Source organism: Leifsonia sp. NPDC056824, assembly GCF_042789575.1.
Lineage (GTDB): Bacteria > Actinomycetota > Actinomycetes > Actinomycetales > Microbacteriaceae > Leifsonia.
The window spans coordinates 219,506-276,383 of record NZ_JBHUAV010000003.1 but is presented as its reverse complement, the minus strand read 5'-3'; the positions used below and the strand labels follow the sequence as shown (position 1 = coordinate 276,383).

General features: G+C 70.3%; 51 protein-coding genes (2 of these 51 cut by a window edge). 19 read left to right on the top strand and 32 right to left on the bottom strand.

What is annotated here, in order from left to right; genetic code table 11:
• On the bottom strand, nt 1-1,836 hold the 5' portion of the coding sequence (locus tag ACFRFH_RS14150) for a glycosyltransferase (RefSeq protein WP_382463638.1). 72 nt of this gene lie to the left of the window's left edge; 1,836 of the gene's 1,908 nt are visible here — the first part of the coding sequence; the start codon lies at nt 1,834-1,836; its stop codon lies off the left edge, out of view.
• 188 nt (nt 1,837-2,024) lie between these two features.
• Here ACFRFH_RS14150 and ACFRFH_RS14145 point away from each other — a divergent pair, with 188 nt between their 5' ends.
• Entirely contained in the window at nt 2,025-2,951 is a 927-nt protein-coding gene (locus tag ACFRFH_RS14145) for an ABC transporter permease (protein WP_382463637.1), read from the top strand.
• 3 nt (nt 2,952-2,954) lie between these two features.
• Nucleotides 2,955-4,214, top strand: coding sequence for an ABC transporter ATP-binding protein (locus ACFRFH_RS14140; RefSeq protein ID WP_382463636.1), 1,260 nt, complete (start codon nt 2,955-2,957; stop codon nt 4,212-4,214).
• Nucleotides 4,215-4,253: 39 nt separating this feature from the next.
• Here the strand turns inward: ACFRFH_RS14140 and ACFRFH_RS14135 are convergent, their stop codons facing one another.
• Nucleotides 4,254-5,183, bottom strand: a complete 930-nt coding sequence (locus tag ACFRFH_RS14135) for an NAD-dependent epimerase/dehydratase family protein (protein WP_382463844.1) — start codon at nt 5,181-5,183, stop codon at nt 4,254-4,256.
• A gap of 4 nt (nt 5,184-5,187) precedes the next feature.
• Complete coding sequence (locus ACFRFH_RS14130) at nt 5,188-6,165, bottom strand: glycosyltransferase domain-containing protein (RefSeq protein ID WP_382463635.1); 978 nt, start codon at nt 6,163-6,165, stop codon at nt 5,188-5,190.
• A 66-nt stretch (nt 6,166-6,231) separates the two neighbouring features.
• On the opposite strand from ACFRFH_RS14130, the gene ACFRFH_RS14125 reads away from it, so the two are divergent.
• Nucleotides 6,232-7,089 (top strand): hypothetical protein, encoded by an 858-nt coding sequence (locus ACFRFH_RS14125; RefSeq protein WP_382463634.1) that lies wholly within the window; start codon nt 6,232-6,234, stop codon nt 7,087-7,089.
• A 62-nt stretch (nt 7,090-7,151) separates the two neighbouring features.
• Nucleotides 7,152-8,018: a glycosyltransferase family 2 protein gene (locus ACFRFH_RS14120; RefSeq protein WP_382463633.1), complete on the top strand. Its 867-nt coding sequence runs from the start codon at nt 7,152-7,154 to the stop codon at nt 8,016-8,018.
• Nucleotides 8,019-8,039: 21 nt separating this feature from the next.
• On the opposite strand, the gene rfbA is transcribed toward ACFRFH_RS14120, so the two are convergent.
• Both rfbA and ACFRFH_RS14110 read right to left on the bottom strand, forming a co-directional pair.
• Entirely contained in the window at nt 8,040-8,903 is an 864-nt protein-coding gene (gene rfbA / locus ACFRFH_RS14115) for a glucose-1-phosphate thymidylyltransferase RfbA (protein ID WP_382463632.1), read from the bottom strand.
• 16 nt (nt 8,904-8,919) lie between these two features.
• Nucleotides 8,920-9,525, bottom strand: coding sequence for a dTDP-4-dehydrorhamnose 3,5-epimerase family protein (locus ACFRFH_RS14110; RefSeq protein ID WP_382463631.1), 606 nt, complete (start codon nt 9,523-9,525; stop codon nt 8,920-8,922).
• A 71-nt stretch (nt 9,526-9,596) separates the two neighbouring features.
• Here ACFRFH_RS14110 and rfbB point away from each other — a divergent pair, with 71 nt between their 5' ends.
• From rfbB to ACFRFH_RS14095, 3 genes are read left to right on the top strand one after another with little or no spacing between them, the layout of a single operon-like run.
• Nucleotides 9,597-10,586, top strand: a complete 990-nt coding sequence (gene rfbB / locus ACFRFH_RS14105) for a dTDP-glucose 4,6-dehydratase (RefSeq protein ID WP_382463630.1) — start codon at nt 9,597-9,599, stop codon at nt 10,584-10,586.
• Nucleotides 10,586-11,473: a dTDP-4-dehydrorhamnose reductase gene (gene rfbD, locus ACFRFH_RS14100; RefSeq protein WP_382463629.1), complete on the top strand. Its 888-nt coding sequence runs from the start codon at nt 10,586-10,588 to the stop codon at nt 11,471-11,473. Before rfbB ends, rfbD begins: the two co-directional genes overlap by 1 nt.
• The gene (locus ACFRFH_RS14095) at nt 11,445-12,593 is read left to right on the top strand and encodes a glycosyltransferase family 4 protein (protein ID WP_382463628.1); all 1,149 of its coding nucleotides are present in this window, start codon (nt 11,445-11,447) and stop codon (nt 12,591-12,593) included. Before rfbD ends, ACFRFH_RS14095 begins: the two co-directional genes overlap by 29 nt.
• A gap of 201 nt (nt 12,594-12,794) precedes the next feature.
• Here ACFRFH_RS14095 and ACFRFH_RS14090 read toward each other — a convergent pair whose 3' ends face one another.
• The 5 genes from ACFRFH_RS14090 to ACFRFH_RS14070 form a co-directional block, all read right to left on the bottom strand.
• The gene (locus ACFRFH_RS14090; protein WP_382463627.1) at nt 12,795-14,018 is read right to left on the bottom strand and encodes an acyltransferase family protein; all 1,224 of its coding nucleotides are present in this window, start codon (nt 14,016-14,018) and stop codon (nt 12,795-12,797) included.
• A 90-nt stretch (nt 14,019-14,108) separates the two neighbouring features.
• Nucleotides 14,109-16,154, bottom strand: a complete 2,046-nt coding sequence (locus ACFRFH_RS14085; RefSeq protein ID WP_382463626.1) for an acyltransferase family protein — start codon at nt 16,152-16,154, stop codon at nt 14,109-14,111.
• 100 nt (nt 16,155-16,254) lie between these two features.
• Nucleotides 16,255-17,619, bottom strand: coding sequence for an LCP family protein (locus tag ACFRFH_RS14080; protein WP_382463625.1), 1,365 nt, complete (start codon nt 17,617-17,619; stop codon nt 16,255-16,257).
• Nucleotides 17,616-18,119, bottom strand: a complete 504-nt coding sequence (gene purE / locus ACFRFH_RS14075; RefSeq protein WP_382463624.1) for a 5-(carboxyamino)imidazole ribonucleotide mutase — start codon at nt 18,117-18,119, stop codon at nt 17,616-17,618. Before purE ends, ACFRFH_RS14080 begins: the two co-directional genes overlap by 4 nt.
• Before the next feature lie 81 nt (nt 18,120-18,200).
• Nucleotides 18,201-19,340 (bottom strand): 5-(carboxyamino)imidazole ribonucleotide synthase, encoded by a 1,140-nt coding sequence (locus ACFRFH_RS14070; protein ID WP_382463623.1) that lies wholly within the window; start codon nt 19,338-19,340, stop codon nt 18,201-18,203.
• Between the two features lie 120 nt (nt 19,341-19,460).
• Here ACFRFH_RS14070 and ACFRFH_RS14065 point away from each other — a divergent pair, with 120 nt between their 5' ends.
• Complete coding sequence (locus tag ACFRFH_RS14065; protein ID WP_382463622.1) at nt 19,461-20,030, top strand: GtrA family protein; 570 nt, start codon at nt 19,461-19,463, stop codon at nt 20,028-20,030.
• Here ACFRFH_RS14065 and ACFRFH_RS14060 read toward each other — a convergent pair.
• Together ACFRFH_RS14060 and ACFRFH_RS14055 are read right to left on the bottom strand one after the other, a co-directional pair.
• Nucleotides 19,992-20,540 (bottom strand): PH domain-containing protein, encoded by a 549-nt coding sequence (locus ACFRFH_RS14060; RefSeq protein ID WP_382463621.1) that lies wholly within the window; start codon nt 20,538-20,540, stop codon nt 19,992-19,994. The genes ACFRFH_RS14065 and ACFRFH_RS14060 overlap by 39 nt on opposite strands.
• An 8-nt stretch (nt 20,541-20,548) precedes the next feature.
• On the bottom strand, nt 20,549-21,310 hold the full coding sequence (locus tag ACFRFH_RS14055; protein ID WP_382463620.1) for a biotin--[acetyl-CoA-carboxylase] ligase: 762 nt from the start codon (nt 21,308-21,310) through the stop codon (nt 20,549-20,551).
• 76 nt (nt 21,311-21,386) lie between these two features.
• On the opposite strand from ACFRFH_RS14055, the gene ACFRFH_RS14050 reads away from it, so the two are divergent.
• The gene (locus tag ACFRFH_RS14050) at nt 21,387-23,000 is read left to right on the top strand and encodes an acyl-CoA carboxylase subunit beta (protein WP_382463619.1); all 1,614 of its coding nucleotides are present in this window, start codon (nt 21,387-21,389) and stop codon (nt 22,998-23,000) included.
• On the top strand, nt 22,997-23,251 hold the full coding sequence (locus ACFRFH_RS14045; protein WP_382463618.1) for an acyl-CoA carboxylase epsilon subunit: 255 nt from the start codon (nt 22,997-22,999) through the stop codon (nt 23,249-23,251). Before ACFRFH_RS14050 ends, ACFRFH_RS14045 begins: the two co-directional genes overlap by 4 nt.
• 410 nt (nt 23,252-23,661) lie before the next feature.
• Here the strand turns inward: ACFRFH_RS14045 and ACFRFH_RS14040 are convergent, their stop codons facing one another.
• Genes ACFRFH_RS14040 through ACFRFH_RS14025 form a run of 4 tightly spaced genes read right to left on the bottom strand, consistent with a single transcriptional unit; the run spans nt 23,662 to nt 27,949 of the window.
• A complete protein-coding gene (locus tag ACFRFH_RS14040) occupies nt 23,662-24,696 on the bottom strand; it encodes a hypothetical protein (protein WP_382463617.1) in 1,035 nt (344 codons plus the stop codon).
• A complete protein-coding gene (locus tag ACFRFH_RS14035; protein ID WP_382463616.1) occupies nt 24,693-25,973 on the bottom strand; it encodes an ATP-binding protein in 1,281 nt (426 codons plus the stop codon). The genes ACFRFH_RS14040 and ACFRFH_RS14035 overlap by 4 nt, the downstream gene beginning before the upstream one ends.
• Entirely contained in the window at nt 25,960-26,619 is a 660-nt protein-coding gene (locus tag ACFRFH_RS14030; RefSeq protein ID WP_382463615.1) for a response regulator, read from the bottom strand. The genes ACFRFH_RS14035 and ACFRFH_RS14030 overlap by 14 nt, the downstream gene beginning before the upstream one ends.
• A 40-nt stretch (nt 26,620-26,659) precedes the next feature.
• The gene (locus tag ACFRFH_RS14025; protein WP_382463614.1) at nt 26,660-27,949 is read right to left on the bottom strand and encodes a class I SAM-dependent RNA methyltransferase; all 1,290 of its coding nucleotides are present in this window, start codon (nt 27,947-27,949) and stop codon (nt 26,660-26,662) included.
• A gap of 24 nt (nt 27,950-27,973) precedes the next feature.
• Here ACFRFH_RS14025 and ACFRFH_RS14020 point away from each other — a divergent pair, with 24 nt between their 5' ends.
• Both ACFRFH_RS14020 and ACFRFH_RS14015 read left to right on the top strand, forming a co-directional pair.
• The gene (locus ACFRFH_RS14020; RefSeq protein WP_382463843.1) at nt 27,974-28,609 is read left to right on the top strand and encodes a Maf family protein; all 636 of its coding nucleotides are present in this window, start codon (nt 27,974-27,976) and stop codon (nt 28,607-28,609) included.
• A 98-nt stretch (nt 28,610-28,707) separates the two neighbouring features.
• Entirely contained in the window at nt 28,708-30,468 is a 1,761-nt protein-coding gene (locus ACFRFH_RS14015) for an acetyl/propionyl/methylcrotonyl-CoA carboxylase subunit alpha (RefSeq protein WP_382463613.1), read from the top strand.
• 113 nt (nt 30,469-30,581) lie between these two features.
• Here ACFRFH_RS14015 and ACFRFH_RS14010 read toward each other — a convergent pair whose 3' ends face one another.
• From ACFRFH_RS14010 to ACFRFH_RS13995, 4 genes are all read right to left on the bottom strand, one after another.
• Entirely contained in the window at nt 30,582-31,409 is an 828-nt protein-coding gene (locus ACFRFH_RS14010) for a type IV toxin-antitoxin system AbiEi family antitoxin domain-containing protein (protein WP_382463612.1), read from the bottom strand.
• A 206-nt stretch (nt 31,410-31,615) separates the two neighbouring features.
• Nucleotides 31,616-32,950 (bottom strand): hypothetical protein, encoded by a 1,335-nt coding sequence (locus ACFRFH_RS14005; RefSeq protein WP_382463611.1) that lies wholly within the window; start codon nt 32,948-32,950, stop codon nt 31,616-31,618.
• Nucleotides 32,951-33,062: 112 nt separating this feature from the next.
• On the bottom strand, nt 33,063-34,937 hold the full coding sequence (locus tag ACFRFH_RS14000) for a cation:proton antiporter (RefSeq protein ID WP_382463610.1): 1,875 nt from the start codon (nt 34,935-34,937) through the stop codon (nt 33,063-33,065).
• 15 nt (nt 34,938-34,952) lie between these two features.
• Complete coding sequence (locus ACFRFH_RS13995; protein ID WP_370056522.1) at nt 34,953-36,389, bottom strand: NAD(P)H-quinone dehydrogenase; 1,437 nt, start codon at nt 36,387-36,389, stop codon at nt 34,953-34,955.
• 85 nt (nt 36,390-36,474) lie between these two features.
• Between ACFRFH_RS13995 and ACFRFH_RS13990 the strand changes: the two genes are divergently transcribed.
• Together ACFRFH_RS13990 and ACFRFH_RS13985 are read left to right on the top strand one after the other, a co-directional pair.
• On the top strand, nt 36,475-37,308 hold the full coding sequence (locus tag ACFRFH_RS13990) for a purine-nucleoside phosphorylase (protein WP_382463609.1): 834 nt from the start codon (nt 36,475-36,477) through the stop codon (nt 37,306-37,308).
• Nucleotides 37,305-39,005 (top strand): phospho-sugar mutase, encoded by a 1,701-nt coding sequence (locus tag ACFRFH_RS13985; RefSeq protein ID WP_382463608.1) that lies wholly within the window; start codon nt 37,305-37,307, stop codon nt 39,003-39,005. The genes ACFRFH_RS13990 and ACFRFH_RS13985 overlap by 4 nt, the downstream gene beginning before the upstream one ends.
• 71 nt (nt 39,006-39,076) lie before the next feature.
• On the opposite strand, the gene ACFRFH_RS13980 is transcribed toward ACFRFH_RS13985, so the two are convergent.
• The 11 genes from ACFRFH_RS13980 to ACFRFH_RS13930 form a co-directional block, all read right to left on the bottom strand.
• Nucleotides 39,077-39,349, bottom strand: a complete 273-nt coding sequence (locus tag ACFRFH_RS13980) for a PTS sugar transporter subunit IIB (protein ID WP_382463607.1) — start codon at nt 39,347-39,349, stop codon at nt 39,077-39,079.
• 31 nt (nt 39,350-39,380) lie between these two features.
• Nucleotides 39,381-39,842 (bottom strand): PTS sugar transporter subunit IIA, encoded by a 462-nt coding sequence (locus tag ACFRFH_RS13975; RefSeq protein WP_382463606.1) that lies wholly within the window; start codon nt 39,840-39,842, stop codon nt 39,381-39,383.
• A 24-nt stretch (nt 39,843-39,866) separates the two neighbouring features.
• The gene (locus ACFRFH_RS13970; RefSeq protein ID WP_382463605.1) at nt 39,867-40,988 is read right to left on the bottom strand and encodes an adenosine deaminase; all 1,122 of its coding nucleotides are present in this window, start codon (nt 40,986-40,988) and stop codon (nt 39,867-39,869) included.
• Between the two features lie 14 nt (nt 40,989-41,002).
• Nucleotides 41,003-42,307, bottom strand: a complete 1,305-nt coding sequence (locus tag ACFRFH_RS13965) for a thymidine phosphorylase (protein ID WP_382463604.1) — start codon at nt 42,305-42,307, stop codon at nt 41,003-41,005.
• A gap of 49 nt (nt 42,308-42,356) precedes the next feature.
• Nucleotides 42,357-42,788, bottom strand: a complete 432-nt coding sequence (locus ACFRFH_RS13960) for a cytidine deaminase (protein ID WP_382463603.1) — start codon at nt 42,786-42,788, stop codon at nt 42,357-42,359.
• A complete protein-coding gene (locus ACFRFH_RS13955) occupies nt 42,785-44,074 on the bottom strand; it encodes an ABC transporter permease (RefSeq protein ID WP_382463602.1) in 1,290 nt (429 codons plus the stop codon). Before ACFRFH_RS13955 ends, ACFRFH_RS13960 begins: the two co-directional genes overlap by 4 nt.
• Nucleotides 44,071-45,357 carry an ABC transporter permease gene (locus ACFRFH_RS13950; protein ID WP_382463601.1) on the bottom strand — a complete coding sequence of 429 codons (1,287 nt, stop codon included), beginning with the start codon at nt 45,355-45,357 and terminating at the stop codon, nt 44,071-44,073. The genes ACFRFH_RS13955 and ACFRFH_RS13950 overlap by 4 nt, the downstream gene beginning before the upstream one ends.
• Nucleotides 45,354-46,874, bottom strand: a complete 1,521-nt coding sequence (locus tag ACFRFH_RS13945) for an ABC transporter ATP-binding protein (protein WP_382463600.1) — start codon at nt 46,872-46,874, stop codon at nt 45,354-45,356. Before ACFRFH_RS13945 ends, ACFRFH_RS13950 begins: the two co-directional genes overlap by 4 nt.
• Before the next feature lie 235 nt (nt 46,875-47,109).
• Nucleotides 47,110-48,192, bottom strand: coding sequence for a BMP family protein (locus tag ACFRFH_RS13940; RefSeq protein WP_382463599.1), 1,083 nt, complete (start codon nt 48,190-48,192; stop codon nt 47,110-47,112).
• Nucleotides 48,193-48,355: 163 nt separating this feature from the next.
• Entirely contained in the window at nt 48,356-49,489 is a 1,134-nt protein-coding gene (locus tag ACFRFH_RS13935; RefSeq protein ID WP_382463598.1) for a magnesium and cobalt transport protein CorA, read from the bottom strand.
• Nucleotides 49,490-49,561: 72 nt separating this feature from the next.
• A complete protein-coding gene (locus tag ACFRFH_RS13930) occupies nt 49,562-50,731 on the bottom strand; it encodes a glycosyltransferase family 4 protein (RefSeq protein ID WP_382463597.1) in 1,170 nt (389 codons plus the stop codon).
• A 74-nt stretch (nt 50,732-50,805) separates the two neighbouring features.
• On the opposite strand from ACFRFH_RS13930, the gene ACFRFH_RS13925 reads away from it, so the two are divergent.
• The 5 genes from ACFRFH_RS13925 (at nt 50,806) to ACFRFH_RS13905 (ending at nt 55,508) form a co-directional block, all read left to right on the top strand.
• The gene (locus ACFRFH_RS13925; protein WP_382463596.1) at nt 50,806-51,927 is read left to right on the top strand and encodes a mannose-1-phosphate guanylyltransferase; all 1,122 of its coding nucleotides are present in this window, start codon (nt 50,806-50,808) and stop codon (nt 51,925-51,927) included.
• Between the two features lie 137 nt (nt 51,928-52,064).
• A complete protein-coding gene (sdhC, locus tag ACFRFH_RS13920; protein WP_179607700.1) occupies nt 52,065-52,481 on the top strand; it encodes a succinate dehydrogenase, cytochrome b556 subunit in 417 nt (138 codons plus the stop codon).
• Nucleotide 52,482: 1 nt separating this feature from the next.
• On the top strand, nt 52,483-52,926 hold the full coding sequence (locus tag ACFRFH_RS13915; RefSeq protein ID WP_370056507.1) for a succinate dehydrogenase hydrophobic membrane anchor subunit: 444 nt from the start codon (nt 52,483-52,485) through the stop codon (nt 52,924-52,926).
• 18 nt (nt 52,927-52,944) lie between these two features.
• On the top strand, nt 52,945-54,747 hold the full coding sequence (gene sdhA, locus ACFRFH_RS13910) for a succinate dehydrogenase flavoprotein subunit (RefSeq protein ID WP_382463595.1): 1,803 nt from the start codon (nt 52,945-52,947) through the stop codon (nt 54,745-54,747).
• Entirely contained in the window at nt 54,747-55,508 is a 762-nt protein-coding gene (locus tag ACFRFH_RS13905; RefSeq protein WP_382463594.1) for a succinate dehydrogenase iron-sulfur subunit, read from the top strand. The genes sdhA and ACFRFH_RS13905 overlap by 1 nt, the downstream gene beginning before the upstream one ends.
• A 134-nt stretch (nt 55,509-55,642) precedes the next feature.
• On the opposite strand, the gene ACFRFH_RS13900 is transcribed toward ACFRFH_RS13905, so the two are convergent.
• Nucleotides 55,643-56,878: the 3' portion of a hypothetical protein gene (locus ACFRFH_RS13900; RefSeq protein ID WP_382463593.1), read on the bottom strand. It continues 96 nt past the right edge of the window; only the last 1,236 of its 1,332 coding nucleotides appear in the window; its start codon lies off the right edge, out of view; its stop codon occupies nt 55,643-55,645.

Sequence of the window (56,878 nt, the reverse complement as noted above, 5' to 3'; positions counted from 1 at the left end):
CAGCCCCGCCTCGCTGAGCCGGCGGCGCAGCTCGGGGTCGCCGAACAGCCGGCGGATGGCCGCGGCGAGCGCGTCCGGATCGTTCTGCGGGACGATCAGGCAGTTGACCTCGTCCTCGCAGAAATCCCGGTTGCCGTGCGAGTCCGTCGCGATCACCGGGCAGCCGGCCGCCATCGCCTCCAGCTGCGGGAGGCCGAAGCCCTCGTGGATCGAGGTCAGGACGAAGACCGTCGCCTCGTTGTAGAGCTCGTTGACGCGCCGGTGCGACGGCCGCAGCTCGTAGTGGACGCGCTCGTCCACGAGGAGGTCGGGCTCGTACCCGAAGAGCTGCAGCCGCGGCCGGTCGTCGCCGAGCGAGCGCCAGGCTTCGGCGGTCATCGCGAAGTTCTTCTGGAAGAACGAGCGGCCGAGGGCCAGGACGGTGTCGTCCCTGCGCTCGACGCGGGTCAGCGGGTGGAACACCCGCGGGTCGTAGCCGACGGGGATCAGGGTGGAGTCGACGCCGATGTCCGCGAACTCCTCCGCCTGGTACGAGCCCGTCGTCAGCAGGTCGAACTCGCGGCGCGCGCTGGAGGCGACGGCCGCCCGCGACAGGGCCTGCGTGGGGTAGAACCAGGTCTCGAACTCCTGCGCGTAGCTCACCGGGATGCCGGTGACGACGCTCGCGAGCCAGACCACCTGCTGTGTCTCCCACCAGGTGGCGACTTTGATCGCCTCCTCGTCGCGCAGGGCCATCAGCAGGTCGAAGTAGTTGCGGAAGGTGGTGACCGGGATGGCGAGCTCCGTCCACTCCGGATGGTTCTCCAGCGACCAGATCTCGACATCGAAGCCACGCACCGCGAGACCCTCGGCCTCCTCGAACACCACCCGGATGCCCCCGGAGATCGTGGTCGCGTTCAGCACGAAGATGATGCGCCGCCGGCCGTCCTCCCCGGTGACGCGCCGGTCGGTGAGCCACCCGCGGTGCACGTCCGTCACGGCCGGGGTCGGCAGCGAGGCCCGCGCCAGCCGGACCGGGCTGTAGCTCAGCGTGCGGATGTTCTGCTGCCAGGCGCGCGCGACGAACAGCGACACGTCGTCGTCGATGGTCGTGGCGAGCTCGGCGTCGGTGCTGCGCGCGACCACGACGTCCACCGCCCACGAGCGGATGAGGGTGCCGTGCGCGAGCGCGGTCAGCGAGTAGCGCGGGATGGCGTCCTGTCCGAGATCGTGGCGGGGGCTGCCGGTGGAGGCGAACTCCCCGCGGCCGCGGTCGTAGTCGAAGCCGGGGTGCACCACGCCGTCGACGAGGTAGGCGGGGGTCGCGATCCCGACCTCCCGGTCGTGGTCGTACGTCCACGCCGCATGCTGCAGCCGGAGGACGTCGAGCGGGGACGGAGTCCCGGCGTCCGCGTCGACCAGCAGCAGGTCGCACTGCCGCCAGTGGCGTTGCACCCAGCGCAGGACGTCACGGAACCGGGTGGTGCCGTCCGCCTGTAGAAACTCGCAGGTGGTGTAGACCACGGGGTCCAGATCGGCGAGGATCGGAGCGGCCGCCGCGGGCAGCAGGACGTGCGCGGGGAGCAGTGCGCGCAGCTCACGCACCCAGCCGACCTGGTCGGGCGTGAGTGTGCCGTAGACGGCGACGACGAGCGGGACGCCCTCCTCCGACAGCCACTGCTCGGCGGCGGAGATCGGCAGTTCGGTGCTGAGCCCGTTGGCGTAGCGGAAGGCGGGGCGCGGCATCTCCGGGCGCGGCGGCTTCCTGCGGAGCCCGGCCGGGTCGACGCCCGCCCGTTCCAGACCGCGCTTGGCGATCACCTTCACCGTGTTCTTCGACTTCTGAATCAGACCCACGCCAACAATCCCAACTGCCCCCGATAATCCCCGAAGCGCCAACCCCAGGCGCACGTCGGGCATACTACCCAGCTTGCGTGTACGTGGCCCTCGTCGATCTCGCAACCGCAGTGGTTACAATGACGTTCGTTAAAACGACAGACGCACTCCCTACCCGAGCGTCTCGACGAAAGACGGTCATACATCCGATGAGCAACAGCGCAGCAGAGCTCCGAGCGCTCTCCATCGAGGAGACCCCCTTCCAGACGATCAGTCAGAAGCAGGGGTTCTTCCGTGGGAGCGGTCGCTCGATCGCCGACATCTGGGCGCACCGCGAGCTGCTCTGGCTCCTGGTCAAGCGCGAGATCAAGGCCCGCTACAAGGACAGCTCCCTCGGTCTGGTCTGGAGCCTCGTCCGCCCGCTGATCCAGCTGCTCATCTACTACTTCGCCATCGGGCAGGTGCTGGGCGCCGCACGGAACACCCCGGACTTCGCGATCTTCGTCTTCACGGGGCTCACGATCTGGGGCCTGTTCTCGGAGATCGTCTCCTCGACGACCGGCTCCATCCTCGGCAACGGCGGCCTCGTCAAGAAGGTCTACCTCCCGCGTGAGATCTTCCCGCTCAGCTCCGTGGGCGGAGCGCTGTTCAACTTCCTCGTGCAGATGGTGGTGCTGATCATCGCCATCGTCGTCATCTCGCACTTCCCCTGGGGACCGAACCTGCTGCTGGCGCCGCTCGCCGTGGTCATGCTGGTGGTGTTCGCCACTGCGGTCGGGCTCGTGCTCTCCGCGGTCAACGTCTACCTGCGCGACACGCAGCACTTCGTCGAGATCGCCCTCCTGGTGCTGTTCTGGGCCTCGCCGATCGTGTACCCGTACACCTTCGTGCACAACGCACTGCACGGGAACTGGATCGAGCAGCTCTACCTCGCGAACCCCGTCACCATCGCCGTCATCGGCATGCAGAAGGCGCTCTGGGCCGGCGGCCTGGAGGGCGCCGGCGCGACCGCCCAGGTCTGGCCCAGCCAGCTCGGGCTGCGCCTCGTCATCACGCTCGGCATCAGCCTCATCCTCCTCTGGCTCTCGCAGCGCGCGTTCGCCAGGCTTCAGGGCAACTTCGCGCAGGAGATCTGACCGGTGACCGACATCCCCCTGATCCGCGTCGACGACGTCTCGAAGCGCTTCGTCATGCACAAGGAGAAGTCCCTCAAGGAGCGCATCCTCAACTTCTCCGCGTCGCGCAAGCACCGTGACGACTTCTGGGCGCTCCGCGACATCTCGCTCGAGATCGACATGGGCTCGACGGTCGGCCTGGTCGGCCACAACGGCTCGGGCAAGAGCACGCTCCTGAAGGTCATCGGCGGCATCATCGAGCCGACCTCCGGCTCCGTGTCGCGCCGTGGCCGGATGGCCGCGCTCCTCGAGCTCGGCGCCGGCTTCCACCCCGACCTGACCGGGCGCGAGAACGTCTACCTCAACGCGGCGATCCTCGGGCTGACCCGCAAGCAGACCGACATGTACTTCGACGCCATCGTGGACTTCTCCGGCATCGAGGACTTCATCGACACCCAGGTCAAGTTCTACAGCTCCGGCATGTACGTGCGACTGGCGTTCGCTGTCGCGGTGCACGTCGACCCCGACCTGCTGCTCGTGGACGAGGTCCTCGCCGTCGGCGACGAGCCGTTCCAGCGCAAGTGCATGGACAAGATCGAGGAGTTCCAGCGCGAAGGCCGCACGATCGTGCTGGTCAGCCACTCCGCCGAGCAGGTCGGCCGCCTCTGCGACCGCGTCGTGGTGCTCAACCACGGCCACCTCATCCACGACGGCAGCCCCACCGAGGGCCTGCGCGTGCTCCGCCAGGGCTTCGAGCAGCAGCGCATCGACCACGACGCCGCCCACCCGACGATGGTCGCCCCGAAGACGGCGACCATCGACAGCATCGTGGCGCTGCCCCGCGTGGCCGGGGTCGTCGACACCTCGCGCGAGCCGGCCGACAAGTCGGAGGCCATCCTGCTCGAGCCCGCGTCGGACCTGGTGATCCGCTACCGCTACCGCGTCACCGCGCCGCAGCAGCCGCTGGCCGCCGGCATCGCGATCGAGACCGCGACCGGTCTCGGCGTCTACGGTCTCAACACCAAGATGCTGGAGACGACGATCCCCGCCGAGCCCGGCCTCCACGAGGTGGACTTCGTGATCGACCGCAACGCGCTCGGCGCCGGGACCTACTCGGTGCGAGGCAGCCTCGAGGAGGTCGCGGGGACGTCGCTCGACCGGATGACGCCCGCCTCCACGTTCGAGATCGCGCCGTACGACATCGGCTCGGGCATCGTCCGGCTGGACGCGTCCGCGGCCGTCGTCGGAGCCGAGGCGGAGGTGCCGTCCGGGCTCAGTGCCTGAGACTGCACACTCCGCGGCGGCACGCCAGCGACGGCACGCTCAGAGCGAGCGGATCCACTCCCACTGCCGCCGGAGGCCCTCCTCCAGCGTGACCTCGGGCTCCCAGCCCAGGGCCTCGCGCGCCCGCGTGCTGTCCCCGCCGGTGCGGAAGACGTCGCCGCGCACCGGGTCGAGGCGCTGCACGTCCAGGCGCCGGCCCGTCACGGCGGCGATGGTCTCGAGCACCTCGTTGACCGAGACGCTGCTGCCGCCGGACAGGTTCATCACCCGCGGCAGCGCCGAGGTCGCGTCCAGGCCGGCGATCAGGGCCTCGACGATGTCGCCGACGAACGTGAAGTCGCGGATCTGCTCGCCCGTGCCGTAGACGGTGATCGGCGAGCCGTCGCGCGCCGCGCCGAGGAAGCGCGTGAAGGCCATGTCCGGCCGCTGCCGCGGGCCGTACACGGTGAAGAAGCGGAAGGCGGCCGTCTGCACGCCGAAGCTCTCGGCGTAGAGGCCGGTCAGGTGCTCCCCCGCCAGCTTGGTGACGCCGTAGGGCGACAGCGGGCGCGGCAGCATCTCCTCGTGGGTCGGATACGTCTCGGCCTGGCCGTAGACGGACGACGACGACGCGTAGAGGAACCGCGTGCCCGGCGAGGTCCGCACGATCGACTCGAGCACCCGCTGGGTGGCGTCGACGTTGGCGCGCGTGTACGCGACGAAGTCGTCGCCCCACGACTTGCGCACGCCCGGCTGGCCGGCGAGGTGGACGACCGCGTCGGCGCCGTCGAGGACGGGCGCGAGATCGAGCGTGTTGAGGTCGGCCTCCACGACGGTCAGCCCGGGGCCGGCGACGGACTCGAGCGCCGCGCGCTTGAGCGCCGGGTCGTAGTACGGCGTCAGCGCGTCGACGACGACGACCTCGTCGCCCCGCCTCAGCAGAGCGGCGACCAGTGTGCTCCCGATGAAACCGGCGCCGCCGGTGACGATAACCCTAATCGTGGCTTCCTCTCGCCCGCATGCGCTTGGCCGAGTCGCCGACCCAGCGGATCGGCGCCGAGGCCTTCCACGAGGTGCTGGTGAGCAGTCCCTGGAGCTGGCCGCGCCACTCCGCCTCGATCCGGGCCTGGTCGCGGGCGGCCGCCTCGCGCGTCTCGTGCAGCTCGCGGCGCGTGTCCTCCAACGCACGGTGATCGTCCGCCTGGGCGGCGAGCTGCGCGGAGAGCTCGGCCGTCTCGCGCTTGAGCCGCGCGACCTCGGCGAGCAGCGGCCCGGCGTTGCGCTTGTTGTTCTTGCCCAGGTGGATCTTGCGGCCCACCTCGACCGGCCAGCTGTGCAGGTCCGAGTCGAAGTTCTCCAGCTCCACGCCGTTGACGCGGAGCCCGGACAGGCTGAGCGTGACGTTCGCCGAGAGCTGGTCGCGGCGCGAGAACCGGAGGACGTGGTCGAACCAGCGCTCCATCGCGGCCTGCACCTCCGGGGTGTTGCGCCGGGCGATCATCCCGTTCCAGTACGGGTGCTGCTGGATGAGGTCGGGGTAGAGGTCGGCGTAGTGCAGCAGCTGCTCCTGCACCCGGGCGGCGTCGTCGTAGTTGAGCGCGACGACCTCGTCGAACTCGTCGATCACGCGGTCCCGGTAGCTGTGCAGCGACACGGCGTAGTCGGCGTCGGCCAGCCAGGCGTCCAGGATCTCGTCCGGGGTCGTCTTCAGCAGCACCGAGTTGTCGATGTACAGCGTCTCCGCGAACCCGGCCACGTCCTCGTGACCGCGGATCTTGAACTCGCGCTGGCTGCGGACCAGGTCGAGCGGGAACATCGGCTCGACATGGATGATCCGCCAGGTCTCGCTCGTCAGTGCCGCGTCGTCGGTGAAGCAGATGAACGGGATGTCCGTCCGCGCCGCGACCGGCTGCTCGAGCAGCTCCTCGTATCCACCCAGCAGAGCCGTGTAGACAGCACGGGGTCCGCTCATCGGTTCTGGCTCCTTCGGGTAGGCAACCCTCCAGACGATATCACCTGGCCCCTGTAGGGTTGTGGCATGCCCCGCCTGGTGTTCCTGTACGCCGAACCGTTCCGAGGAGCGGGATCGACGGTGATGCGGGGCTTCCAGCTCGCCGGCCTCGCGCGCGAGCAGCTCAGCCGGCACAGCGTGCACGTCAGGGCCCTCGGCTCCCGGGTGCGCAACTCCACGGTCTTCCTCACCAAAGGGGCGCTGAAGCTCGCGACACCTGTTCAGCTCGACGAGCTGGTGCGCCGCGGCAACCGCCTCCTGTTCGACCCGGTCGACGAGCTGCCGCCCGCCACCACCGCCCGGTTCGCCGACGTGCTGGTCGCGAGCTCGCTGACCGCGTTCGAGGAGTACGGCCGCGCCTACCCCGGCACCAGGGTCGCCCTGGTCAACCACCACGTCGACCCGCGGCTCGACACGACGCAGCCGCCGCGCGACGCGTTCCGCGCCGGCTACTTCGGCGAGAGCGTGAACGCGGTCCTCACGCCGGCGATCGAGGAGACCGTCGACGTCGTCCCGATCGACACCTCGCGCGAGGACGCCGACTGGCTCAAGCGCGTCGGCGACTACTCCTTCCACTACGCCGTGCGCCTGCACCGCGAGCTCGACCACTACAAGCCGTTCCTCAAGGGCTTCACCGCTGCCCACTGCGGCGCGCCTGTGCTCATCCAGCGCGACCAGCAGGAGGCGGTGCGCTGGCTCGGCGGCGACTACCCCTACCTGATCGACGCCCCGGTCTCCGAGCAGCAGATCCTCGACGCCCTCACCGAGGCCGAGTCCGACTTCGGCGGTCCGCGCTGGCGGCGGGCGCTGGCCACGATGGCCGGCATCCGCGCACGCACCACCCCGCAGCGCATCGGCGAGGAGCTCGCGGCGGCGGTGCTGTAGCCGGCGGTCGCCGCGCGCCCGCGCACCGGTTCTCGCAGGCTGTCGATCTATGCTGGAGGGCGATGTCCTCACCCGTCCCCTCCCGTGCGACCGCCGTCGTGACCGTCAGCTACAACTCGAGCGGCGAGCTCGGCGGCTTCCTCGACTCCGTCGACGGCGGCGAGCTCGCCCCGCACACATACATCGCCGACAACCTGTCGGCCGACCTCGAGGCGACCAGGGCCATCGCGGCCGTGCACGATGCGACGGTGGTCGAGGTGGGCGAGAACCGCGGCTACGGCGGCGCCGTCAACGCGGCCACCGCGGCCCTGCCGGACGAGGTCCGCTACATCCTGGTGTCCAACCCGGACGTCCGGCTCTCCCCCGACACCGTGCGGGTGCTCGTGCAGGCGATGGAGGACCGTCCGGAGCTCGGCGCCGTCGGCCCCCGGGTGCTCAACGTGGACGGTACGCCGTACCCGTCCGCGCGCTCCTTCCCGTCGCTGCGGACGGGAGTCGGCCACGCGGTGTTCTTCTCGCTCTGGCCGCGCAACCCGTGGAGCCGCCGCTACCTGTCGCACAAGGACGGCTCGCTGGAGCCGCGCACCGTCGACTGGCTGTCGGGGTCGTGCATGCTGGTCCGCCGGACGGCGTTCGACCAGCTCGGCGGGTTCGACGAGGGGTACTTCATGTACTTCGAGGACGTCGACCTCGGCTACCGGCTCGCGAAGGCGGGCTGGAAGCGGCTCTTCCTGCCGACGACCAGCGTCGTCCACTCCGGCGCGCACTCCACCACCACGGAGTCGGCCAAGATGATCCGCGCGCACCACGACAGCGCCTACCGCTATCTCAGCCGCAAGTACTCCGGCCCGCTGCTGGCGCCGCTGCGCTGGGTCCTCCGGCTGGGCCTGGACCTGCGCGCCACCTATCTCACCCGCCGGGGAGCCTGAGGCTCACGGAGCCGAGGGGCGTCAGCCCTCCAGCAGCCGGGTGAGGTACTGGCCGTAGCCGCTCTTCACCAGCGGCGCGGCGAGCTCCGCCAGACGCTGGTCGTCGATCCAGCCCGCCCGCCAGGCGACCTCCTCGACGCAGCCGACCTTGAAGCCCTGCCTGTCCTCGATCACGCGCACGTACTCCGACGCCTGCATCATCGACTCGAACGTGCCGGTGTCGAGCCACGCGGTGCCGCGGTCGAGCACCTGGACCTGCAGCTTGCCCGACTCCAGGTAGCGTTCGTTGACCGTGGAGATCTCCAGCTCGCCGCGCGCGCTCGGCTCGATGGTCTTGGCGATCCCGACCACGGAGTTGTCGTAGAAGTACAGACCGGGGACGGCGTACTTGCTCTTGGGCTTGACCGGCTTCTCCTCGATGGAGACCGCGGTGAAGTTGTCATCGAACTCGACGACGCCGTAGGCGGTCGGGTCGCTCACCTGGTACGCGAAGATCAGCGCGCCGTCGATGTCGTTGTGCTGCCGCAGCGACGAGCCGAGGCCGGTGCCGTGGAAGATGTTGTCGCCGAGGACGAGCGCGACCGACTCGTCGCCGATGAAGTCCTCGCCGATGATGAACGCCTGCGCGAGCCCGTCCGGCGACGGCTGCACGGCGTACTCCAGCCGGATGCCGAGCTGCGAGCCGTCGCCGAAGAGGGCGCGGAACTGCTCGTTGTACTCGGGCGTGGTGATGATGAGGATCTCGTTGATCCCCGCCATCATCAGCGTCGACAGCGGGTAGTAGACCATCGGCTTGTCGTAGATGGGCATGAGCTGCTTGGAGATGCCCTTGGTGATGGGCCAGAGCCGGGTGCCGGAGCCGCCGGCGAGGATGATTCCGCGCATGGTGTGGGGTTCGTCCTTACTTGTCGTTCAGCGAGGCGTAGAAGGCGCGGGCCGCGTCCCAGGTGGGCAGCAGGCCGCTCTCCTTCGCCTGCAGGAGGCCGGGGGCGTCGGTGTCCTTGGCGGAGAGCAGGAGGTCGTCCGCCGGCACGGGGAACTCGAGGGCGATGTCGCCGTCGAGCGGGTTGATCCCGTGCTCGCGTCCCGGGCTGTACACGTCGGTCACCAGGTAGCTGACGGTCGCGTCGTCGGTCAGCGCGACGAAGCAGTGGCCGAGGCCCTCCGCGACGTAGATGGCGCGGCGGTCGGTGTCGTCCAGCAGCACGGAGTCCCACTGGCCGAACGTCGGCGAACCGACGCGGATGTCGATGACGAAGTCGAGCACGGCGCCGCGCGGCGCCATGACGTACTTGGCCTGGCTCGGCGGGATGTCGGCGAAGTGGATGCCCCTGACGGAGCCGCGGCGCGACACGGACGTGTTGCCCTGCTTCAGGTCGAGCGAGTGGCCGACCGCCTCCTCCAACCGGTCGAACCGGTAGAACTCGAAGAACAGGCCGCGGTCGTCCGCGTGCTGCACCGGGGTGATCTCGTAAGCGTCGGGGATCGAAAGTTCTCGGATCTGCACCCCGGGAGTCTATCAATGCGGCCTCACGGTAGACTCGACGCCGGTTCACCGACAGAAAGCAGCCTCTCCGCATGAAGATTCTCGTCACCGGTGGCGCCGGGTTCATCGGCTCCAACTTCGTCCGCCGCACGCTTCAGGACGCCTATCCGGGCCTGGAGGGCGCCGAGGTCGTCGTCCTCGACGCGCTGACCTATTCGGGCAACCTGGCGAACCTCGCCCCGGTCGCGGACTCCCCGCGCTACACCTTCGTCAAGGGCGACATCCGCGACGGCGGCCTGCTCGACGAGCTGTTCCCGACGATCGACGCCGTGGTGCACTTCGCCGCAGAGTCGCACGTCGACCGCTCGGTGCGCGACGCGTCGATCTTCGTGGAGACCAACGTCCTCGGCACGCAGCAGTTGCTCGACGCGGCGCTGCGCAACAAGGTCGAGCGCTTCGTGCACGTCTCCACCGACGAGGTCTACGGCTCGATCGCGGAGGGCTCGTGGGACGAGGACCGCCCGCTGGAGCCGAACTCGCCGTACTCGGCGTCGAAGGCCGGCAGCGACCTCCTCGCCCGCAGCTACTTCCGCACGCACGGGCTCAACCTGTCGATCACGCGCTGCTCGAACAACTACGGCCCCTACCACTTCCCCGAGAAGGTCATCCCGCTCTTCGTCACCAACCTGATCGACGACAAGCACGTCCCGCTGTACGGCGAGGGCAACAACATCCGCGACTGGCTGCACGTCGACGACCACACCCGCGGCATCGCGATGGTGCTCGTGAACGGCCGCGCCGGCGAGATCTACAACATCGGCGGCGGCACCGAGCTCACCAACAAGGAGCTCACCCAGCTGCTGCTCGACGCCACCGGTAAGGACTGGTCGTACGTCGACCGCGTCGCCGACCGCCTGGGCCACGACCTGCGCTACTCCGTCGACATCTCCAAGATCCAGAAGGAGCTCGGCTACGAGCCGCTGGTCCCGTTCCAGCAGGGCCTCGCCGACGTCGTGCAGTGGTACCGCGACAACCGCGACTGGTGGGAGCCGCTCAAGGCCCGCGCCGCCCTGGACAACTGATGCGCGTCCTCGTCGCCGGAGCGAACGGACAGCTCGGACAGGACCTGCAGAAGGCGCTGGCCGCGCGCGGGCACGAGGTGACGGCCCTCGGCCGCGCCGAGCTGGACGTGACCGACCGTGCGGCGGCCGTCGCCGCGGCCGCCGGCCACGACGCCGTCGTCAACGCGTCCGCCTACACCAAGGTGGACGACGCCGAGACGCACGAGGACGAGGCGTACGCGATCAACGCGCTCGGCACCGAGAACCTGGCCGTTGCCGCCGCGCAGGCCGGCGCCAAGTACGTGACCGTGTCCACCGACTACGTGTTCGACGGCCACGCCACCGAGCCGTACGCCGAGGACACCCCGCGCGACCCGATCAACGCCTACGGCCGCACGAAAGCGGCCGGCGAGGAGCTCGCGCTCGCCGCCCACCCGCACGGCGCCTACGTCGTGCGCACCGCGTGGCTCTACGGCGCGGGCGGCGCGAACTTCGCCAGGACGATGGTGAAGCTCGCGGGCAGCCACGAGACCGTGAGCGTCGTCGCCGACCAGCTCGGCCAGCCGACGTGGACCGGCGACCTCGCCGAGCAGATCGTCGCCCTCCTGGAGTCCGACGCCCCCGCCGGGGTCTACCACGGCACGAATTCGGGCGAGGCGAGCTGGTTCGAGTTCGCGAAGGCGGTCTTCAGCGCGGCCGGATTGAACCCTGATAGGGTCACACCGACCGACAGCGCGACGTTCGTCCGTCCCGCACCCCGACCGTCCTATTCCGTGCTCGCGCACGGTGCCTGGGCGAAGGCCGGACTGGCGCCGATGCGGTCGTGGGAGGCCGCCCTGGCAGACGCCGCACGGCAGGGAGTCCTGGACCTGGAGACGAATGACGACACTCAGCGTGGTGGTCGATGAGCTCACCTCGGCCGAGACCGGCGGAACCCGCCGGTACACCGAGGAGCTGACCCGTCAGCTGATCGCCACCGCACCCGCGGGCTGCGAGGTGCGTGCGTACGTGTCCAACGTCCCCGACGAGCAGCTCGCCGAGCTGCGCGCGGCCCTCCCCGGCCTCGCCGACCTGGTGCGGCTGCCGCTGGCCCGCCGCGAGCTCGCGCTCGCCTGGCAGTCGGGCATCGCCGTCGGCGGCGTGCGCGGGATGCTGCACGCGCCGAGCCTGCTGGCTCCGCTGCGCAAGCACGACACCCTGAACGACGGCGACCAGGTCGCCGTGACGATCCACGACGCCCTCGCCTGGACGCATCCCGAGTCGCTCGGCACCACGTCGGTGATGTGGACGAAGTCGATGGCCAAGCGCGCCCGCAAGCACGCCGACGCGATCGTCGTGCCCACCCACGCGGTCGCGAACAGCCTCGCCGAGTCGCTCGACTTCGGCGACCGCATCCGGGTCATCGGAGGCGCCCCCGCGACGACGCTGCGGCTCCCGGCCGACGCCGACGAGCGCGCCGCCCGGCTCGGCCTGCCGCCGGTCTACGCGTTCACGCTGGGCTCGATCATGCCCCGCAAGGGCATCGCGCCGCTCATCCGCGCCATCGCCCGGCCGGAGGCCCACGACATCCCACTGCTCATCGCCGGCCCCGACCGCTACGGAGACGGCACGGCGACCGGGGTGGCCGCCGCCGCCGGCCTGCCGGAGGACCGCGTGCGCGCCCTCGGCCGGCTGGACGACGCCGACCTCGCGGTGGTCCTCGACCGGGCGACGCTGTTCGTCTACCCGAGCCTCGCCGAGGGCTTCGGCCTGCCGATCGTGGAGGCCTTCAAGTTCGGCCTCCCGGTCATCCACTCCGACGACCCCGCCCTGGTGGAGGTCGCCGCCGGCGCGAGCCTGGTCGTGGAGCGTCCGGCCTCCGCCGAGGACGACGCCGGCTACAGCGAGCGCCTCGCCGGCGCGATCGGCCGTGTGCTCGACGACGCCGAGCTGCGCGCCCGCATCGGCGTCCTCGCCTCCGACCGCGCCCGCGCCTTCAGCTGGCGCGACTCCGCCGAGCGCGTCTGGCAACTGCACGCCGACCTCTGACCCGCACATTCGTGCCGAATGTCGCGATACCGCGCCCCAATCGCGCGATTCGTGCCGAATGTGCCGTGCGCGATTCGTGACGAATGTCGCGAAAGCGCGCCCCAATCGCGCGATTCGTGACGAATGTGCCTCTGGCACATTCGTGCGGAATGTCGCGATAGGGGGCGCGAAACGCGCGATTCGTGACGAATGTCGTGAGGGTCAGGCGCGGGTGGAGGTGGTGGCGGGGGTGTCGGCGGGGTCGCGCGTGTCCTCCTCGGGGCCGAACCAGGCGCGGTAGCGGGCGGAGGCCCACTCGCCGGCGGCCTTCGACCAGCCGTGGCTGCGCTTCTCGATCAGCCAGGTGAAGCCGACCGCGACCAGCACCGCCAGCGGGAGGGCGAACAGCAGCGGCACGTACCAGGCCTGGCCGGCGAACAGGTACGTGCTGAACAGGATGATCGGCACATGCACCAGGTACAGGCTGAACGAGATCGCGCCGACGAACTGCAGGGGACGCGACTCGAGCACAACGCGCAGCGGCGTCCAGCCGATCGCGGCGACCACGAGGCCGGCCGCCGCCAGCGGGAGGAGCCCCTTCAGCACGTTGTCGAGCTCGGGGATGCCGCCGACGCCCGGGCCGATCAGCCACGGCGCGATGAGCAGCAGCGCGCTCCCGACCGTGAGCCCGGCCCACAGCGGGTGACGGAACCAGCGCGCGTTGATCCGTGCGGCGGTGGCGCGGACGAGGTCGAGGCGCACCGCGATGATCGCGCCGACGAAGAACGCCGGGAAGTACTCCAGCTCCCCCGACCCGGCATGCGCTCCCAGCCAGGTCAGCGCGCAGGCCAGCGCCAGGCCGCCGATCCACCACCGACGTACGGCGAGCGCCGCGATCGCGAAGACCGGGAGCAGCAGCGAGAACGCGAGCTCCCAGCGCAGCGACCACAGCGGGTTGTTGATCTGGCCGTCGCCGCCGAGGAGGTCCATCGCCTTCACGATGTACTCCCACGAGAAGTTCGGCGTCGAGGAGTTGCTGAGCCACGTCCCGCTCGGCTGGGTGCTGATCTGCGGGATGGCAGCGACCCACGCCGCGGCGAGCACGACCGACGCCGCGACCGGCACCATGAGCCGCACGACGCGGCGCGGGAAGTAGGCGACCCAGTCGAAGCCGCGCCGGCGGACCACGGGCAGCGTCACCACCAGCCCGGACAGCACGAAGAACACGATCACCGACTCCACACCGGCGGAGGCCAGCTTGAGCGGCGTGTAGCTGATCCACCACATGAACGAGCCGGCGGGGGCGTGGCCGCCGCCCGGCGCGCCGGGGAAGTCGGGGTTGGTGTAGAGCGCGTGGTGGAGGACGACGACGACCGCCGCGAGCCCCCGGAGCCCGTCGAGGGCGGTCAGGCGTGCGGTGTTCTTCGTCAGCGTCTTCTCGTTCACATTCCACCTGTACCCGTCATAGGCGGGCGACGGTACCGGCGGGCGCTGGGTGGTTCCTGTGACCTGTTCAGGGGTCAGCTGGGTGCCCGGTCAGACGATGTGCGCGGTGGCCAGCTGGGATTCGATGAACGGCAGCAGCGAGTCCGCGTACGTCTTCGTGAGGTGGTGGCGGTCCTTGTAGACGATCACGCCGCCGATGACGACGGGGCATTCCGTGGGCGTGCAGAGTCGATCGCTCAGGTCGAGCACCGCCACTCCCGGCGTCGCCTTCGCGGCGTCCAGCAGCGGCTGCGGCCGTCCGGTGAGCACGGTCGCGCGCGGACCGGCGCAGGCGGCGGACTGCGCCTCCGGGTTGGCGGCCACGCAGTTGGGCACGTCCTGCGGCTCGTACGGCGTGTCCGTGATCACCGCGACTTTCGCGCCGTCCTTCAGGAAGCCGTCGATGGCGGCCTGGTGCGCCGCGACCTGCTTGTCGAGCGGGTCCATCGTGAGCTGGGCCGTGTAGTAGCCGGCGGGGACGAGCGCGGCGTCGACGACCACGGCGGGCTTCAGCGCCGCGATGCTCGGGAGGGACCCCTTCACCCAGTCGGTGCAGTCCACCTCCTCGGCGCCCTTCGTGAAGATGGGCGACAGGGCCATCGGGCAGGAGGGGTGCACGTAGGTGACGAGCTTCATGTGCTTCGCCTTCGCGAGCTCGTCGAGCGGGGCCACCCACTGCCGGGCGTGGGAGTCGCCCACGACCGCGATCGACCTGGTGCCCTTCGGGTCGCCGTAGAGGCACACCTCCCCGTCGGAGATGCTCTGGAGCTGGACCCCTCCCGTGCAGTCGCCGCTCTCGACCCCGTGGGCGTCGGTCTTCGCGAACACCGGGTCGACGGGCGGCATCCCGCCGGGAGGGCAGTGCGCGTCCGGCCGCATCGCCATCGCGCCGAAGCACTCGGCATGCGCGGTGGCCGCGGCCTGGGCGGCGACCTCGGCGGCGCGCGCCTGCGCCCGTGCCGTCGCGGTGAACCCGGTCGCGAGGATGAGCACCGCGACGACGCCGACCCAGGCGGTCCCGAGGGTGATCGCGTGCTGGTAGCGGTGCTTGATGCCGAGGAACGGGTCCTCCACGACGTACTTCGACAGCGCAGCGAGCAGCACGGAGAGCGCGATCAGCGCGAGCGTCTGCGGCAGCGTCGACCTATGGCCGACGACGAAGGGGAAGAGCACGAGGATCGGCCAGTGCCAGAGGTACAGCGAGTAGGAGACGCCGCCGAGCCACTGGATCGGCTTCAGGCGGTACACCGCTCCGAGCAGCGTCGACGGCATCCCCGCCCACAGCACGAGCACCGTCCCGGCGACGGGGATGGCGGCGACGACACCGGGGAACGGGAGCGTCCCGTTCATCAGGAAGCCGCAGCCGCCGATGACCGCCATGCCGAGCAGGGAGACGGCCGTGCGCACGCCGACCGGAGCGCGCCAGCCCAGGTAGGCCAGCAGGCTGCCCGCCGCGAACTCCCACGCCCGCGTTCCGGTGGAGAAGTAGGCGACGGAGTGGTCGGTCTGCGTCAGCACGACCGAGTAGATCAGCGACGCCACGAAGATCGCGGCGAGGCACCAGCCCGCCGCCACGCGCCAGCGGTCGCGCAGCAGCACCATCGCGAGGATCAGCAGCAGCGGCATCACCAGGTAGAACTGCTCCTCCACCGACAGCGTCCAGAAGTGCTGCACGGGCGAGGCCTGGTTGTTCGCCGCCAGGTAGTCGACCGAGTTCGCCGCGAGCAGCCAGTTCTGCGTGTACAGCGTGGCCGCGACGACCTCGCTGTAGAACTGGTCCCACAACTGGCGCGGCACCCAGACGGCGATCGCGACCGCGGCCGAGACGGTCACCAGCAGGGAGGCGGGCAGCAGCCGCTTCGCCCGGCGGAGCAGGAAGCGGCCGTACCTGATGCGCCCGGTCCGGCCGGCCTCCCGCAGCAGGTTGCCGGTGATGAGGAACCCGCTGATGACGAAGAAGACGTCGACGCCGACGAATCCGCCGGGCAGCCGGGTCGGGAAGAAGTGGAAGAGGACGACGAGGCCGACGGCGATCGCGCGGAGCGCTTGGATCTCCGGGCGCAGGCGTCGGGCACGACTCAGGGGTGGGGTGCTCATCGACTCCCTTCCTGCTCCTGAATCGTGAACCGTCGTTCATTCTAAGCAGGTTGTGTCGGGCGTTCTGACAGGGGCCCACGCGCGTCCTCTGTGGGTCCGCTCAGCCTCCGGACGGTGCGGGCGTCGCCGTCGGCGGCGTCAGCGCCGTCTTCACGAGCTGGTGGATCTGCGTGTAGTCCGGCTTCGTCGGATCGATCGCGGGAGGCACGAGCTCCAGCTTGTCGACCGGCTGCGTGCGCGTCTTCATGCCGAGGTCGACGAAGTAGCCGAGCATCGATTGCGGGATGTCGGTCTTCATCACCTGCGCGCCGGCGTGGGCGATGTCCTGGAACTTGGTGACGACGTTGAGCGGGTTGAACTGCTTGAGGATCGCGTCCTGCAGCTGGCGCTGGCGCGCCATCCGGTCGTAGTCGCTCGTGCCGTGCCGTGCCCTGGCGTACCACTGGGCGTGGTAGCCGTCCATGTGGTGCTGTCCGGGCTGGATCCACTCCACGACGCCGTTGAGGTTCTCGTCGCCGCCGATCGGCACCTTCTCGGTCACGGTGATGTCGACCCCGCCGAGCGCGTCGATCAGGTCGGCGAAGCCCTGCATGTCGATGAGCACGTAGTACTGGATGGTCAGCCCGGTCGCGCCCTCCAGCGCGTCGCGCATCGCCTCGATCCCCGGCTCGCTCTGCTGCTTCTTCGCGTTCGGGTACAGGTCCGGCTTGTAGAGCTCGACCTCGGTGTAGATGGAGTTGAGCTGGCAGACGTCGACGTCGCACTTGTCGTGGTAGCCGTAGCCGTCGGGGTAGACGGTACGCAGTGGGGATTTGGCAGAGAACGGCACCGGGTTGAGGTCGCGCGGCAGGCCGATCGTGACGGCCTTCCCGGTGCTGGCGTCGATGCTGACGATCGACATGCTGTCCGGGCGCAGCCCCTGCCGGTCGGGCCCGGCATCGCCGCCGAGCAGCATGATGTTGTAGCGTCCGTCCACCGGCGCGACGGGGCCGCCGTCGGCGAAGATGTCGCCGAGCGCACCGCGTGCCGAGCCCGCGACCGCGGACCCGTAGGCCGCGGTGCCGGCCAGCCCGACCAGCACCAGTACGGAGAACGCGGCGATCCAGCCGCGCATCTTCGCCCGCGCCTTCACCAGACGGACGAGCCGCAGAGTGTCGAGGGTGAGCACCACCCACAGCACCGCGTAGGCGATGAGCAGGATCTGGACGACGGTGAGGCCGCCCGCCTGGGTCGCGAACGTGTACAGCGACGACGGGGACGCGACCGCCAGGATCAGCGCCACGAGCCCGAGCGCCCAGAGCAGGAGGGTTGCGAGAATTCCGGCGCGGCCCAGCAGGCGGTTGCCCGCGACGAGCTGGGGCGTGCCGGGCAGCAGGATGTTGAGGCCGACCAGCCACCAGCCACGCGCGGTCATCTCCCCCGGCGACGTCGCGTCGGGGGTCCGCAGCGGAGTCCGCGGGTTCATAGCCGCGACTTCAGCGCCCGGTTCTTCTCCTCCACGCTCGCCTCGAGGTCGGCGGCGAAACGCGCAAGAGCGGCGGACAGCTCCGGGTCGGAGGTGGCGAGGATCTTGACGGCGAGCAGCCCGGCATTGCGGGCGCCACCGATGGAGACGGTCGCGACGGGGACGCCCGCGGGCATCTGCACGATCGACAGCAGCGAGTCGAGTCCGTCCAGCCGCGCGAGCGGCACCGGGACACCGACGACGGGGAGGGTGGTGACGGCCGCGACCATCCCGGGCAGGTGCGCGGCGCCGCCGGCTCCCGCGATGATGACGCGCACGCCCCGGCCGGCAGCCGCCATGCCGAAGGCGATCATCTTCTCGGGAGTGCGGTGCGCGGAGACCACCTCGACCTCGTGCGCCACACCGAACTCGGTGAGCACCTTCGAGGCCTCCTCCATCACGGACCAGTCGGAGTCGGAGCCCATGATGACGGACACGACGGGCTGAGGCTGTGCTGGCATGCGACTCAGGATAGGTCGGGGGTGCGGGGTGGCCGGGTTAGGCCCGCCGCGAGGGACGGAGATTCGGGCGGAATCTCCGCCTCAGCCTTCGAAGAAGGCCGCCGCCGCCCGCGCCCGGTAGACCACGTCGTCGAGGTCGTCCCCGCCCACGGTCACATGCCCGACCTTGCGGCCCGGCCGCGGCGCCTTGCCGTAGCCGTGGAACTTGGCCTCGGGATGCGCGGCCAGCGCCGCCGGGTAGCGGTCCTGCAGCGTGCCCTCGGCGGGGCCGCCGAGGATGTTGACCATCACCGACCACTCCTCGCGCGGCGCGGTCGAGCCGAGCGGAAGGTCGAGGACCGCGCGCAGGTGCTGCTCGAACTGGCCGGTGACCGCGCCCTCGATCGACCAGTGGCCGCTGTTGTGCGGGCGCATGGCCAGCTCGTTGATGAGCACCCGGCCGTCGGTGGTCTCGAACAGCTCCACCGCGAGCACGCCGGTGACGCCGAGACCATCGGCGACGTGGCGGGCGATGTCGGCGGAGACCTGCGCCACGCGGCCGACCGAGCCGGGCGCCGGGGCGATCACCTCCGCGCAGACGCCGTCGCGCTGGACCGTCTCCACGACGGGCCACGCGGCGATCTCGCCGGACGGGCGGCGTGCGACGAGCTGCGCCAGCTCCCGGCGGAAGTCCACCAGCTCCTCGACCAGCAGGGCGCCGCCGCGACCGTCCTCGGCGAGCGCGAGGAACCAGTCGTCCGCACCGGAGGCCTCCGACACGACCCGCACGCCCTTGCCGTCGTAGCCGCCGCGCGCCGTCTTCACGACCGCACGGCCGCCGTGGTCGGCGAGGAACGCGCCGAGCTCGTCGGCGGACTCCACCGCGGCCCAGTCCGGCACCGGCAGCCCCAGCTCGCTGAGCTTGGCGCGCATCTGCAGCTTGTCCTGCGCGTAGAGCAGCGCGTCGGGACCGGGGTGCACGGGGATGCCGCGGCCGACCAGCTCACGCAGGATCGCCGGCGGCACATGCTCGTGGTCGAAGGTCACGACGTCGACCGTCTCGGCGAACGCGAGCACGGTGTCGAGGTCGCGGTAGTCGCCGACGCCGGTCGCCGCCAGGTCGGCGCTCATCCCCTCCGCCTCCTCCAGCACGCGGATGTCGATGCCGAGCTCCACCGCGGGAGGGATCATCATCCTGGCCAGCTGTCCGCCGCCGATCACACCGACTGTGTTCCTGGCCATCTCCGATGTCTCTCCTCGATACTCTTCACACGGTGCGCGGGCAACTCCCAGATACCGGACACCCGGGCCGCGTAATGTGACGAACGCACTTCCTATCTTCCCGCATAGCCAGGCTGGAGCATGACGACCGAGACGACCACAGCGCACCGCACGGCGCGCTTCCTCCCGCAGCTGATCAAGTTCGGCGCGGTGGGCGCTGTCGGCTTCGGGGTCAACCTCGTCGTCTTCAACGTGATGCTGCTGATCGTGCTGCGCAATGTGGAGCACCGGACGATCTACGCGACGATCATCGCGACGGTCATCGCCATCCTGACGAACTGGATCGGCAACCGGTTCTGGGCGTTCTCCGGCCAGCGTCAGGACAACGCCGCCCGGGAGGGCGTCGAGTTCTTCGCCGTCAGCCTGGCCACCGGCACCGGCATCCCGCTGCTCTGCGTGTGGGTGTCGCACTACCTGCTCGGCATGGTGGGCCCGGTCGCCGACAACATCTCGGCGAACGTCGTCGGCCTCGCGGTCGGCATGCTGTTCCGCTTCGCGCTCTACCGCTGGTGGGTGTTCGCGCCCGGCCGCGCCGAGAAGGCGAAGGCGAAGGCCCGGACCACCAGCGTTGTCGTCACCGCACCGGAGCCGGCCACCACGACGGGCTCGACGCTAGCGCGAACCCCAGACGGTGGTCTCGTCGGAGACTGACTCCGACTGCTGTCTGCGCACCGCCACGACGGTCTGCGTGCGCTCCATCAGCTCGCTCAGCGCGCGCTGCACCTGATCGGCCTTGGGCACGTCCCGCAGCACGACCGGGTGGTCCAGCCCGGAGTTGATCAGCACGTCCCCCGAGCGGAACATGCTCTGCAGCCACGAGCGCCGCACCGCGACGTCGTAGCCGCGGCTGTGCAGCAGCTCCTGGCGCACGCGCACGAAGAACCCGTGCCGGATGATGAGCCGGCGCGTCGTGATCGTGTACCGCCTGCTCAGCCACACGGCGAGAGGCAGCAGGAACAGCAGGAGGACGACGGCGGCCGCCGAGCTCCACAGCAGCACGACCTCCCACACCTCGGACACGCGTCCGGCGAAGAAGCCGACGCCGCCTGCCGCAGCGATCAGGGCGAGGCTCGGCCAGAACATCGCGCGCGCGTTCGACCTCAGGCGGGCGATGACCCGCTCGGGAGGTGGCGCGGGCGTACCCTCCGGCGTGTTGCTCATGTATCCCATTAATACCGCAGGTGCGTCACGTCGCCCGCCGCCACCGCCGTCGGACCGTCATCCGAGTCCACGATCAGGCGGCCGGACTCGTCGATCGACGTCGCGGTGCCGAGCAGCACGTCGCCGCCGGGCAGCTCGACCCGCACGGAGCGGCCGATGGTGTGGCAGGCCTCCACGACCTCGTCGCGCAGGGCGCTGCGCACCGGGTCGCCGCCCGCAGCCACGAACTCGCGGTAGAGCACGCTGAGCTGGGTGAGGTAGGCGGCCAGCACGGCGTCGGGGTCGATGTCCTTCGCGCCGGCGAGCGCGAGCGAGGTGGAGGTCGCGGTCGGCAGCTCGTCGCGCTCCAGCGTCAGGTTCACCCCGGCGCCGACGATCACGCCGTCCATGCCCGGCAGCAGCTCGGAGAGGATGCCGCACACCTTGGCCTCGTCGATCAGCACATCGTTCGGCCACTTGACCGCGACCTCCCGGCTCGTGAAGCCCGAGAGCGCACGGCTCATCGCGACCCCGGCGAGCAGCGGGAACCAGCCGAGCGCCTCCGGGGCGAGTCCCTCCGGGCGCAGCAGCACCGAGATGGCGAGCGCCTTGCCCGGAGGCGACACCCAGACCCGGCCGAGCCGGCCGCGGCCGCCCGTCTGGTTGTCGGTGACGACGACGGCGAGGTCGGGCAGATCGCCCGCGCGCGCCTGCAGCACGTCGTTGGTGGACGCCGCCTCCGGCAGCACCTCGAGGACGGGGACGACAGCCCGGCTGCGACGGAAGCTCATTGCTCAATTCTGCCAGCGAACGGCCTCGGATTTGTAGGAATCCGTAGACGGCATCGCTATTCGGCTGGCAGGTAGAGTGAACGGCGTGACCGACACCGAAGCACGTCAGACCCCCGATCCCTTCACGACCGCCGGCAAGCTCGCCGACCTCAAGGAGCGGTTCCACGAGGCCGTGACCGCGAGCGGCCAGGCCGCGATCGAGAAGCAGCACGCGAAGGGCAAGCTGACCGCCCGCGAGCGCATCGACCTGCTCCTCGACCAGGGCTCGTTCGTGGAGTTCGACGAGTTCGTCCGCCACCGCACCCACGCGTTCGGCATGGAGGCCAAGCGGCCCTACGGCGACGCGGTGGTCACCGGCGTCGGCACCATCCACGGCCGCAACGTGGCGGTCTTCAGCCAGGACTTCACCATCTTCGGCGGCAGCCTCGGCGAGGTCGCGGGCGAGAAGATCATCAAGGTCATGGACCACGCGCTCAAGACCGGCGTCCCGATGATCGGCATCCTCGACTCCGGCGGCGCGCGCATCCAGGAGGGCGTCGTCGCGCTCGGCAAGTACGGCGAGATCTTCCGCCGCAACACCGCCGCCTCCGGCGTCATCCCGCAGATCTCCATCGTGATGGGCCCGGCGGCCGGCGGCGCGGTGTACTCCCCCGCCCTCACCGACTTCGTCATCATGGTCGACAAGTCCAGCCACATGTTCGTCACCGGCCCCGACGTGATCAAGACCGTCACGGGCGAGGACGTCGGCTTCGAGGAGCTGGGCGGCGCGCTCACCCACAACAAGATCTCCGGCGTCTCGCACTACCTCGCCAGCGACGAGGAGGACGCGCTCGACTACGCGCGCGCCCTGCTCAGCTACCTGCCGCAGAACAACCTGGCGGAGTTGCCGGTGTTCGAGGCGGAGCCGGAGCTGGAGATCACCGACGCCGACCGCCGGCTCGACACGATCATCCCGGACTCCCCCAACCAGCCGTACGACGTCACCAGCATCATCGAGGGGATCGTCGACGACGGCGAGTTCCTGGAGATCCAGCCGCTGTTCGCGCCGAACATCGTGATCGGCTTCGCCCGCGTGGAGGGCCGCTCGGTCGGCATCGTCGCCAACCAGCCCAGCGCGATGGCGGGCACGCTCAACATCGACGCGGGCGAGAAGGCGTCGCGCTTCGTGCGGTTCTGCGACGCGTTCAGCATCCCGATCCTCACCCTGGTCGACGTGCCAGGCTACCTGCCCGGCACGGACCAGGAGTGGACCGGCGTCATCCGGCGCGGCGCGAAACTGCTGTACGCGTACGCGGAGGCGACCGTGCCGCTGGTGACGATCATCACCCGCAAGGCCTACGGCGGCGCCTACATCGTCATGGGCTCCAAGCAGCTCGGCGCCGACATGAACCTCGCCTGGCCGACGGCCGAGATCGCGGTCATGGGCGGCCAGGGCGCGGTCAACATCCTGTACCGCGGCGAGATCAAGCGCGCGGAGGAGGCCGGCGAGGACGTCGCGGCCGTGCGCGCCCGCCTCGCCAGCGAGTACACGTACAACGTCGCCAGCCCGTTCCTCGCGGCCGAGCGCGGCGAGCTGGACGGCGTGATCGAGCCGGCCGCAACGCGCATCTCGGTCATCAAGGCGCTGCGGGCGCTGCGCACCAAGCGCGCCTCGCTGCCGCCGAAGAAGCACGGGAACATCCCGCTGTGAGCGGCAGGCACGAGGCGTCGACCGGTCCGTCCCCGCTCGACCCGTCGCAGCTGCGATTCCTCACCACGGGCGTGACCCCGGAGGAGATCGCGGCCGTCACCGCCGTGCTCGCGACGGCGGCGGCGGAGGCGGCTGCGGCGGCGCGCGACGCCCGGCCGCAGCACGGCCCGGACGGCTGGCAGCGCTCGCAGCGCGGCCTCCGGAAGCCGCTCACGCCGGGCCCCGGCGTGTGGCGGTCGTTCTCGGGCTGACCCTGCGCGGCGCGTACCCCGAAAAGGGGTTTGTACCCCGACCAGGATGTCCCCCACATCGGGGACAGGCGGCAATCCGCCACGCGCGACGCGCGGGGCTCGCGAAACTGTCCCCCTGAAGTCCCCCAAAATGACGACTATGTATTTATCGGCCGGGGCGACAATATTGTTATTGCTAGGTGTCTCTCCTCGTGAGTTACACCGCCAATCACTCGCCGACTAGGGTAAGCGGGCGAGTGTTTTGGGGGCGAGTCAGGACGATATTCGGGTTGTCGTCCTGACTCGGGGTTTGAAAAGGGGCCGACAAATTCGGGTGTCGGCCCCTTTCCCCTTTTAACCCCCGCCGAGGGGCACGTAAACGCCCCTAAAACCGCGTTTTAGGGGCGTTTACGTGCCCTTCGATGGGTGGGTCAGGGGGTGGCGGCGACGAGGGGGCGCGGGATCTCGAGCCAGAGGTCGACCTCGTCGTCCTCCGAGTCCGCTCCCAGCGCGTTCGCGGCGCCGTCGTCGGACATCCGGAGGCCCACCACGGTCACGGCGGTCTTGGACGAGCGCGGCACCGTCCGCACGATCAGCTTGTCCGTCGTCGTGCCGCGGATGGCGTCCGCGAGCCGGCGCAGCACCGCCTCCAGCCCCGGCTGGTCGAGGTCGTCGATGCCGCCCTCGTCGAGCAGGCTCACCACGACGCCGCGCCGGCGGGCGTCCATGACCTCCCGGCGCACGTCGTCGTTGAGCAGGCGGCGGCCGCGGATCTCGTCGCGGATGGCGCCCTCCAGGTAGCGGCACTCGCGCCGTTCCGCCTCGGTGAGGTCGCCGCCGCGGCGCACGATCTCGGCGAGCATCGGCGCGGCGACGCGGTAGGTCTGCCGCAGGCGCAGCTGACGCTCCATGACGTGCGCCTCCTGCGCGGCCTGCCACTCGGTGGCCTCCCGCTCCGCACGGGCGAACTGGAGGGCGTCGCGGCCGGCCTTGGCGAGCGAGCCGGAGATGACGACGGCGACACCGACCCAGACCACAGAGCCGATGACCCCGAGTCCCGCGAGCGCGCCCGGTCCGGCCCAGACCACCGTCTGCACGGCCAGGAAGCCGACGCCGACCCACGCCACGAACTGCTGACGACGCACGGCGGCGATCGTCATCAGCGTGCCCACCGCCGCCACGTACCAGGTCGCGTAGCCGTTGTCCTTCGCCGGGTTCAGCTCACTGGTGACCAGGATCGGGATAACCACGCAGACGGCGAGGTCGAACGACGCCAGCCACAGCGGCATCTTGGTCGGACTCGTCGGCCACAGGCTGATCACGGTCGCGACCGCATACAGCGCCATCGCGACGATCGCGGGGCCGGGCGAGGAGGGGATCGACAGCGACGACAGCCCGAGGAACAGGTGGTACGCCGAGAACAGCGCCCCGAGCCCGAGGAACAGCAGGCGGTTGAGAGTGATCATCCTGCGGTCTCCTGCTCGCGCTCCACGACCGAGCTGCGCTCGCCGGCAGGCCAGACGATGGTGACCGTCGTGCCCTCGCCCGGCGCCGAGACGACGTTCGCGCGACCGCCGACCTTCGCCAGCCGCTCCCGGATGCTCACCCGCAGCCCCAGCCGCTCGGCGGGGACCTCGGCGGCATCGAAGCCGCGGCCGTCGTCGGTCACGATCACGCGGACCGCCGCGCCGTGCTCGCCGCCGCGGACGACCACGCCGCGCCGCACCTCGTCGCCGCCGGCGTGCTGCATGCTGTTGACCATCGCCTGCACGGCCGCCGAGTAGACGGCCTCCGCGACGTTGACCGGGAGGCTGTGCAGCTCGTCGTCGTCGCGCGCGTCCACCTCGAACGGCGACGAGAAGGCCCGCGCGGCCGTCACCAGCCGGTCGGAGAGCTGCTCGACGCCGACCTGGGTCTGGTCCTCCGGAACGGACGCCTCCGCGGCGTGCAGGTGGCCGATCGCATCCGCGGCCATCCGTGCTGCGAGGTCCTTCTGCTCCTGGGTGCGGGCGCTCGCGGCCGACAGCAGGGTGGTCAGCACGCTGTCGTGCACGATCGCGTCGACCTGCACGCGCTCCACCTCCGTCGCGTGCTGGCGCACCGCGTTGCCGTACTTGGCGAGCGCCTGGCTCTGCGCGACGTCGACGGCGGTCGCCGCCTGCCGCATCATCGCGATGATGGCGAGGATGACGCCGCCGAGGATGATCGCGTAGACGGCGTCCAGGCCGGCCAGCTCCGCCCCGACTCCCCCGCCGGCGGGCAGCGCCCGGACCACGCCGTAGGCGAGCGGGGTCACGATCGTGTAGGCGATGGCCAGCCACAGCGGGTAGGCGACGGCGGCGAACGCGGTGAAGACCGAGCAGAGGAACCAGACCCACGGCTTGTCCGACGCGAACGCCTTCGGGTCGGCCGAGAGCAGCGGCCAGGTGACGATCGCGGCGAAGTACACGAGCGACAGCACGCCCATCGTGACCTTCACGAAGCGCTGCGCGACGATCGCCAGCAGCACCGTGAACGCCAGGCCGCCGAAGATCACCACCAGGACGATGAGGCCCCACGGACTGCGCAGGGCATCGAGCTGCCCGAGAGCGGTGGGGAAGGTCTGCAGCCCGAAGACGAGGCCGAACGCCGACACCGTGCGGTCCGAGATGCGTTCGATCCTGGCTCTGCTGAGCGGGTTGCGCGGCTTGGCCGACTCGCGGGGTGCTCCTGCGGCGGAGCGCGGAACGCTAGGCGCGCTCATTGCCCGTGTCGGGGTCGAGCCCGGGCAGGATGCCGTCCTCGACCGCGCGACGGAGGAGGTCCACCTTCGTCGGGGCCGGACGGCCGACTTCCACGTACTTCACGCGAATGCGGTCGAGGTACTCGCGCGCCGTCGAGTTGGCGATGCCGAGCTGTGCGGCGACCGCCTTGAGCGGCAGGCCGGACGCGTAGAGGTGGAGCACGTCGCGCTCGCGGCGGCCGAGCTGAGCCTTGGCGAAGTCGCTGTCCGCGTCGATCGCGGTGGCCCACTCCAGGTTGTTGAGCACGTCGCCGCGCGCGACCGTCTCGATCGCGTTCATGACGGTCGTGGTCGGCGAGGACTTGGGGATGACGCCGGCGGCGCCCGCGGCGAGCGCCTCGCGCACGCTCGCGACCCGGTCGGCGATGCTGTGCACGAGCACGGCGGCGCCGGTCGCCTGCGAGCGCTTGACGTTGTCGGTCACCTTGGAGCCGTCGCCGAGCGACAGGTCGAGGACGACGACGTCGCACTCCTGGGTGCCGAGCTGCTGGACGAAGTCGTCCACCGTCGCCGCGGTGACCACCACTCGGTAGCCCGCGTCCTGACAGGCCGCTTTGAGCCCGAGCCGCACGGACTCGTGATCGTCGACGATTGCCACTCGCACCATGCTGACCATCGTAGTGTGCGGGTACATGTATTCCGGCCGATCACGGAGTCAGCGTGGCGACGGCCTCCACATGGTGGGTGTTCGGGAACAGGTCGAAGGCCCGCAGCGTGCGCAGCGGGTAGCCGCGCTCGGCGAAGTAGGCGACGTCGCGCGCGAGGGCGACGGGGTCGCAAGCGACGTAGACGATCTGGGCGGGGCGCATCGCGGCGACGGCCTCGACGACCTCCCGGCCGGCGCCGGAGCGCGGCGGGTCGAGCACGACGGTGGCCGCGCGCAGCCGGGCGCGCTCGGCCGCGGTGGCCTCCGCAGCCAAGCCCGTGACGAAGCGCTCCACCCGGGCGGTCACGGCGCTCGCGCCGACCCATTCGGCCAGGTTCTCCGCTGCGTCGTCGGTCGCGGCCTCGTCGGCCTCCACCGAGGTGATGCGCAGCGTGGAGCCGAACCGGTCGCCCAGGGCCGCGGCGAGGAGGCCGACCCCGCCATAGAGGTCGAGGTTCGCTGCGCGCGGGTCGAACAGCGCCTCGTCCACCGCGGAGCGGACGGCCTCGGTGAGCGTCGCCGCCGCCTGACGGTGCACCTGCCAGAAGCCGCGCGCGTCGAGCCGGAACTCGCGCTCGCCCACCCGCTCGCGGATCGGCACCGGACGGCGGCGCGGCCGGACCAGCCGCTTGCCGCGCCGCTCGGGGAGGTCGTTGACCAGCACATGGGTCGCACCGCCGCCCGTCGCGACGACGTCGACCGACTCCGCGCCGGAGAAGCGCTGCCCGAAGGGGGCCGACTCCTCGACGGCCGCCGTCGCCAGCGGGAGGTCGGAGACCGGGACGATGGTGTGGCTGCGGGCGGCGTACGGCCCGATCGCGCCGTCCTCGCCGACCTGGAGCCGGACGCGCGTGCGCCAGCCGGTGCCGTCACCGGTCTCGCCGGCCACGGCCTCCACGACGGGGCCGGAGCCCGCGCCGAGCGCCTCGATGGCGGCGGGGTCGAGCTTCGCCGTGCGCTGGAGGGCGTCCACGATCACGCGCCGCTTGAGCTCGCGCTGGTGGTCGAGCCGGATGTGGCCGAACTCGGCGCCGCCGGCCCGTCGCTCGGGCGCGCGCTCGACGGACGCCGCGCCCCAGACGTGCTCCTGCCGCTCGGCCGCCGGTTCCACGACCTCCAGCAGCTCTGCACGCCAGAACCGGTCGTGCGCCTGGTCGGCGATCCGCGCGCGGACCCGCTCCCCCGGGATGGTGTCCGGCACGAAGACCACGCGGCCCTCGTGGCGGGCGACGAACACGCCGCCGTGGGCGACGTTGATAATGTCGAGTTCGACCTCGTCCTTCTGGGGCATCCTTCGAGCATCCCACAGGTGACCATGCGCCTCTACCTCGCCTCCACGTCCCCCGCCCGCCTCGCGCTGCTGCGCGCGGCCGGCGTCGAACCGATCGTCGTGCCCTCCCACGTCGACGAGCCGGCGGCCGTCGCGGCGGCGGAGGCCGAGCACGGCCCGCTTTCGCCGCAAGCGATGGTGCAGCTGCTCGCGCGGCTGAAGGCGGAGGCCGTGCGCGGCACGCTGGACGGGGCGCCGATCGACGGCCTCATCCTCGGCGGCGACTCGGCGTTCGCGATCGACGGGCAGATCCACGGCAAGCCGCACCTCCCGGAGGTCGCGCGCGAGCGCTGGCTGCAACAGCGCGGCCGCACCGGCATGCTGCACTCGGGGCACTGGCTGATCGACCACCGCGACGGGCGCGAGAACGGCGCGGTCGGCGCGGCGGCGGTGGCCGCCGTCACCTTCGCCGACGTCACCGAGACCGAGATCGACGCGTACGTAGCGAGCGGCGAGCCGCTGGAGGTCGCCGGCGCGTTCACCATCGACAGCCTCGGCGGCCCGTTCATCACCCGCGTGGAGGGCGACCCGAGCACCGTTGTCGGGCTGTCGCTGTCGACGCTGCGCGACCTGGTGCGTCGGCTGGGCGTGGAGTGGACGGAGCTGTGGACCCGGGCCTGATCCCGGCTGTCATTTGTCGACTCTCTGAAGTCGCGCAAATGCTTTTTTGTGGGGATCAACCAAAAGCTGGCCCGTATCCCGGCATAGGCTAGGGAATTGTGCCCCGTATCTCGAAGGTCCTCATCGCCAACCGCGGCGAGATCGCCGTCCGCGTCATCCGTGCCGCGAAAGACAGCGGAATCGCCTCCGTCGCCGTCTACGCCGACCAGGATCGCGACGCCCTCCACGTCCGGCTCGCCGACGAGGCCTACGCCCTCGAGGGCACGACCAGCGCCGAGACCTACCTGATCATCGACAAGATCCTCTCGGTCGCCCGCCGCTCCGGCGCCGACGCGGTGCACCCGGGTTACGGCTTCCTCGCCGAGAACGCCGACTTCGCCCGTGCCGTCATCGCGGCCGGCCTGACCTGGATCGGCCCGTCGCCGGAGGCCATCGAGCGCCTCGGTGACAAGGTGTCGGCCCGCCACGTCGCCGAGAAGGTCGGCGCGCCGCTCGCCCCCGGCACGCTCAACCCGGTCGCCGACGCGGCCGAGGTGCTCGAGTTCGTGGACGAGTACGGCCTCCCCGTCGCCATCAAGGCGGCGTTCGGCGGCGGCGGCCGCGGTCTGAAGGTCGCCCGCACCCGCGACGAGGTCGCCGAGCTCTTCGACTCCGCCACCCGCGAGGCTATCGCCGCGTTCGGCCGCGGTGAGTGCTTCGTCGAGAAGTACCTCGACCAGCCGCGCCACGTCGAGACGCAGTGCCTCGCAGACGCCTACGGCAACGTCGTCGTGGTCTCCACCCGCGACTGCTCGCTGCAGCGCCGCCACCAGAAGCTCGTGGAGGAGGCGCCCGCGCCGTTCCTCACCCCGGAGCAGCTCGACAAGCTCTACAGTGCGTCCAAGGCCATCCTCAAGGAGGTCGGCTACCAGGGCGCAGGCACCTGCGAGTTCCTGATCGGCAAGGACGGCACGGTGTCGTTCCTGGAGGTCAACACCCGCCTCCAGGTCGAGCACCCGGTGTCCGAGGAGGTCACCGGCATCGACCTCGTCCGCGAGCAGTTCCGCCTCGCCGAGGGCGGCGAGCTCGACTACGACGACCCGATCGCGCGCGGCCACTCCTTCGAGTTCCGGATCAACGGCGAGGACGCCGGCCGCAACTTCATCCCCTCCCCCGGCCCCGTGCACGTCTTCAAGGCGCCCGGCGGCCCCGGTGTCCGCGTGGACAGCGGCATCCAGGCGGGCGACGTCATCTCCGGCGCGTTCGACTCCATGCTCGCCAAGCTCATCGTGACCGGCGCCAGCCGCGAGGAGGCCCTGGAGCGGTCCCGCCGCGCCCTCGACGAGTTCGAGGTCGCGGGCCTGCCGACCGTGCTGCCCTTCCACCGCGCGATCGTGCGCGATCCGGCCTTCGCCCCGCAGGACGGCGAGCCGTTCTCGATCTACACCCGCTGGATCGAGACCGAGTGGGCCGGCGGCGTCGAGCCGTGGGCGGGCGAGCTGGGCGAGACCCCGGCCGAGCGCCGCAGCAACGTCGTGGTCGAGGTCGAGGGCAAGCGCATCGAGGTGTCGCTGCCCGCGCGCCTGCTCACCGGCGGCGGCCCGGCGGAGGCCGCGGCTCCCGCTCCGCGCCGCCGCTCCGGCGCGCACGCTGTGGACACGGCGACCGGCGACTCGGTGACCGCGCCCATGCAGGCCACCGTCGTGAAGGTCGCGGTCGCCGACGGCGACGAGGTCGTCAAGGGCGACCTGGTGCTGGTGCTGGAGGCCATGAAGATGGAGCAGCCCCTCACCGCCCACAAGGACGGCACCATCGCCGGCATCAACGCCACCGTCGGCGACACCGTCTCCTCCGGCCACCTCCTCCTCAACATCGTCTAACCGGCTACCCACCCTCCCGCTCCCCCTCCCCTCCCCCTCCCCTCTGCCAGTAACGGAGGAGATCCCCCCACCCCGGGCCCCGATCTCCTCCGTTAGCTGCCTTTCGGTGTGCTTCACGCCCGGATCTCCTCCGTTGCCAACACGGCCTCGATCGTGGAAACGACCCCGTCCGCGTCGGTGAGTAGGTCCCGCGCGGGGAACCGAAGCCGGCGCGCTCCGAGGAGGGCGAGCGCGGTGTCGCGCGTCCGGTCGCGCTCGAACGCCTCCCGTCCGCCGTGGAACGCGAAGCCGTCGATCTCGACGTAGAGCACACCGTCCACGCGGGCGTCCACGCGCCCCACCCCCGAGACCGCGACCTGCTGTTCGACGACGTGCCCGCGAGCGGTCAGCCGCTGACGGAGGATGGACTCCACCCCCGAGTCCGAGCCCGGACGCGCGCACGCCGCCACCGCTCGGGCGGCTGCGGGGCTCTGCGCGAACATGCCCCGCAACCCGATCATGGTCACCAGACGCGCCGCGAGCGCGGTGTCGAGGACGGCGATGGCGGTCTCCGCGTCCGCGCAGTCGACCACCGAACGGAGGCAGTCCGCCAGCGACACCCGCCACAGCTCGGCGCTTCCGTCGTGCGGCTCCCAGTGCCGCACCGCGTCGTCGGCCGTCCGCCCGGCGTGCGGGTGCACGCGGAGATGGAGCCGGCCGTCCTGGCCTCCCCAGAGTCCGTAGCTGCGCGCCGCGGATACGCAGGACAACCTCCCGCCCGCCGCCAGGGCCGCGCGCCCCTCGGCGGCCAGCCCCGGAAGCGCGTAGACACCGCGGCGCGGCCGCAGCAGACGTCCGTCCTCCACCGCCGCGGTCAGCGCGCGATCGCCGATCCCGGCCTTCCTCAATTCCTGCCGTGTCACCGCTCCGCCCCGCTCACGGAGCACCTTCTGCCAACTCATGCCTCCACCCTGCTGCTCCTCGGGGCGCGGAAGGCCCCACTGCCGGAATCTGTGGAGAACTGCTCGCGGGGGTGCTGTTGTGAGGGGAGGACATCGGCCTCGACACGCCCGGGAATGGCAGTCGGCGGAGGAGATCGGGGGGTGGGTGGGGTGGATGTCCTCCGTTGGCCGCGAGACGGGAGGCGAGGGGGCGGGTGGGGCGGGGGTCAGGGGGTGGACATTACTTGGCGGAGGTAGGTGAGGAAGACCTGCTCCACGCCGTCGGTGGCGGCGCTGCCGCGGAGGAAGTGGGCCCAGTGGTCGTAGACGGCCATGGACTCGGCGGCGATGCCCGGGTAGTCCGGGTCGTAGCCTCCCGCGTAGGTCGCCGTCTGCAGCAGCTGGTCGCTCGGGATGTACCCGGGGATCTCGTTCGAGTACGCCAGGAACCAGACCCCGTCCGAGCCGCCGTTCTCCTGCCGGATGTCGACGGCGAACCCGGAGACGACCTCCCCGCCGCAGAACAGCAGGACGAGCGGCTCGTCCCCACCGATGGTCCAGCGCTGGACGGGCAGCGGCACGGTCTGCTCCAGGTTCGCGAGCGGCGTCGCGTCGATGAGCTGGGTCATCCGGAGCGCGTGCCGGCGCTCGTAGCCGATGACGGCCGCGTTCGTGCTGCGCGCGGCGTACTCGGCGCGGACGGCCGCGACGTTGGCGACGGTCAGCGTCACGTCGAGCGGGAGGCTCACCTCGCCGTAGCTGGAGGTCATCGGACCGGTCAGCTCCCGCCCGGGGTCCGCGATCGCGTTCACCACCGTGGCGCCGAGGTCGTTCCCGAAGGTGTCGACGTCGCCGAACGTCCCCGTCGAGGTCGGGTTCTGGTCGCCCGCCGGTCCCGTCATGAACTGGGCGAGGCATCCCGCCCACTCGGCCTCGATCGCGTCGATCGCCGGGCCGGGATAGTCCCCGTCGAAGAGCGTCTGGCCGCCGGCCGCGACGGGGTGCGCGCCATACCCGAACAGCACGGCGCGCGGTGTGCCGTCGCCCGCGCGAGCGACCAGGCACGGCACGTCGCGCTCGACGTACGCGAGCCCCTCCCGGTTGAACGAGAAGTTCTCGTCGAGCACGAAATAGTCGAGCGTGCACGGCACGCTCGGCGCTGCTTTCGTCTGCGCGACGAGCGTCGTGATGGTCGCGACGAGCCACGTCGTGTACGTGTCCACCGAGGCGAGGTTCTCGAGGTCGTAGGCGATGAACGGGTCGAGGCCCTCGCTGAGCACCGGGCCGTTGTGCGTGTGCGTGGCGGTCAGCACGAAGTCCTCCGGCGGGATGCCCAGCCCGGTGACCGCCGCGCGGATCTGCTGGTGGGTGTCCCTCCGGAACCCCAGCACGTCGACGGTCACGACGACGTGCGGCACGGTGCCGTCGTAGAGGATGGTGCAGCGCGCGTACAGCGGCCGGTTCGTGCCCGTGGCGAGCCGCGGCGAGTCCACGCCGTAGCCGGCCATCGGATAGCCGACGCTCGGCGTGATGTCGATCTTCCCTGTCGAGACGGTGAACATGGAGCGCCCCCTCTGCTCCCGCCGTCCGGCCCGATCCGGTCGGCGAACGTGTCACAGCGTAGAACCGGCGCCGAGGCGCTGGCAACGCTTGTATTCCGCCGAGCCGGCGCGTTCAGCCGGTGGCCTCGGTGGGGTCACCCTTCAGGTCGATGCTGATCTCGTCGGCGTCGAGGTTGCTGAGGGCGCCGGCGAGCACATCGGCGCTGAAGGTGCCGTCGTCGCGGGCGTCGAGCAGCGCGTCGCGCTGGGCGCGGATGCGCTTCAGCCGCGCGGACTTGTGCTGGTTGAACGCCTCGGGCGTCCGCTCCGTGGTCTCCGGCATCGGCACCGCCTGCCCGGCCTCGTGCAGCAGCTCCAGCAGCCGCGTGCGCTCCTCCTTCTCGGCCTGCGGGTCGGAGGCCGTCGGCTTCACCAGGCGCAGCGCCAGCCCGAGCGTCCCGCCCTGGAGCAGCAGCGACCCGGCCGCCACGAGGAACGCGATCAGCACCAGCACCGAGCGCCCAGGCGTGTTCGACGGGAGGCTCTGCGCGGCCGCGACCGTGACGGCTCCGCGCATCCCGGCCCAGACCACGATGGAGCCTTCGCGCCAGCCGAGCGGCGCCCCCGTGAAGTAGTCGATGTCCGCCAGCACCCGCCGCAGCCGCGTGCCGAACCGCGTGATGTTCTCGACCGTCCAGGCCCGCTGCCGCTGACGCTGCCGCCGGACCAGCCGGCCGCGCCAGCCCGCGGGCGTCGCGAGCCGGTCGCGCGTGGCACCCGCAGCCTCCGGGACCCCTGCCACCTTCGCCACCTCCGCGTGCGCGGCGACGGGGTCGGCGGCCAGCACGTCCGCGTGCGTCTCCGGGTCCTCCGAAGGGTCGACGCCCTCCGGCAGGGCGGGCATCGCGTCGGGTGGAGGCGGCCCCTGCTCGAGCAGCAGCCGCGCGGCCTCCGGGTCCTCCAGCCGCTCCTGCAGCTTGGTCAGCGCCGGCCGCATCCGCTCGCGACGCCGCCCGCGCCGCGCCAGCAACGCCAGCAGCGGCGCCACGAACGCGGCCCGCACGATCAGTGTGAGCAGCAGCGCAGCGGCCGCGATGCCGACCGCCGGCAGCACGCCGGAATGGTCCTTCTGCACCTTCTGGACGATGCCGAACAGCTCCAGCCCCATCGTCAGGAAGATCATGCCCTCCAGCACGAGCTCGACCGTTCGCCAGTTCTGGGTGTCCGACAGCCGGTGCTCCGGCGACAGCACCCGCGGCGCGCGGCTGCCGGTGATCAGGCCGGCGACGACCGCGGCGACCAGCCCCGACGCGCCGAGCGCCTCGGCCGGGATGGAGGCCAGGAACGGCACCGTGAACGAGAGCACGGTGTTGACGGTCGCGTCCTTCACCCGCGCCCGCACGATCAGGTTCAGCCGCCCGACGACCCAGCCGAACACGACAGCGACGACCACCGAGTAGAGGAACGACAGGGTCACCGCGCCGAGGGTGAACGAGGCCACCGCCGCGGCAGCGACCGCCGCCCGCAGCAAGACGAGCGCGGTGGCGTCGTTGAGCAGGCTCTCGCCCTCCAGGATGGCGACGACGCGCGGCGAGACGCCCGCGCGCTTCACGATCCCGGTCGCCACCGCGTCGGTCGGGCTCACGATCGCGCCGAGCGCGACGCCCCACCCCAGCCCCAGCCCCGGGATGAGCCAGGCGAAGAAGATCCCGAGCAGCAGAGAGCTCACGATCACGAGCACGACCGAGAGCCCTCCGATCGCGCCGAACTCCCGCCGGAAGTTCATCGACGGCATCGACACCGACGCCGAGTAGAGCAGCGGCGGGAGGACGCCCGCGATGATCCACTCGGGCTGGACCTCCAGCACCGGCACGAACGGCAGGAAGGAGACCAGGATGCCGACGACGACGAGGATGAGCGGCGACGCCACCCCGAAGCGCTGGCCGTAGACGGCGGCGGCCGCGATGATCAGCACGGCGAGGACGCCGACGACCAGGACCTCCTCCACGCCTCGGCCTCCCGCCTAGAGCACGATGTGCATCGCCCGCGCGGCGTCCGAGATCGATCCGGAGAGCGACGGGTACACCGTGAACGCTCTCGCCACCTGGTCCACCGTCAACCGGTGCTCCACCGCAAGCGCGAGCGGGAAGATCAGCTCGGAGGCCCGCGGCGCGACGATCACGCCGCCGATCACAGTACCCGAACCGGTCCGCGCGAACAGCTTCACGAAGCCGTCGCGGATGCCCAGCATCTTGGCGCGCGGGTTGGACTTCAGCGGGAGCTTGTAGATGTCGCCCTGCGCGATGCCGTCCTCGATCTGCTTCTGGTTCCAGCCGACCGTCGCGATCTCCGGCTGGGTGAAGATGTTGGACGTCACGTTGCGCAGTTCGATCGGGTTCACCGCGTCGCCCATCGCGTGGAAGACGGCGGTGCGCCCCTGCATGGAGGCGACGGAGGCCAGCGGCAGCAGGTCGGAGCAGTCCCCTGCCGCGTAGATGTTGGGGATGGAGGTGCGCGCGACCCGGTTGACCCGGATGTGACCCGACGGCGTGAGCTGGACGCCGGCCTCCTCGAGGCCGATGCCCGCGGTGTTCGGGATGGAGCCGACCGCCATCAGACAGTGGCTGCCCTCCACCGTGCGTCCGTCGGTCAGCGTCGCGACGACGCCGTTCTCGGTGCGGACGACCGACTCGGCGCGCGACTTGGACAGCACCTGCATGCCGTTGCGCCGGAAGACGTTCTCGATGACGCTCGCGGCGTCGGCGTCCTCGCCGGGGAGGACCTGGTCGCGCGACGAGATGAGCGTGACCTTCGAGCCGAGCGCGGTGTACGCGGACGCGAACTCCGCGCCGGTGACGCCCGACCCGACCACGATCAGGTGCTCGGGGACCGTCGAGAGGTCGTAGAGCTGGGTCCAGGTGAGGATGCGCTCCCCGTCCGGCACGGCGGAGGACAGGATGCGCGGGCTCGCGCCGACCGCGATCACGATCGTGTCGGCCTCCACCCGGTCGAAGTCGGTGCCGGAGTCGCCCGTGCCGGTCGAGACGATGATCGCGCCGTCGCCGTCGAGGCGGCCCTCGCCGGTGATGATGCGCACGCCGGAGCGGACGAGCTCGGCGCGCATGTCCTCGGACTGCTGGCGCGCGAGGCCCATCAGGCGCTTGTTGACCGCGGCGAGGTTGACCGCGATCTCCGGGCGGACGGGCTTGCCGCCCTCGCCGCGCGAGAAGAACTGCACGCCGAGGTCGGTCGCCTCCGCGATCGAGTTGGTCGCCTCCGCGGTGGCGATGAGGCTCTTGGATGGGACCACGTCGGTGATGACGGCCGAGCCGCCGACGCCCGATCGCTCGACGATCGTGACGTCCGCGCCGAGCTGCGCGCCGGCGAGCGCCGCCTCGTAACCGCCGGGTCCTCCGCCGAGGACGGCGATGCGCTGCTTGCGCTCGAATTCATAGGCCATGCCCCTTATTCTTCCGTATCCCGGTACACGGATGCGCACCCCCGCCGACGCTGTACCGCGGGGTGCCGCTCAGTAGAGTTGGCTCATGCTCGAAACCACCCAGAACCCGCTCGACGACCCCTCGACCGACCCGTTCGAGGTCGCCAGGGAGGCGGCACAGCAGCTCGCCGAGAAGACCGGCGTCGAGAAGCACGACATCGCCCTCACCCTCGGCAGCGGCTGGGGCAAGGCCGCCGACCTGATCGGCGAGACCGTCGCCGTCCTCCCGGCCCACGAGATCCTCGGCTTCAGCAAGCCGGCGCTGGAGGGCCACGCCGGCACCCTGCGCTCGCTCCGCCTCGCGAACGGCAAGCACGCGCTCGTCATCGGCGCGCGCACCCACTACTACGAAGGCCACGGCGTCCGCCGGGTCGTGCACAGCGTCCGCACCGCAGCGGCCGCCGGCGCGACCACGATGGTCCTCACCAACGGCGCCGGCGGCATCAAGGAGCACTGGAAGCCGGGGACGCCCGTCCTTATCAGCGACCACATCAACCTGACGGCGGACTCCCCGCTGGAGGGCGCCACCTTCATCGACCTCACCGACCTCTACTCGAAGAGGCTGCGCGAGCTCGCGAAGAGCATCGACCCGAGCCTCGACGAGGGCGTCTACACGCAGTTCCGCGGACCGCACTACGAGACCCCGGCCGAGGTGCAGATGGCCAAGGCGATCGGCGGCCACATCGTCGGCATGTCGACCGCGCTGGAGGCCATCGCCGCCCGTCAGGCCGGCATGGAGATCCTCGGCATGTCGCTGGTCACCAACCTCGCCGCGGGCATCCAGAAGACCCCGCTCAGCCACCAGGAGGTCATCGACGCCGGCCGGGAGGCCGAGCCGGTGATCAGCGCCCTGCTGGCCCGGATCGTGGAGGCGCTGTGAGCACACAGGACACGCCTCGGCTCCTCGAGGACGCGCGCGCCTGGCTGGCGCAGGACCCCGACCCGGAGACCCGCGCCGAGCTGGACGCGCTGATCGTGGCCGCCGAGGCGGGCTCCGCGGAAGCGGTCGACGACCTCCACGCGCGCTTCGACACCCGGCTGGAGTTCGGCACCGCCGGCCTCCGCGGCGAGATCGCCGCCGGGCCCAACCGGATGAACCGCGTGCTGGTCTCCCAGGCCGCCGCCGGGTTCGCCCGCTGGCTGCTGGCGCACGCCGAGGGCGAGCAGCCGTCCGTCGTCATCGGCTACGACGGCCGGAAGAACTCCGACGTCTTCGCGCGCGACACCGCCGAGCTGATGGCCGGCGCCGGCGTGCGCGCGGTCCTGCTCCCCCGGCTGCTGCCGACCCCCGTGCTGGCGTTCGCCGTGCGGCACCTCGGCGTCAGTGCAGGCGTAATGGTCACCGCGAGCCACAACCCGCCGCGGGACAACGGTTACAAGGTGTACCTGGGCGGCGAGAACCACGGCTCGCAGATCGTCTCGCCGACCGACGCGGAGATCGCGGCGCACATCCTGGAGGTCGCGCGCGGTGACATCGGCGACCTCCCGCGCTCGGAGCAGTTCGAGATCGCGTCGGGCGACGTGGAGGCCGCCTACATCGAGGCCACCGCCGCCGTCGCGACCACGACCGCCCCGCGCGACGCCGTCACGTTCGCGTACACCGCGATGCACGGCGTCGGCTGGCGCACGGCGGAGGCGGTGTTCGAGCGGGTCGGCTTCTCCTCTCCCGTCGTGGTGGCCGAGCAGCGCGACCCCGACCCCGATTTCCCGACGGTGTCGTTCCCGAATCCGGAGGAGCCGGGTGCGATGGACCTGTCCTACGCGACGGGACGCGCCGCAGGCGTGGACCTGATCATCGCGAACGACCCGGACGCCGACCGGCTGGCCGTCGCCATCCCGGACGACTCGGCGGACGGCTTCCGCCGCCTCAGCGGCAACGAGGTCGGCGCCCTGCTCGGCTGGCGGGCCGCGGACCTCGCCGAGCGCACGTCGACCGCCGGCGCCGCCTTCGGCGCCCTCGCCTGCTCGATCGTCTCGTCCCCGGCCCTGGCGGCCGTCGCCGCCGCGTACCACCTCGATTTCGCCGACACCCTCACCGGGTTCAAGTGGGTCTCCCGCGCCCCCGGCCTGATCTACGGCTTCGAGGAGGCGCTCGGCTACCTGGTCAACCCGCAGACCATCCGCGACAAGGACGGCATCTCGGCCGCCACGGCGTTCCTCGACCTGGCGAACGAGCTCGCCGCCTCCGGCCGCACGATCGCGGACCACCTGGACGCGTTCGCGGAGCGCTTCGGCTACTTCGCCAGCGACCAGATCTCGATCCGGGTCACCGACCTCTCCCGCATCGGCGAGATCATGGCCGCGCTGCGCTCGACCCCGCCGAGCAGCCTCGGCGCGGTCGCCGTCGACCACATCGACGACCTCCGCGACGGCTTCGGCGCGCTCCCGCCGAGCGACGTGCTGCGCATCGTCCTGTCGGACGGCTCCCGCGTCATGGTCCGCCCCAGCGGCACCGAGCCCAAACTCAAGATCTACATCGACGCCTCCAGCGACGAGGGAGACGTCCCCACGCGCCGCGCCACAGCGACCGCGCGCGTCGCCGCCCTCGCCGCCGCGATGCGCACCCTCACGGAATAGGCGCCGCCTCTTTCGTCACGAATGTCGACTCTCGCGCCGCGAAAGTCGACATTCGTGACGAATCGCGCGGGTCAGCCCAGCGCCTCGTCCAGCTTCTGCTCGAGCTCGTCGAGGTCGAAGTAGTTCTGCACGACGATCACGTCGGCGTTGGTGGGGCCGATCCGGTCGACCAGCTCCGGCGAGGTGAGGATGATCTGCGCGTCGCTCGACGCGGAGGCCACGCTCGCGACGTCGGCCGCGGTCACGTCCGCGTCGAGGCCGAGGCGGTCGAGCACGCGCTCGGCGTTCACCTTCAGGATGCCGGAGGTGCCGATCCCGGCGCCGCAGATCGCGACGATCTTCACTGCACCGTTCCCGTCATCTGTGCGGTCCCGTTCATCGCGCCGCTTCCTCTTCGCTGAGCGTGAGGATGCGCTGCACCTCCGCGACGTCGCCCGCGGCGGCCAGCGCCGGGATCGCGTCCGGGTCGTTGAAGACGTTCGCCAACTCGGCGACGCTGGAGACATGCGCCTCCGGCGACGTCACGGCGAGGCCGATCACGACGGACACCGGGTCGTTGTGCGGGTGGCCGAACACCACCGGCTCGTCGAGGGTGACCACCGACAGCCCGTCGCGGACGACGTCCGGCCCCGGCCGCGCGTGCGCCAGGGCGAGGCCCGGTGCGATGACGATGTAGGCGCCGAACTCCTCGATCACCTGGATCATCCGCGCGCCGTACGACTCCTCCGTCGCTCCGGAGCGGGCCAGCGCCTCCCCCGCGAGCTCGACCGCGTCGCGCCAGTCGGCCGCGTGGGCTCCGACGGTCACAGCGGTGGCGGGCAACGGTGGCAGCGGCATGGGTCCAGCGTACGCGTCAACGGGTCAGGAACCCTCGAAACCTGCTGTGATGATCTCGGCCAGTTCCTCACGCTGCTCGACCGGGAGGAAGGCCCCGGCCGCGGCGTTGAGCTGGAAGATCTCCAGGTCGGTGAGGTCGTACGAGAACGCGTCGGCGAGAATGCTGAGCTCGCGCGTCAGCGTCGTGCCGCTCATCAGGCGGTTGTCGGTGTTGACCGTGACGCGGAAGCCGAGCTGGTACAGCAGGTCGAACGGGTGGTCGAGGATGTCGTCGCCCCACGCCGCGATCGCGCCGGTCTGCAGGTTGGAGGTCGGGCTGGTCTCCAGCGCGATCTCGCGGTCCTTGACCCACTGCGACAGCGTGCCGAGCGTCACGTAGGTGTTCTCGTCGTCCTGGCGCTCGATCGTGATGTCCTCCGCCAGGCGCACACCGTGGCCGAGGCGCAGGGCGCGCCCGTCGAGGAGGGCGCTGCGGATGCTGTCGAGCCCGTCGGCCTCCCCCGCGTGCACGGTGGCCGGGAAGAACTCCGACGCGAGGTAGTCGAACGCCGCGCGGTGGTTCGCGGGCGGGAAGCCCGCCTCGGGTCCGGCGATGTCGAAGCCGACGGCGCCGCGGTCGCGGTGACGCACGGCCAGCTCGGCGATCTCCAGGCTGCGGTCGGTGTGGCGCATGGCGCTGACGAGCTGGCCCACGCGGATGCGGCCGCCGGCAGCGCGCACGTCCTCGATGCCCTGCTCCAGGCCCTCCTGCACGGCCTCCACGGTCTCGTCGAGGCTGAGGCCGCGGGTGAGGTGCTGTTCGGGCGCCCAGCGGATCTCGCCGTACACGACGCCATCGGCGCCGAGGTCCTGCACGAACTCGCGGGCGACGCGGCTGAGGCCCTCGCGGGTCTGCATGACGGCGGTCGTGATGTCGAAGGTCTTGAGGTACTCGACCAGCGAGCCCGAGTTGGACTTCTCGGCGAACCAGGCGCCGAGCGCCACCGGGTCATCGGCCGGGAGCTGGAGGCCGATGCCGTCCGCGAGCTCCAGCACCGTCGACGGCCGCAGGCCGCCGTCCAGGTGGTCGTGCAGGGACACCTTGGGCAGCGCCCCGATGTCGGTCCCGTCGGCGAGCGTGTAGCTGCTGTTGTCGTTCAGGCTCATGGGTCTCAATCTATCTAGCCGATGCGCTCGGCGACGAGGGGGGTGCGGGTGAAGGGGGTGCCGAGGGGTGCGAGGCGGTAGGCGCCCTCCAGCGCCTCCAGGGCGCGCTCGAAGCGGGCGGGCTCGTCGGCGGAGAGCGTGAACAGCGGCTGACCCGCGCGCACCTCGTCGCCCGGCTTGGCGTGGAGGTCGACGCCGGCGGCGTGCTGCACCGGGTCCTGCTTGCGGGCGCGGCCCGCGCCGAGCCGCCAGGCGGCGATGCCGAACGGCAGCGCCTGCTGCTCCACGAGCACGCCGTCCTCCTCCGCGACCACGGTGTGCGTCTCGCGGGCGACGGGCAGCGCCGCGTCAGGGTCGCCGCCCTGCGCGCGCACGGTCTCCCGCCACTTGTCCATCGCGCGGCCGTCCTTCAGCGCGGCCTCCACGTCGGCGTCCGGCTGTCCGGCGAGCGCCAGCATCTCGCGGGCGAGCGCCACGGTCAGCTCGACGATGTCGGCGGGGCCGCCGCCGGCGAGCACCTCGACCGACTCCCGCACCTCGTTGGCGTTGCCGATAGCGAGGCCGAGCGGCACGTTCATGTCGGTGAGGAGGGCGGAGGTCGCGACGCCCGCGTCCTTGCCGAGCTCCACCATCGTGCGGGCGAGCTCGCGGGACTTGTCGATGTCCTTGAGGAAGGCGCCGGAGCCGAACTTGACGTCGAGCACCAGGGCGCTGGTGCCCTCGGCGATCTTCTTGGACATGATCGAGGACGCGATCAGCGGGATGGCCTCCACGGTCCCCGTGATGTCGCGCAGCGCGTACAGCTTGCCGTCGGCGGGCGCGAGCCCGGAGCCGGCGGCGCAGATCACGCCGCCCGGGCCGCGGAGCTGGGCGAGCATCTCCTCGGTGCTGAGGTTCGCGCGCCAGCCCGGGATGCTCTCCAGCTTGTCGAGCGTGCCTCCGGTGTGGCCGAGGCCGCGGCCGGAGAGCTGCGGCACCGCGACGCCGAACGACGCGACCAGGGGCATCAGCGGCAGGGTGATCTTGTCGCCGACGCCGCCGGTGGAGTGCTTGTCGGCGGTCGGCTTGCCGAGGCCGGAGAAGTCCATCCGCTCGCCCGACGCGATCATGGCCAGGGTGAGGTCCCGGATCTCGCGGCGGCTCATCCCGTTAAGGAAGATCGCCATCGTCATGGCTGCCATCTGCTCGTCGCCGACGTAGCCGCGCGTGTACGCGTCGACCAGCCAGTCGATCTCCGGCGTGGTCAGCTCGCCTCGGTCGCGCTTGGTGTGGATCAGGTCGACGGCGTCGAACGCCTCGACCCCTGCTGCGGTGCTCACGAAGATGTAACCCTCTTGCTCGGTGGTCGTTCGGTCGGTGGTCGTTCGGTCAGTCGGCGTCGCGCTCGGCGCCGTGCTCCTCCGCGTAGGCGGCGAGCTGGCGCGGCCCGAACGCGTCGGGCAGCACCTCGTCGATGGTCCGGATGCCGGAGACCGTCTCCAGCAGCATCCCCTCGGCCGAGTGCTCGTACAGGAGCTGGCGGCAGCGGCCGCACGGCATCAGGGTGTCGCCGTCGCCGTTCACGCAGGTGAACGCGACGAGCCGCCCTCCCCCGGTCATCGCGAGCGACGACACCAGGCCGCACTCGGCGCACAGGGTGACGCCGTAGCTGGCGTTCTCGACGTTGCAACCGCTGACGACACGGCCGTCGTCGACGAGCGCCGCCGCGCCGACCGGGAACTGCGAGTACGGCACGTAGGCGTGCGTCATCGCCTCGTTCGCCGCGGCGCGCAGCGCCGGCCAGTCGATGGCGTCGGTCATGACTTGATGTACGGCTTGCCGTCCGCGGCCGGGGCGCGGGACACCCCGACGAGGCCGGCGACCGCGAAGATCGTGACCACGTACGGCAGCATCAGCATGAACTCGCTCGGGACCGGCGAGCCAATGATGCCGAGCACGTTCTGGAGGTTGGTGGCGAAGCCGAACAGCAGTGCGGCCAGGGTCGCGCGGATCGGGTCCCAGCGTCCGAAGATGACGGCCGCGAGGGCGATGAAGCCCTGGCCCGCGGTCATCTCCTTGGAGAACGCGCCCACCGAGCCGAGTGTGAAGTACGCGCCGCCGAGACCGGCGACCGCCCCCGCCAGCGACACGTTCCAGAACCGGGTCCCGTTGACGTTGATGCCGACGGTGTCCGCTGCCTCCGGGTGCTCGCCGACCGAGCGGAGGCGCAGACCCCAGCGGGTCTTGAACAGCCCGAACCAGACCAGGAAGATCGCGATGTACATGAGGTACTCGATGATCGTCTGGTCGAACAGCACCTTCCCGATGACCGGGATGTCGCTGAGGATCGGGATGGGCCAGTCCGGCAGGCGCGGCGGGTGATTCAGCACCTGCGGGTTGCCCGCGAGCACTGCGGAGTAGAGGAAGCTCGTCAGGCCGGTGACCAGAACGTTCAGCACGACGCCGACGATCACCTGGTCCACCAAGTACTTGATCGAGAACGCAGCGAGCACGAACGAGACGAGCACACCGGCGACCATCGCGGCGAACAGGCCGACCAGCCAGCTCCCGGTGATCGAGGCGGTCATGGCCGAGACGAACGCGCCCGCGAGGAGCTGGCCCTCGATGGCCACGTTGACGACGCCGCCGCGCTCGGAGATGACGCCGCCGAGGGCGCCGAACACGAGCGGGACCGAGAGGCTGATCGTCCCCAGCAGCAGCCCGGTGACCGGCACCGGGAGCTGGCCGGAGCCCGCCCAGGCGAGGAACGCGAACATGAACAGCAGCGCGTAGACGATGACCAGCCAGATCGGCGTCTTGCGCACCTTCCAGGACAGCCAGGCGCTGTACGCGGTGATCAGGACGAGCAGGATCGTGACGACAGTCGTCGTCGTGAAGGTGTCGACCGTCAGGTTCGGCAGCTTGACGGCGTCGGACGCCTCCGAGAACCGGAAGGTGCTCTGGCCGTGCCGGGCGAAGCCGAAGAACAGCACGATGCTGATGACCACGAAGACGGCGAGGGCGATCGGCGCCTTCCAGGACCGGACCTCGGCCTTCTCCAGGACGATGGGCGAGGAGTCGGGAATGACGGGGGCTGCGGTGGTCACTTGGCCGCCACCTCCTTCGAGACGATGGGACGCTGTCTCCGGGGCGCGCTCCCCGGCGTCGGGAGGCGGAAGATCGCGCGCACCAGCGGCGGGGCGGCGACGAAGAGCACGATGAGGGACTGCATGATGAGCACGATGTCGATCGGGATGCCCCCGGCCTGGATCGTGTAGCCGCCGGCCTTGAGCGCGCCGAACAGCAGACCGGCGACGAAGACGCCCCACGGCCGGGACCGGCCGAGCAGCGCGACCGTGATCGCGTCAAAGCCGATGCCTGCGTCCACACCCGAGCTGATGCCCGCCGGGAAGACGCCGAGCGCCTGGCTCGCACCCGCGACGCCGACGAGGGCGCCGGCGAGCAGCATCGCGTACACGTAGATGTTCTTGACGTTGATGCCGGCGACGCGTGCGGCGTTCGGGTTCTCGCCGACCGCGCGGAAGCGGAAGCCGAGGCTGGAGCGGTTGATCAGCCACCAGACGAACACGGTCGCGGCGATGACGAGCACGAACGCCCAGGTCAGGTTGTACTGCACGCCGAGCAGCGGAGGGAGCACAGCGGTGCCGTGGATCGGCGGGGCCTTCGGGTTGTTCGAGCCGGGCGCCTGCAGCAGGCCTTTGGTGCGCAGCAGGTAGGAGATGAGGTAGAACGCGATGTAGTTGAGCATGATCGTCACGATCACCTCGTGCGCGCCCGTCCTCGCCTTCAGCAGGCCGACGATGCCGGCCCAGACCGCAGCGCCGGCGATGCCCGCGAGCACTGCGACCACCAGGTGGATGACCGGAGGCAGGTCGAAGGAGAAGCCGACCCAGGCGGCGGCCGCAGCGCCGATCAGGAGCTGTCCCTGACCACCGATGTTGAACAGGCCGACGCGGAACGCCAGCGCGACGCCGAGGCCGGCGACGATCAGCGGTGTCGCGAAGGTCAGAGTCTCGGTCAGCGGGCGGATGCCCGCGGCGAAGGTCGGCCGGCCGAAGTTGTAGATCGAGCCCTGGAACATCGACGTGTACGCGTTGGAGACGGATGTCCAGATCGCGGAGAGGGTGTCACCGGGCCGGGCGAAGAAGTACGCGGACGCCTTCTGCACTCCCGGGTCGGTGAGGGCGATCAGGATGCCTCCGACGATGAGCGCCAGAACGACGGCCAGGACGGAGATGATCACCGGGCCGCCCATGATGTCGCGGACCGCCTTGCTCCAGCGGTCGTCGTGCTCCGGCTTCGCCGCCGGCTGTCCCTGCTGTGCGGGCTCGGCCGGCGCCATGGGCTGGCTGGGCTGGGTCCCGGTCATGCTGCTGCTCCTGCCTGCTCCGGCGACTCGCCGGCCATCATCAGGCCGAGGACGTCACGCGACGTGTCCCCCGGCACGATTCCTACGATGCCTCCGCGGTACATCACGGCGATGCGGTCGGCGAGCGCCGCCACCTCGTCGAGCTCGGTGGACACCACGATCACGGGCACGCCTGCGTCGCGGGTCGCGACGATGCGCTTGTGCACGAACTCGATCGACCCGACGTCGAGGCCTCGGGTCGGCTGCGCGGCGACAAACAGCCGCAGCTCGCGGCTCAGCTCGCGGGCGAGCACGACCTTCTGCGCGTTGCCGCCCGAGAGCCGGCCGACCTTCTGGTCGATCGACTGCGTGCGGACGTCGAACTCGGACACCTTCTCCTCGGCGAACTGCTTGAGGTAGGAGAACTGGATGCTGCCGCCCTTGACGAACGGAGCCCCCGTCGAGCGGTCGAGCATCAGGTTCTCCTGGATGCTGAACTCGCCGACCAAGCCGTCCTCGTTGCGGTCCTCCGGCACGAAGCCCACACCGGCGTCGAGCACCTTGCGTGGGCTGTGACCGTGGATCTCCGTCCCGTCGAGCAGGATCTGGCCCTCCACGCGGGGCTGGAGGCCGAGGATCGCCTCGGTCAGCTCGGTCTGGCCGTTGCCCTGCACTCCGGCGATCGCGAGGATCTCCCCCGCCCGGACCTCGAAGCTCACCTTGTTGACGACCAACTGGCCGATCTGGTCGATCACCGAGAGGTCCTTGACGACCAGCGCCGGCTCCCCGGGGCTCGCCGGCTCCTTCTCGACCGTCAGCGACACGGCGCGGCCGACCATCATGGAGGCCATCTCGGCGTTCGTCGCGGTGGGCTCGGTCTCGCCGACCACCTTGCCGAGCCGGATGACCGTGATGCGGTCGGCGACCTCGCGGACCTCACGCAGCTTGTGGGTGATGAAGACGATGGCGGTGCCCTGCTCCTTGAGCTGGCGCATGATGGCCATCAGCTCGTCGGTCTCCTGCGGGGTCAGCACCGCGGTCGGCTCGTCGAAGACCAGGACCTTCGCGTTCTGCGACAGGGCCTTGATGATCTCGACGCGCTGCTGGACGCCGACCGGGAGGTCCTCCACGAGCGCGTCCGGGTCGACGTGGAAGCCGAAGCGTGCGGAGATCTCGCGCACCTTGGCGCGCGCCGCGTTCAGGTCGAGGCGGCCGCCGAGCTTGGTCTGCTCGTGCCCGAGCATGACGTTCTCGGCGACGGTGAAGACGGGGATGAGCATGAAGTGCTGGTGGACCATGCCGATGCCGGCCTTCATGGCGTCACCGGGGCCCGCGAAATGCTGGACGACGTCGTCGAGCAGGATCTCGCCCTCGTCGGCCTGGTAGAGGCCGTAGAGCACGTTCATCAGCGTGGACTTGCCTGCGCCGTTCTCGCCGAGCAGACAGTGGATCTCGCCGGGTTGGACGGTCAGATCGATGTGGTCGTTCGCGACCAGGGCACCGAACCGTTTGGTGATGCCGCGAAGTTCGAGCTTCATTCGGGTGGGTTCCTTCTCTACTCGCCCGGGGTGAGCACAGAGCGTGGTGAGGGTGATGGCGCGCGAAGACCGCTGGTGGCCGCGCTGCGCATCCTCACCCTACCTTTCTGCGCATATGTCAGTGTGTGCTCAAACGAGCGTCCAGGACAAGGTGCGGACGAGAGCATGGGGTGGACGTGCGGCGGGGAGGCCAGCATGCGCTGACCTCCCCGTCGAGTGCTCGTCGCGCCGGTTGTTACTGCTTCGGCGAGGACGGCGAGGTGACCTTGATCGAGCCGTCGATGATCCCGGCCTTGATCTTGTCGATCTCGCCCTGCAGGCCCGAGTCGACCTTCGAGGCGAAGTCGTGGAACGGTGCGAGGCCGACGCCGTCGTTCTTCAGCGTGCCGACGTACGGCGTGCTGTCGAACTTGCCCTTGGCGGCCTGGGTGACCACGTCGTTGGTGGCGGGCTTCATGCCCTTCATGACGGACGTGAGGAGCAGGTCCTTCACGGTGGGGTCGGACTGGTAGACGTCGGCGTCGACGCCGATCATCGCGATCTTCTTGCCCGAGTCGCGGATGGCCTGCGCGGCCGACTGGTAGATCGGGCCGCCGACGGGCATGATGACGTCCGCGTTCTGGTCGATGACGCCCTGAGCGGTGTTCTTCGCGGTCTCGTTGGCGTCGAAGCCACCGGTGAAGGAGCCGTTCTGCTTGTCGACGTCCCAGCCGACGACCTTGACGTTCTTGCCCTTCTGCTGGTTGAAGTACTTCACGCCGTCCGCGTAGCCGTCCATGAAGATGGTGACGGTCGGGATCTGCATGCCGCCGAAGGTGCCGACGATGCCGGTCTTCGAGTAGCTCGCCGCTGCGTAGCCGGCCAGGAAGGCGGCCTGCGCGGTGTCGAAGATGATCGGCTTGACGTTCTTCGCGGTGATCGAGCTGTCGTCGATGATGGCGAAGGAGACGTCCGGGTTCGCTGCAGCGGCCTTCTTGGTGGCGTCGGCGAGCAGGAAGCCGACGGTCACGATGAGGTTGCAGTTGGCGTCGACCATGCTCTGGATGTTCGGAGCGAAGTCGTTCTCGCTCTTCGACTCGGCCTTGTTGTACTTGACACCGAGGGTGCCCGCGGCCTGCTGGAGGCCCTCGTAGCCGAGCTGGTTGAACGAGTGGTCGTCGAATCCGCCCGAGTCGGAGACCATGCAGGGCAGGAATTTGCTGTTCGCGGCGCCGGTCGTCGAGGTCGACGACGGGGCAGCCGAGCACGCGGCGAGCAGCGCGACGACGCCGGTCACCGCAAGGCCGACGAGGCCGGCCTTACGAGCTGTGATTGTCAAGGTTGTCCTCCAAGATGCAGGCCGCCTCGGGTGCCGGACGGCCACTGTATGCAGTGCACGTTACCGAATGTGACGAACGGCTCTGATCGAAAATCCGGCTTCTTCATGTAAGCGTTACAAACGCGCGCGCCGTTGGCGACTGCTCATTTGAGCAGGCGGCCCGCTACATCCACCCGCGCTTCTTGAAGACCACGTACAACAGCGTGCTCAACCCCACCATCGCGAGCACCGCCAGCGGGTACCCGAGCGGCCATGCCAGCTCCGGCATGTTGTGGAAGTTCATCCCGTAGATGCCGGCGATCAGGGTGGGTGCGAAGAGGATCGCCGCCCAGGAGGAGATCTTCTTGACCTCCTCGCCCTGGCGGTGCGTGGAGTGCGCCAGCCGGGTCATCTCCTCGTTCTGGCGTTCGGAGACGAGCGTCGAGTTCACCGTCAGGATGTCGCGCAGCAGGTAGCGGAAGCCGTCCACCCGCTCGTTCACCTGCGTGAGGTGGTCGGCCACGTCGCGCAGGCGCCGCTCCAGCTCCTCGGTGACGCCGTACTTCGCCGAGCCGCGCTCCAGGGCAACCATGACCGACGACAGCGGATGCGTCGCCCGCTGGAAGTCGATGACCTCCCGCGACAGCTCGTAGATGCGCCGGGAGACCAGCACGTCGCCGCCGAAGACCTGCGTCTCGATCTCGTCGATGTCGTTGGCGAGCCCGGCGACGACCGGGCTGTACGCGTCCACGACGGCGTCGATGATCGCGTAGAGGATGGCCTGCGGGCCGAGCGCGAGGAGGTCGCGCTCCCGCTCCATCCGGTGACGCACCGTCGACAGGTCGGGCGACTCGCTGTGCCGCACCGTGATGACGAAGTTCGGCCCGACGAAGAGGTGCAGCTCGCCGAAGTCGACCTCCTCCGGCACGTCCAGGTAGCTGGCCGCCTTCAGCACGACGAACAGCACGGAGTCGTACCGTTCCAGCTTGGGTCGCTGGTGGGCGACGATCGCGTCCTCGATCGCCAGCGGGTGGAGGCTGAACTCCTCCGCCAGCGACATCAGCTCCTGCTCGGTCGGCCGGTACAGCCCGATCCAGGCGACGCCGCCCGGGGTGTCGTCGAGCGCGCGGTAGGTCTCGGCCAGGGTGCGCGGCGAGGCGACCCGCACGCCGTCCGCGTAGATCGCGCTGTCCACCATGCTGGAGCGGGCCGTGCGCTGCGGCTCGGTGAGGACGGGCGCAGGCGAACTGGGAGGATCGACCCGCCGGGCTCGGGACACGAAGGGCATCGGGATGCCGCGTCGGTTCAGGTTCGCCAAGGTTCACCTCCTGGTGCGCGGAAAACGTGAGGTGGCCCGTGCAACGCCCGGCGACCCGGGCGGCAGCGCCACCTAACTGTACGCGCGCAGCCCGCCGGTGCGCTGGGCCCCACCGCGGCGGACCTCGGTGCAGGCGTCGAGGATGACCTGCTCGTAGTGCCCGACGAGCTCGGAGCAGAGCACGTCCCAGCCGCGGCCGAGCACGCGCCGGCGGCCGGCCTCCCCCATCCGCAGGCGCAGCGGCGCGTCGGTGGCGAGCATGGACACGGCGGCGCGCAGTCCGCGGTCGTCGGCCGGAGGGAACAGGAGCCCGTCGACACCGTGCTCGACCAGGTCGATCGGGCCGCCGGCGCGCGGCGCGACCACCGGGAGTCCGGAGGCGTGCGCCTCCTGGACCGTCTGCCCGAAGGTCTCCTCCGAGCCGGTGTGGGCGAACACGTCGAAGGCCGCGTACGCGGCGGCGAGCTCGGCGCCCCCGAGCCGGCCGAGCCAGGTGGTGGGGACGCCGTGCAGCTGCCGCTCGACGGCCTCCCGCGCCGGCCCGTCCCCGACGATCGCGACCGATACCCCCGGCAGCCCGCGCAGCACCCGCAACCGCTCGACCTGCTTCTCCGGCGCGATCCGGCCGACGTAGCCGACGACGACCTCCCCGTCCGGCGAGAGCCGCTCGCGCAGGGCGACGGCGTCGGCCGTGCGCCGGTTGTTCGGGTGATACCGCTCCAGGTCCACGCCGCGCCCCCAGCGGGCAAGCCGGCGGACCCCGGCCTGGCGGAGGTCGTACTCGCTGGCCGACGAGGGGACGAGGGTGACATCGGCGCCCTCGTGCACCCAGCGAACGTACTTCCAGGCGATGGCGGCGGTCATCCCGAGCCCGTTGCGCCGCGCGAACCCGGCGACGTCGGTCTGGTAGACGGCGACGGAGGGCACGCCGACACGGTTGGCGGCGGCGATGGCCTGCGCCCCCAGGAAGAAAGGAGAGGCCGCATGCAGCACATCCGGCTCGAACCTGGCGAGGATGCGCTGCACCTGCGGGCTGGGCAGCCCGACCGGGAACTGCCGGTACGCGATGGACGGCACCTGGTGGATGCGGTACCCCGCATACTCCTCCGGCGCCCCGGCCTCCGGACAGATCACGATCGCTTCATGGCCCTCCGCGGCCAGATGATCGAGCACCCGGAGGACGCTGTTGGTCACCCCGTTCACTGTGGGGAGGAAACTCTCGCTGACGACGGCGACCCGCATGAGGCCAGTGTCGCGTCGGGGAATGTCCCGACTGTGAACAGGAGGTGTCCGGAACCGCTCGGTATCCTTTCGTCATGACTTCTCCTGGCGCGCTCGACCGGTTCTACAGCATCATCCCGGCGGGCGGGATCGGCTCCCGGCTGTGGCCGCTGTCGCGGGCGGACGCCCCCAAGTTCCTGCACGACCTGACCGGGTCGGGGCAGACACTGCTGCGGAACACCTGGGATCGCCTCGCCCCGATCTCCGGCGAGCAGCGGATCATGGTCGTCACCGGGCGCGCACACCGGGCCGCCGTGGAGGCGCAGCTTCCGGCCCTGGCCGACTCCAACGTGGTCCTCGAGTCGGAGCCACGCGACTCCACCGCCGCCATCGGGCTGGCCGCGGCCATCCTGCAGCGCCGCGAGCCCGGTGTCATCATCGGGTCGTTCGCCGCCGACCACGTCATCCGCAACCACCGGCTGTTCGCCTCCACCGTGAAGGAGGCCGTCGCCGCCGCCGACGCCGGCTACATCACGACCATCGGCATCAAGCCGACCGAGCCCGCCGTCGGGTTCGGCTACATCCGCTGCGGCGACGAGCTGACCGTGACCGGCGCCCCGAGCGCGCTCGAGGTCAGGGCGTTCGTGGAGAAGCCCGACCTGCCGACCGCCGAGAGCTACCTCGACAGCGGCTCGTACCTCTGGAACGCGGGCATGTTCATCGCGCGCGCCGACCTGCTCCTGGAGGAGATCGGCCGCACCAAGCCGGCCCTGCTCGCCGGGCTGCTGGAGCTCGCGGAGGCCTGGGACGACCCGGCCACCCGCGGCCCCGCCGTCGACCGGATCTGGCCGAACCTGGAGAAGATCGCGATCGACTACTCCGTCGCCGAGCCCGCGGCGGCCGCCGGCCGGCTCGCGGTCATCCCCGGCTACTTCGACTGGGACGACATCGGCGACTTCGCCTCCCTCTCCAAGCTGAACTCCGGCGGCCGCACCACGGACCTCGCCATCCTCGGCGAGAACGCCCGCGTGCTCGCCGACGCATCCAGCGGCATCGTCGTCACCCAGACCAAGCGCGTCATCAGCCTGATCGGCGTGAAGGACATCGTCATCGTCGACACGCCCGACGCCCTGCTGGTCACGACGACGGACAACGCCCAGCGGGTGAAGTCGGTGGTGGACGCACTGAAGGTCACGGGCTCGACGGACGTGCTCTGAGGCGCGGGCGACCCCCATTTATCTCGACGTCGAGATAACCAAGGTCACCCTAAGCAGCGCGCACGCGCTCCGCGGCATAGACTTGCGACGCGCTTCGTGCGCCATCTTTCCGCGATCGCAACCAGGGAGGGTTGTTCGTGCCAGAGCAAGCGGCAGGGACCCTGCAACCGACGAAGTCGAGGCCGGGCGGCACGCTGTACCGCGGCCGTGAGGGCATGTGGTCGTGGGTGCTTCACCGCATCACCGGCGTCGCCATCTTCTTCTTCCTTCTCGTCCACATCCTCGACACCTCGCTCGTCCGGGTCAGCCCCGAGGCGTACAACGCGGTGATCGGCACCTACAAGAACCCGATCATGGGATTCGGGGAGATGGCGCTCGTCGCGGCGATCATCTTCCACGCCTTCAACGGCATCCGGATCATCCTGATCGACTTCTGGAGCAAGGGCGTCAAGTACCAGAAGGTCATGTTCTGGATCGTCATCGCACTCTGGGTGATCCTCATGGCCGGCTTCGTCCCGACGCAGCTCATTCACATCTTCTCGGAGGTGAACTGACGTGACGACCATCGAGGCTCCGCGCTCGCCGGCCCGTCCGGCCCGCAAGGGCGTCAACTGGGAGAAGTGGGGCTGGATCTACATGCGGGCCTCCGGCCTCGTGCTGGTGATCCTCATCTTCGGCCACCTGCTGATCAACCTCGTCCTCGGCGCGGGCGTCAAGCAGATCGACTTCGCCTTCGTCGCCGGCAAGTACGCGACGCCGTTCTGGCAGGTCTGGGACCTGCTCATGCTCTGGCTCGCGCTCATCCACGGCGGCAACGGCATGCGCACGCTGATCAACGACTACGCGCACAACGTCATGGTCAACCGCATCCTCAAGTGGGCGGTCCTGGCGGCGGTCGTCGTGCTCATCGTGCTCGGCACGCTCGTGATCTTCACCTTCGACCCGTGCCCGGCGGGAGCCCACGCGGCCGACCTGCCTTCGTTCTGCCCGGCCAAGTGATTGACGGAAACCAAAGCTGTGACAACTGAAACCACTGAATCCACCGTCATCGACGGCGTCCACTATCACGAGTTCGACATCGTCATCGTCGGCGCAGGCGGCGCCGGCATGCGTGCCGCGATCGAAGCCGGCCCGCACGCGAAGACCGCGGTGATCTCGAAGCTCTACCCCACCCGCTCCCACACCGGCGCGGCGCAGGGCGGCATGGCCGCGGCGCTCGCCAACGTGGAGGAGGACAGCTGGGAGTGGCACACCTTCGACACCGTCAAGGGCGGCGACTACCTCGTCGACCAGGACGCGGCGGAGATCCTCGCCAAGGAGGCCATCGACGCGGTCATCGACCTCGAGAACATGGGCCTGCCGTTCAACCGCACGCCCGAGGGCAAGATCGACCAGCGGCGCTTCGGCGGCCACACCCGCGACCACGGCAAGGCCCCGGTCCGCCGGGCCTGCTACGCGGCCGACCGCACGGGCCACATGATCCTGCAGACGCTGTTCCAGAACTGCGTCAAGCTCGGCATCAACTTCTTCAACGAGTTCTACGTCCTCGACGTCATCATGAACGAGGTCGACGGCGTCGACCAGCCCGCGGGCGTCGTCGCGTACGAGCTGGCGACCGGCGAGCTGCACGTCTTCCACTCCAAGGCGATCGTGTTCGCGACCGGCGGCTTCGGCAAGATCTACAAGACGACCTCCAACGCCCACACCCTCACCGGTGACGGAGTCGGGATCATCTGGCGCAAGAAGCTCCCGCTGGAGGACATGGAGTTCTTCCAGTTCCACCCGACCGGCCTCGCCGGCCTCGGCATCCTCCTCACCGAGGGCGCCCGCGGTGAGGGCGCGATCCTCCGCAACGCCTCGGGCGAGCGGTTCATGGAGCGCTACGCCCCGACCATCAAGGACCTTGCGCCGCGCGACATCGTCGCCCGCTGCATGGTCCAGGAGGTCGCGGAGGGCCGCGGCGCAGGCCCGCACAAGGACTACGTCCTGCTCGACTGCACCCACCTGGGCGCGGAGGTGCTGGAGACCAAGCTCCCCGACATCACCGAGTTCGCCCGCACCTATCTGGGCGTGGACCCGGTCGTGGAGCCCGTCCCGGTCATGCCGACGGCGCACTACGCGATGGGCGGCATCCCGACCAACAACAACGCCGAGGTGCTGCGCGACAACACCACCGTCGTCCCCGGCCTCTACGCCGCCGGCGAGTGCGCGTGCGTGTCGGTGCACGGCTCCAACCGCCTCGGCACCAACTCGCTGCTCGACATCAACGTGTTCGGCAAGCGCGCGGGCAACAACGCGGTCGAGTACGTCAAGACCGCCACGGCCGTCCCGCTGCCCGAGGACCCGGCCAAGGCCGTCCGAGACATGATCGCCGGGCTCCGCAACGGCACGGGCACCGAGCGCATCGCCGCCATCCGCAAGGAGCTGCAGGACGAGATGGACCGGAACGCCCAGGTGTTCCGCACCGACGAGTCGCTCGAGCAGGTCACCGGCACCATCCACCGCCTGCGCGAGCGCTACAAGAACATCGTGGTGCAGGACAAGGGCAAGCGCTTCAACACCGACCTCCTGGAGGCCGTCGAACTGGGCTTCCTGCTCGACCTGGCCGAGGTCGTCGTGTTCTCCGCCCGCAACCGCAAGGAGTCGCGCGGCGGACACATGCGCGACGACTACCCCAAGCGCGACGACGAGAACTACATGCAGCACACGATGGCCTACCTCACCGGCGACCCGCACTCCGCCGACGCGGCCGACCACATCACGCTCGATTGGAAGCCGGTCGTCGTGACCCGCTACCAGCCGATGGAGAGGAAGTACTGATGTCCAGCGCCGTGCTCGAGACTCCCCCGGCCCCCGAGGCCCCCATCCAGTCGTTCACCGTGACGCTCATCATCCGCCGGTTCGACCCGGACGTGGACACCGAGCCGCGCTGGCAGGACTTCGACGTCGAGATGTTCCCGACCGACCGCATCCTCGACGCCCTCCACAAGATCAAGTGGGAGCAGGACGGCTCGCTGACGTTCCGCCGCTCGTGCGCCCACGGCATCTGCGGCTCGGACGCGATGCGCATCAACGGCCGCAACCGCCTCGCCTGCAAGACGCTGATCAAGGACCTGGACATCTCCAAGCCGATCTACGTCGAGGCGATCAAGGGCCTGCCGCTGGAGAAGGACCTCATCGTCGACATGGAGCCGTTCTTCGCGAGCTACCGCGAGGTGCAGCCGTTCCTGGTCGCCAACTCGAAGCCGGAGAAGGGCAAGGAGCGCGTCCAGTCGGTCGCCGACCGCGCCCGCTTCGACGACACCACCAAGTGCATCCTGTGCGCCGCGTGCACGTCGTCCTGCCCGGTGTTCTGGACCGACGGCCAGTACTTCGGCCCGGCCGCGATCGTCAACGCCCACCGCTTCATCTTCGACTCGCGCGACGACAACTCGCAGGTGCGGCTCGACATCCTCAACGACAAGGAGGGCGTCTGGCGCTGCCGCACGACCTTCAACTGCACCGACGCCTGCCCCCGTGGCATCCAGGTGACCCAGGCCATCGCCGAGGTCAAGCAGGCCATCATGCGCGGCAAGGCCTGAGCTTCCGCTCGAACGACCAAGGCGCCCCCGGGGAAACCCGGGGGCGCCTTGGTCGTCTCACCGCGTACGTCACGGAACGCACTGCCGACGCGCCGAAGGCGCCCTGGTAACCAGGGCGCCTTCGGACGCTGTTATTACTTGTACCAGTAGTCGACGACGAAGCCGATCTTCGTCACAGCGCCGTCCGGGCGCGCGACCGTGGTCACGATCTCGACCTTGCCGACGGAGCCCTTCGGGAGCGAGGCCGGCAGGAAGGCGTAGACGTTGCCGTCGGTCGTTGCGTTGCCGAACGAGTCGCGGCTCGGCCAGAAGGGGACCAAGGGCTGGGCCGACCCCCCGACCAGTCCGGGACCACTGATCGTCGATGCACCGAGCCGCAGACCGATGCCGTGACCCACCTGTTGTGCCACGCCGTTCACGGTCAGGCTGATCACATTGGCCTCCGTGCGGACAGCGAGATCCGGGAAGCTGTCGGGGAAGGCGCCCGAGTATGCCGGCACCTTGAACGGCGCAGTCTTGAAGTTGTCCGTGAAGGTCGAGTGGGCCTGCAGGGAGACCCTCAGGTCGAGCCACGCTTTTCCGAGCATCGCCGCGGTCACGATGAGAGGGGTGCTCGCCGCCGGGTGGAACCAGCGCACCGCCTTGTCCCGTCCCGCGGTCGCCGCCGACGTGCTCGCGACCCAGGTGTTCGCGATCGGAAGCATCCCGTACCCGGCCTCGATGACGCCCGGCGCGTTCAGCGAGAGCTGCGTCGTCGCGGCGGTGTACGACGGGTAGTTCGAGCTCTGGACCGAGAGCTGGATGGGCATGGTGGTCGACGTCACGTTGCGGACCTTCATCGTGAACGTGTCGCCCGTCACCACCGGCTGCTGGGACACCGCGTAGTCGGCGCGGGCGACGTCGGCCACGAGAGCGATGCCGGCCGGGACGGACGTGCCGTCCGCGGGTACGAGGACTCCCGAGATCTCGACTTCGCCGTCCCGGGGCAGCAGGTAGAGCTCGTGGTCGAAGTTGATCTCGCCGCTCGCCACGGGGACAGGGGCGCCGATCGGGTTCACCGTGGTCGTGCCCGGCGTGTACGCCGGGTAGTTCGAGGACGACAGCTTCAGCGTCGCGCCTGGTGTCGCGTTCGCAAAGGCCTGCAGCGTCATCGTGAACGTGTTGCCTGAGACAACCGGCTGGGAGGCGTACCAGCCCGTCGCCCCGGGGAAGGTCCTGCCGAACTCGATATCGGCGGGAACTTTCTGCCCCGTGATGGGGACCAGCGTTCCGGTGATCGTGATGATTCCGGGGGCCGGAACGTCATACGAGGGCTCGTCGAACAGGATCATCGCGACCTTGTTCTCTGTGGAGGTCGCGAATGCCGGCGA

Coding starts and splice junctions, on each gene's coding strand:
- ACFRFH_RS14145 (WP_382463637.1), top strand. CDS start 2,025: ATGAGCAACAGCGCAGCAGAGCTCCGAGCGCTCTCCATCGAGGAGACC.
- ACFRFH_RS14130 (WP_382463635.1), bottom strand. CDS start 6,165: ATGAGCGGACCCCGTGCTGTCTACACGGCTCTGCTGGGTGGATACGAG.
- ACFRFH_RS14125 (WP_382463634.1), top strand. CDS start 6,232: ATGCCCCGCCTGGTGTTCCTGTACGCCGAACCGTTCCGAGGAGCGGGA.
- ACFRFH_RS14120 (WP_382463633.1), top strand. CDS start 7,152: ATGTCCTCACCCGTCCCCTCCCGTGCGACCGCCGTCGTGACCGTCAGC.
- rfbA (WP_382463632.1), bottom strand. CDS start 8,903: ATGCGCGGAATCATCCTCGCCGGCGGCTCCGGCACCCGGCTCTGGCCC.
- rfbB (WP_382463630.1), top strand. CDS start 9,597: ATGAAGATTCTCGTCACCGGTGGCGCCGGGTTCATCGGCTCCAACTTC.
- rfbD (WP_382463629.1), top strand. CDS start 10,586: ATGCGCGTCCTCGTCGCCGGAGCGAACGGACAGCTCGGACAGGACCTG.
- ACFRFH_RS14095 (WP_382463628.1), top strand. CDS start 11,445: ATGACGACACTCAGCGTGGTGGTCGATGAGCTCACCTCGGCCGAGACC.
- ACFRFH_RS14085 (WP_382463626.1), bottom strand. CDS start 16,154: ATGAGCACCCCACCCCTGAGTCGTGCCCGACGCCTGCGCCCGGAGATC.
- ACFRFH_RS14080 (WP_382463625.1), bottom strand. CDS start 17,619: ATGAACCCGCGGACTCCGCTGCGGACCCCCGACGCGACGTCGCCGGGG.
- purE (WP_382463624.1), bottom strand. CDS start 18,119: ATGCCAGCACAGCCTCAGCCCGTCGTGTCCGTCATCATGGGCTCCGAC.
- ACFRFH_RS14070 (WP_382463623.1), bottom strand. CDS start 19,340: ATGGCCAGGAACACAGTCGGTGTGATCGGCGGCGGACAGCTGGCCAGG.
- ACFRFH_RS14065 (WP_382463622.1), top strand. CDS start 19,461: ATGACGACCGAGACGACCACAGCGCACCGCACGGCGCGCTTCCTCCCG.
- ACFRFH_RS14060 (WP_382463621.1), bottom strand. CDS start 20,540: ATGAGCAACACGCCGGAGGGTACGCCCGCGCCACCTCCCGAGCGGGTC.
- ACFRFH_RS14055 (WP_382463620.1), bottom strand. CDS start 21,310: ATGAGCTTCCGTCGCAGCCGGGCTGTCGTCCCCGTCCTCGAGGTGCTG.
- ACFRFH_RS14040 (WP_382463617.1), bottom strand. CDS start 24,696: ATGATCACTCTCAACCGCCTGCTGTTCCTCGGGCTCGGGGCGCTGTTC.
- ACFRFH_RS14035 (WP_382463616.1), bottom strand. CDS start 25,973: ATGAGCGCGCCTAGCGTTCCGCGCTCCGCCGCAGGAGCACCCCGCGAG.
- ACFRFH_RS14030 (WP_382463615.1), bottom strand. CDS start 26,619: ATGGTGCGAGTGGCAATCGTCGACGATCACGAGTCCGTGCGGCTCGGG.
- ACFRFH_RS14025 (WP_382463614.1), bottom strand. CDS start 27,949: ATGCCCCAGAAGGACGAGGTCGAACTCGACATTATCAACGTCGCCCAC.
- ACFRFH_RS14020 (WP_382463843.1), top strand. CDS start 27,974: ATGCGCCTCTACCTCGCCTCCACGTCCCCCGCCCGCCTCGCGCTGCTG.
- ACFRFH_RS14010 (WP_382463612.1), bottom strand. CDS start 31,409: ATGAGTTGGCAGAAGGTGCTCCGTGAGCGGGGCGGAGCGGTGACACGG.
- ACFRFH_RS14005 (WP_382463611.1), bottom strand. CDS start 32,950: ATGTTCACCGTCTCGACAGGGAAGATCGACATCACGCCGAGCGTCGGC.
- ACFRFH_RS13995 (WP_370056522.1), bottom strand. CDS start 36,389: ATGGCCTATGAATTCGAGCGCAAGCAGCGCATCGCCGTCCTCGGCGGA.
- ACFRFH_RS13990 (WP_382463609.1), top strand. CDS start 36,475: ATGCTCGAAACCACCCAGAACCCGCTCGACGACCCCTCGACCGACCCG.
- ACFRFH_RS13975 (WP_382463606.1), bottom strand. CDS start 39,842: ATGCCGCTGCCACCGTTGCCCGCCACCGCTGTGACCGTCGGAGCCCAC.
- ACFRFH_RS13970 (WP_382463605.1), bottom strand. CDS start 40,988: ATGAGCCTGAACGACAACAGCAGCTACACGCTCGCCGACGGGACCGAC.
- ACFRFH_RS13960 (WP_382463603.1), bottom strand. CDS start 42,788: ATGACCGACGCCATCGACTGGCCGGCGCTGCGCGCCGCGGCGAACGAG.
- ACFRFH_RS13950 (WP_382463601.1), bottom strand. CDS start 45,357: ATGACCGGGACCCAGCCCAGCCAGCCCATGGCGCCGGCCGAGCCCGCA.
- ACFRFH_RS13945 (WP_382463600.1), bottom strand. CDS start 46,874: ATGAAGCTCGAACTTCGCGGCATCACCAAACGGTTCGGTGCCCTGGTC.
- ACFRFH_RS13930 (WP_382463597.1), bottom strand. CDS start 50,731: ATGCGGGTCGCCGTCGTCAGCGAGAGTTTCCTCCCCACAGTGAACGGG.
- ACFRFH_RS13925 (WP_382463596.1), top strand. CDS start 50,806: ATGACTTCTCCTGGCGCGCTCGACCGGTTCTACAGCATCATCCCGGCG.
- ACFRFH_RS13905 (WP_382463594.1), top strand. CDS start 54,747: ATGTCCAGCGCCGTGCTCGAGACTCCCCCGGCCCCCGAGGCCCCCATC.